General features: G+C 68.4%; 56 protein-coding genes (2 of these 56 only partly in view). 20 read left to right on the forward strand and 36 right to left on the reverse strand.

Features of this window, described 5'->3' with window-relative positions:
- Together ripA and RCP80_RS13470 are read right to left on the reverse strand one after the other, a co-directional pair.
- Nucleotides 1-718, reverse strand: partial view of an NlpC/P60 family peptidoglycan endopeptidase RipA gene (gene ripA, locus RCP80_RS13465; protein WP_308478143.1) — the 5' end (the start) only. The gene continues 731 nt to the left of window position 1, outside the view; only the first 718 of its 1,449 coding nucleotides appear in the window; its start codon is at nt 716-718; the stop codon falls past the left edge of the window.
- 189 nt (nt 719-907) lie between these two features.
- The gene (locus RCP80_RS13470; protein WP_308478144.1) at nt 908-1,477 is read right to left on the reverse strand and encodes an Rv1476 family membrane protein; all 570 of its coding nucleotides are present in this window, start codon (nt 1,475-1,477) and stop codon (nt 908-910) included.
- 196 nt (nt 1,478-1,673) lie between these two features.
- Between RCP80_RS13470 and RCP80_RS13475 the strand changes: the two genes are divergently transcribed.
- Together RCP80_RS13475 and RCP80_RS13480 are read left to right on the forward strand one after the other, a co-directional pair.
- Complete coding sequence (locus tag RCP80_RS13475) at nt 1,674-4,493, forward strand: aconitate hydratase (protein WP_308478145.1); 2,820 nt, start codon at nt 1,674-1,676, stop codon at nt 4,491-4,493.
- Nucleotides 4,494-4,525: 32 nt separating this feature from the next.
- Nucleotides 4,526-5,092, forward strand: coding sequence for a TetR/AcrR family transcriptional regulator (locus RCP80_RS13480; protein WP_308478146.1), 567 nt, complete (start codon nt 4,526-4,528; stop codon nt 5,090-5,092).
- A 12-nt stretch (nt 5,093-5,104) separates the two neighbouring features.
- Here RCP80_RS13480 and RCP80_RS13485 read toward each other — a convergent pair whose 3' ends face one another.
- From RCP80_RS13485 to trxA, 4 genes are all read right to left on the reverse strand, one after another.
- Nucleotides 5,105-5,299, reverse strand: a complete 195-nt coding sequence (locus RCP80_RS13485) for a helix-turn-helix domain-containing protein (protein ID WP_308478148.1) — start codon at nt 5,297-5,299, stop codon at nt 5,105-5,107.
- A gap of 107 nt (nt 5,300-5,406) precedes the next feature.
- Entirely contained in the window at nt 5,407-7,035 is a 1,629-nt protein-coding gene (locus RCP80_RS13490) for an ABC-F family ATP-binding cassette domain-containing protein (RefSeq protein ID WP_308478149.1), read from the reverse strand.
- A gap of 31 nt (nt 7,036-7,066) precedes the next feature.
- Nucleotides 7,067-7,888: an enoyl-CoA hydratase gene (locus RCP80_RS13495; RefSeq protein ID WP_308478150.1), complete on the reverse strand. Its 822-nt coding sequence runs from the start codon at nt 7,886-7,888 to the stop codon at nt 7,067-7,069.
- 41 nt (nt 7,889-7,929) lie between these two features.
- Nucleotides 7,930-8,304 carry a thioredoxin gene (gene trxA, locus RCP80_RS13500; RefSeq protein ID WP_308478151.1) on the reverse strand — a complete coding sequence of 125 codons (375 nt, stop codon included), beginning with the start codon at nt 8,302-8,304 and terminating at the stop codon, nt 7,930-7,932.
- A 182-nt stretch (nt 8,305-8,486) separates the two neighbouring features.
- Between trxA and RCP80_RS13505 the strand changes: the two genes are divergently transcribed.
- Genes RCP80_RS13505 through RCP80_RS13515 form a run of 3 tightly spaced genes read left to right on the forward strand, consistent with a single transcriptional unit; the run spans nt 8,487 to nt 10,539 of the window.
- Entirely contained in the window at nt 8,487-9,737 is a 1,251-nt protein-coding gene (locus RCP80_RS13505) for a cytochrome P450 (protein WP_308478152.1), read from the forward strand.
- A gap of 5 nt (nt 9,738-9,742) precedes the next feature.
- Complete coding sequence (locus RCP80_RS13510) at nt 9,743-9,937, forward strand: ferredoxin (protein WP_308478153.1); 195 nt, start codon at nt 9,743-9,745, stop codon at nt 9,935-9,937.
- 59 nt (nt 9,938-9,996) lie between these two features.
- Nucleotides 9,997-10,539, forward strand: coding sequence for a TetR/AcrR family transcriptional regulator (locus RCP80_RS13515; protein WP_308478154.1), 543 nt, complete (start codon nt 9,997-9,999; stop codon nt 10,537-10,539).
- Nucleotides 10,540-10,573: 34 nt separating this feature from the next.
- On the opposite strand, the gene RCP80_RS13520 is transcribed toward RCP80_RS13515, so the two are convergent.
- The 8 genes from RCP80_RS13520 to RCP80_RS13555 form a co-directional block, all read right to left on the reverse strand.
- Entirely contained in the window at nt 10,574-11,554 is a 981-nt protein-coding gene (locus RCP80_RS13520) for a cytochrome P450 (protein WP_308478155.1), read from the reverse strand.
- 50 nt (nt 11,555-11,604) lie between these two features.
- On the reverse strand, nt 11,605-11,946 hold the full coding sequence (locus RCP80_RS13525; RefSeq protein WP_308478156.1) for a metal-sulfur cluster assembly factor: 342 nt from the start codon (nt 11,944-11,946) through the stop codon (nt 11,605-11,607).
- A complete protein-coding gene (gene sufU, locus RCP80_RS13530; RefSeq protein WP_308478157.1) occupies nt 11,943-12,392 on the reverse strand; it encodes a Fe-S cluster assembly sulfur transfer protein SufU in 450 nt (149 codons plus the stop codon). Before sufU ends, RCP80_RS13525 begins: the two co-directional genes overlap by 4 nt.
- Entirely contained in the window at nt 12,392-13,663 is a 1,272-nt protein-coding gene (locus RCP80_RS13535; RefSeq protein ID WP_308478158.1) for a SufS family cysteine desulfurase, read from the reverse strand. The genes sufU and RCP80_RS13535 overlap by 1 nt, the downstream gene beginning before the upstream one ends.
- 9 nt (nt 13,664-13,672) lie before the next feature.
- Nucleotides 13,673-14,443 (reverse strand): Fe-S cluster assembly ATPase SufC, encoded by a 771-nt coding sequence (gene sufC / locus RCP80_RS13540; RefSeq protein WP_308478159.1) that lies wholly within the window; start codon nt 14,441-14,443, stop codon nt 13,673-13,675.
- Nucleotides 14,440-15,627, reverse strand: a complete 1,188-nt coding sequence (gene sufD, locus RCP80_RS13545) for a Fe-S cluster assembly protein SufD (protein WP_308478160.1) — start codon at nt 15,625-15,627, stop codon at nt 14,440-14,442. The genes sufC and sufD overlap by 4 nt, the downstream gene beginning before the upstream one ends.
- On the reverse strand, nt 15,627-17,072 hold the full coding sequence (sufB, locus tag RCP80_RS13550; protein ID WP_308478161.1) for a Fe-S cluster assembly protein SufB: 1,446 nt from the start codon (nt 17,070-17,072) through the stop codon (nt 15,627-15,629). Before sufB ends, sufD begins: the two co-directional genes overlap by 1 nt.
- 95 nt (nt 17,073-17,167) lie before the next feature.
- Nucleotides 17,168-17,872 carry a helix-turn-helix transcriptional regulator gene (locus tag RCP80_RS13555; protein WP_308478162.1) on the reverse strand — a complete coding sequence of 235 codons (705 nt, stop codon included), beginning with the start codon at nt 17,870-17,872 and terminating at the stop codon, nt 17,168-17,170.
- 148 nt (nt 17,873-18,020) lie between these two features.
- On the opposite strand from RCP80_RS13555, the gene mptB reads away from it, so the two are divergent.
- From mptB to RCP80_RS13575, 4 genes are all read left to right on the forward strand, one after another.
- Nucleotides 18,021-19,691, forward strand: a complete 1,671-nt coding sequence (gene mptB, locus RCP80_RS13560) for a polyprenol phosphomannose-dependent alpha 1,6 mannosyltransferase MptB (protein WP_308478163.1) — start codon at nt 18,021-18,023, stop codon at nt 19,689-19,691.
- A 29-nt stretch (nt 19,692-19,720) separates the two neighbouring features.
- Entirely contained in the window at nt 19,721-20,629 is a 909-nt protein-coding gene (locus RCP80_RS13565; protein ID WP_308482837.1) for an ABC transporter ATP-binding protein, read from the forward strand.
- A complete protein-coding gene (locus tag RCP80_RS13570) occupies nt 20,626-21,402 on the forward strand; it encodes an ABC transporter permease (protein ID WP_308478164.1) in 777 nt (258 codons plus the stop codon). Before RCP80_RS13565 ends, RCP80_RS13570 begins: the two co-directional genes overlap by 4 nt.
- A gap of 67 nt (nt 21,403-21,469) precedes the next feature.
- The gene (locus RCP80_RS13575; RefSeq protein WP_308478165.1) at nt 21,470-22,414 is read left to right on the forward strand and encodes a COX15/CtaA family protein; all 945 of its coding nucleotides are present in this window, start codon (nt 21,470-21,472) and stop codon (nt 22,412-22,414) included.
- On the opposite strand, the gene RCP80_RS13580 is transcribed toward RCP80_RS13575, so the two are convergent.
- Complete coding sequence (locus RCP80_RS13580; protein ID WP_308478166.1) at nt 22,364-23,299, reverse strand: ATP-grasp domain-containing protein; 936 nt, start codon at nt 23,297-23,299, stop codon at nt 22,364-22,366. The two genes, RCP80_RS13575 and RCP80_RS13580, sit on opposite strands and share 51 nt — an antisense overlap.
- 30 nt (nt 23,300-23,329) lie before the next feature.
- Between RCP80_RS13580 and RCP80_RS13585 the strand changes: the two genes are divergently transcribed.
- A complete protein-coding gene (locus RCP80_RS13585; protein ID WP_308478167.1) occupies nt 23,330-24,304 on the forward strand; it encodes a quinone oxidoreductase family protein in 975 nt (324 codons plus the stop codon).
- 12 nt (nt 24,305-24,316) lie between these two features.
- On the opposite strand, the gene RCP80_RS13590 is transcribed toward RCP80_RS13585, so the two are convergent.
- The gene (locus tag RCP80_RS13590; RefSeq protein ID WP_308478168.1) at nt 24,317-25,240 is read right to left on the reverse strand and encodes a heme o synthase; all 924 of its coding nucleotides are present in this window, start codon (nt 25,238-25,240) and stop codon (nt 24,317-24,319) included.
- A gap of 202 nt (nt 25,241-25,442) precedes the next feature.
- Here RCP80_RS13590 and tkt point away from each other — a divergent pair, with 202 nt between their 5' ends.
- From tkt to pgl, 5 genes are read left to right on the forward strand one after another with little or no spacing between them, the layout of a single operon-like run.
- Nucleotides 25,443-27,542: a transketolase gene (gene tkt / locus RCP80_RS13595; protein ID WP_308478169.1), complete on the forward strand. Its 2,100-nt coding sequence runs from the start codon at nt 25,443-25,445 to the stop codon at nt 27,540-27,542.
- 10 nt (nt 27,543-27,552) lie between these two features.
- Nucleotides 27,553-28,692, forward strand: coding sequence for a transaldolase (gene tal / locus RCP80_RS13600; protein WP_308478170.1), 1,140 nt, complete (start codon nt 27,553-27,555; stop codon nt 28,690-28,692).
- Nucleotides 28,689-30,242 carry a glucose-6-phosphate dehydrogenase gene (gene zwf / locus RCP80_RS13605; protein ID WP_308478171.1) on the forward strand — a complete coding sequence of 518 codons (1,554 nt, stop codon included), beginning with the start codon at nt 28,689-28,691 and terminating at the stop codon, nt 30,240-30,242. Before tal ends, zwf begins: the two co-directional genes overlap by 4 nt.
- Nucleotides 30,239-31,150, forward strand: coding sequence for a glucose-6-phosphate dehydrogenase assembly protein OpcA (opcA, locus tag RCP80_RS13610; RefSeq protein WP_308478172.1), 912 nt, complete (start codon nt 30,239-30,241; stop codon nt 31,148-31,150). Before zwf ends, opcA begins: the two co-directional genes overlap by 4 nt.
- Nucleotides 31,147-31,905, forward strand: coding sequence for a 6-phosphogluconolactonase (gene pgl, locus RCP80_RS13615; protein ID WP_308478173.1), 759 nt, complete (start codon nt 31,147-31,149; stop codon nt 31,903-31,905). The genes opcA and pgl overlap by 4 nt, the downstream gene beginning before the upstream one ends.
- Before the next feature lie 3 nt (nt 31,906-31,908).
- Here pgl and RCP80_RS13620 read toward each other — a convergent pair whose 3' ends face one another.
- Genes RCP80_RS13620 through RCP80_RS13630 form a run of 3 tightly spaced genes read right to left on the reverse strand, consistent with a single transcriptional unit; the run spans nt 31,909 to nt 34,861 of the window.
- Entirely contained in the window at nt 31,909-32,568 is a 660-nt protein-coding gene (locus tag RCP80_RS13620; RefSeq protein WP_308478174.1) for a LutC/YkgG family protein, read from the reverse strand.
- Nucleotides 32,565-34,097: a lactate utilization protein B gene (locus RCP80_RS13625; RefSeq protein WP_308478175.1), complete on the reverse strand. Its 1,533-nt coding sequence runs from the start codon at nt 34,095-34,097 to the stop codon at nt 32,565-32,567. The genes RCP80_RS13620 and RCP80_RS13625 overlap by 4 nt, the downstream gene beginning before the upstream one ends.
- The gene (locus tag RCP80_RS13630; RefSeq protein ID WP_308478176.1) at nt 34,094-34,861 is read right to left on the reverse strand and encodes a (Fe-S)-binding protein; all 768 of its coding nucleotides are present in this window, start codon (nt 34,859-34,861) and stop codon (nt 34,094-34,096) included. Before RCP80_RS13630 ends, RCP80_RS13625 begins: the two co-directional genes overlap by 4 nt.
- Nucleotides 34,862-34,910: 49 nt before the next feature.
- Between RCP80_RS13630 and RCP80_RS13635 the strand changes: the two genes are divergently transcribed.
- Nucleotides 34,911-35,300, forward strand: coding sequence for an ATPase (locus tag RCP80_RS13635; RefSeq protein WP_308478177.1), 390 nt, complete (start codon nt 34,911-34,913; stop codon nt 35,298-35,300).
- Between the two features lie 3 nt (nt 35,301-35,303).
- Here RCP80_RS13635 and RCP80_RS13640 read toward each other — a convergent pair whose 3' ends face one another.
- A complete protein-coding gene (locus tag RCP80_RS13640) occupies nt 35,304-36,548 on the reverse strand; it encodes a sulfotransferase family protein (protein ID WP_308478178.1) in 1,245 nt (414 codons plus the stop codon).
- 74 nt (nt 36,549-36,622) lie between these two features.
- Between RCP80_RS13640 and RCP80_RS13645 the strand changes: the two genes are divergently transcribed.
- On the forward strand, nt 36,623-37,771 hold the full coding sequence (locus RCP80_RS13645) for a DUF1214 domain-containing protein (protein WP_308478179.1): 1,149 nt from the start codon (nt 36,623-36,625) through the stop codon (nt 37,769-37,771).
- On the opposite strand, the gene RCP80_RS13650 is transcribed toward RCP80_RS13645, so the two are convergent.
- The 14 genes from RCP80_RS13650 to RCP80_RS13715 form a co-directional block, all read right to left on the reverse strand.
- A complete protein-coding gene (locus RCP80_RS13650; protein WP_308478180.1) occupies nt 37,764-38,357 on the reverse strand; it encodes a TetR/AcrR family transcriptional regulator in 594 nt (197 codons plus the stop codon). The two genes, RCP80_RS13645 and RCP80_RS13650, sit on opposite strands and share 8 nt — an antisense overlap.
- A gap of 31 nt (nt 38,358-38,388) precedes the next feature.
- Nucleotides 38,389-41,190, reverse strand: a complete 2,802-nt coding sequence (gene ppc / locus RCP80_RS13655; RefSeq protein WP_308478181.1) for a phosphoenolpyruvate carboxylase — start codon at nt 41,188-41,190, stop codon at nt 38,389-38,391.
- A gap of 54 nt (nt 41,191-41,244) precedes the next feature.
- Nucleotides 41,245-41,481, reverse strand: a complete 237-nt coding sequence (gene secG / locus RCP80_RS13660; RefSeq protein ID WP_308478182.1) for a preprotein translocase subunit SecG — start codon at nt 41,479-41,481, stop codon at nt 41,245-41,247.
- Nucleotides 41,482-41,505: 24 nt separating this feature from the next.
- On the reverse strand, nt 41,506-42,291 hold the full coding sequence (tpiA, locus tag RCP80_RS13665) for a triose-phosphate isomerase (protein ID WP_308478183.1): 786 nt from the start codon (nt 42,289-42,291) through the stop codon (nt 41,506-41,508).
- Nucleotides 42,292-42,312: 21 nt separating this feature from the next.
- Entirely contained in the window at nt 42,313-43,551 is a 1,239-nt protein-coding gene (locus RCP80_RS13670) for a phosphoglycerate kinase (RefSeq protein ID WP_308478184.1), read from the reverse strand.
- A gap of 14 nt (nt 43,552-43,565) precedes the next feature.
- Complete coding sequence (gene gap, locus RCP80_RS13675) at nt 43,566-44,588, reverse strand: type I glyceraldehyde-3-phosphate dehydrogenase (protein ID WP_308478185.1); 1,023 nt, start codon at nt 44,586-44,588, stop codon at nt 43,566-43,568.
- A gap of 104 nt (nt 44,589-44,692) precedes the next feature.
- Nucleotides 44,693-45,670, reverse strand: coding sequence for a DNA-binding protein WhiA (gene whiA / locus RCP80_RS13680; RefSeq protein WP_308478186.1), 978 nt, complete (start codon nt 45,668-45,670; stop codon nt 44,693-44,695).
- Nucleotides 45,667-46,716: a uridine diphosphate-N-acetylglucosamine-binding protein YvcK gene (gene yvcK / locus RCP80_RS13685; protein WP_308478187.1), complete on the reverse strand. Its 1,050-nt coding sequence runs from the start codon at nt 46,714-46,716 to the stop codon at nt 45,667-45,669. Before yvcK ends, whiA begins: the two co-directional genes overlap by 4 nt.
- Nucleotides 46,713-47,642, reverse strand: a complete 930-nt coding sequence (gene rapZ / locus RCP80_RS13690) for an RNase adapter RapZ (RefSeq protein ID WP_308478188.1) — start codon at nt 47,640-47,642, stop codon at nt 46,713-46,715. Before rapZ ends, yvcK begins: the two co-directional genes overlap by 4 nt.
- Entirely contained in the window at nt 47,639-49,681 is a 2,043-nt protein-coding gene (gene uvrC / locus RCP80_RS13695) for an excinuclease ABC subunit UvrC (RefSeq protein ID WP_308478189.1), read from the reverse strand. The genes rapZ and uvrC overlap by 4 nt, the downstream gene beginning before the upstream one ends.
- Nucleotides 49,682-49,725: 44 nt before the next feature.
- Nucleotides 49,726-50,187, reverse strand: coding sequence for a PH domain-containing protein (locus RCP80_RS13700; protein WP_373693343.1), 462 nt, complete (start codon nt 50,185-50,187; stop codon nt 49,726-49,728).
- Nucleotides 50,184-50,666, reverse strand: coding sequence for a 6,7-dimethyl-8-ribityllumazine synthase (gene ribH / locus RCP80_RS13705; protein WP_308478191.1), 483 nt, complete (start codon nt 50,664-50,666; stop codon nt 50,184-50,186). The genes RCP80_RS13700 and ribH overlap by 4 nt, the downstream gene beginning before the upstream one ends.
- A complete protein-coding gene (locus tag RCP80_RS13710; RefSeq protein WP_308478192.1) occupies nt 50,663-51,994 on the reverse strand; it encodes a bifunctional 3,4-dihydroxy-2-butanone-4-phosphate synthase/GTP cyclohydrolase II in 1,332 nt (443 codons plus the stop codon). Before RCP80_RS13710 ends, ribH begins: the two co-directional genes overlap by 4 nt.
- A gap of 87 nt (nt 51,995-52,081) precedes the next feature.
- On the reverse strand, nt 52,082-52,702 hold the full coding sequence (locus RCP80_RS13715) for a riboflavin synthase (protein WP_308478193.1): 621 nt from the start codon (nt 52,700-52,702) through the stop codon (nt 52,082-52,084).
- Nucleotides 52,703-52,770: 68 nt separating this feature from the next.
- On the opposite strand from RCP80_RS13715, the gene RCP80_RS13720 reads away from it, so the two are divergent.
- Genes RCP80_RS13720 through RCP80_RS13730 form a run of 3 tightly spaced genes read left to right on the forward strand, consistent with a single transcriptional unit; the run spans nt 52,771 to nt 55,725 of the window.
- Nucleotides 52,771-53,481: an LppX_LprAFG lipoprotein gene (locus tag RCP80_RS13720; protein ID WP_308478194.1), complete on the forward strand. Its 711-nt coding sequence runs from the start codon at nt 52,771-52,773 to the stop codon at nt 53,479-53,481.
- A complete protein-coding gene (locus RCP80_RS13725) occupies nt 53,481-55,124 on the forward strand; it encodes an MFS transporter (protein WP_308478195.1) in 1,644 nt (547 codons plus the stop codon). Before RCP80_RS13720 ends, RCP80_RS13725 begins: the two co-directional genes overlap by 1 nt.
- Before the next feature lie 40 nt (nt 55,125-55,164).
- Nucleotides 55,165-55,725 carry a type 1 glutamine amidotransferase domain-containing protein gene (locus tag RCP80_RS13730; protein ID WP_308478196.1) on the forward strand — a complete coding sequence of 187 codons (561 nt, stop codon included), beginning with the start codon at nt 55,165-55,167 and terminating at the stop codon, nt 55,723-55,725.
- On the opposite strand, the gene ribD is transcribed toward RCP80_RS13730, so the two are convergent.
- Together ribD and rpe are read right to left on the reverse strand one after the other, a co-directional pair.
- Nucleotides 55,722-56,723, reverse strand: coding sequence for a bifunctional diaminohydroxyphosphoribosylaminopyrimidine deaminase/5-amino-6-(5-phosphoribosylamino)uracil reductase RibD (gene ribD / locus RCP80_RS13735; RefSeq protein WP_308478197.1), 1,002 nt, complete (start codon nt 56,721-56,723; stop codon nt 55,722-55,724). The genes RCP80_RS13730 and ribD overlap by 4 nt on opposite strands.
- Nucleotides 56,720-56,820: the final stretch of a ribulose-phosphate 3-epimerase gene (gene rpe / locus RCP80_RS13740; RefSeq protein ID WP_308478198.1), read on the reverse strand. Its footprint extends 589 nt past the window's final position; the window shows 101 of its 690 coding nt (coding positions 590-690); the start codon falls outside the window, past its right edge — the gene reads right to left on this strand; the stop codon is at nt 56,720-56,722. The genes ribD and rpe overlap by 4 nt, the downstream gene beginning before the upstream one ends.

Consider the following 56,820-nt stretch of genomic DNA (forward strand, 5'->3'; position numbering starts at 1 on the left):
GAGCTGGAGCGGGCCGGGCCGCGGCGAGCCGGGCCTTGGCCGCCTCCCGCTCGGCCGCCAGCGTCGTGACCTGGGACTGCTGCTCACCGAAATTGCGCTGGGCGGACTCGAGGGCCGCAACCGCGGCGTCCTGACTGCTTTGGGCCGCCGATGCGGCCTCGTCGGCCTTCTGCTTGGCCAGCCGCGCCGACGATTCCTTGTTCACCTGCTCGGTGCGGGCGCGCTCCAGGTTGGCCATCACCCGCTCGGAGCTGACCTCGAGCGTCTTGCTGGCGGTCGCGGTGGCGACGATTGCCTCCGGCGTCCCGGCCGACAGGTACGACCCGGACGGTCCCGCGACGTAGGTGGCGGCCGCGAACTTGTCGAAACGCTGCTGCGCCTGCTCGATCGCGGCGTTGGCGGCCTTGACCGCCTCGGCGCTGCGTTCGACCTCCTGTTGGGCCAGCGCGGCGTTGTCGCGTGCCGTCTGCACCTCGACGAGGGCCTTGTTGACGCTCTCCTGCTGGATCTGGATCTGGGCGCCGATCTCGTCGAGTCGCTGATTGGCCTCGGCCACGTCGGCGATCAGGGCGGCCACGCTGGTGGGGCTCGAATCCGGCTCGGCGGCCGCGGTGCCGGGCAGCACGAGACCGGCCGTGGCGAGTAGCAGCGCCACCGTGACTACCGGAGAAACGGCCCGTACGGGCACCATGCGTCTCATTCGACTCGGTCTCCTCATGGCTCAGCTCTAACCGATGGCCCCCGCCCACTGCAGTCACAGGAGGCTCACCTACCTCAATAGGCTTACTTCGCACCGTACGTCACAGCTGTCGCTAATGAAACTTTAGTCACAAATTACAAGAACGTAATTAAATGAATGTGACCGAATGGTGACCTTGCGGCATTTGCCGAATAACGCGCTATGCGGTCATTCAGAGGCCGCAGAAGCGGTGTCTGCCTGCGGTTTTGGCTCTTCAATGGCCTTTGCGCGGACTTGCAGGAAACGCGTCACAACCGCGGCCAGTAATACGCCGACGGTAAGCACGATCGTGAGCCCGGTCCATGGGAAATCGGGGGTGTTCAACTGGTCCACGAAATTCTGCGCGGATTGCACCGGATTGCCCGTCTTGGCGAGGTCTTCGCCGGCCTCGAGCGTGACCCGGTCGAAGACCTGACTGTGGGTGCCCGCGAACGACGGACTCAGCACCAGCACCGTCGCGTCGGGGTGGGACTGGGCGACCACGGTGGCGATATCGCGCAGGGGGGTGTCGATCGGCGGATTGGTGTCGATCACCACGACCTTGAGATCGATGCCCTGCCCCTGGGCCTGCGCCACCACCTGCTGCAGGCCGGCCTCGTCGGCCGGGTCGGCGCTGACACCGTCGGCGGCCACCTCGGCCAGCACCACGTCCATGTCGACATCGGGTGGGATATAGGCCGGCAAGACCGGAAGGACCGGTGCGTACGGAAGCAAGGGCAGCGTCTCCGGACCGAGCATGGAAAGCACGGTACGCGATGGGTGCGGCACCGGTTTGGCAGCGCGCCCCGCCAGGGTGAAGACTTGCTGTCAGGGCCGTGAAATTCTGCACAATGCGCCCGCCCCATTGCAGTACAAGCGTACTGTTAAAGTAGTACGATTCGCCGACACAGCCCGTCGGCGAGACAACTAAACGCCGGGAGTTGATGTGACCAGCATGAATTCGTTTGGAGCGCGCGCCACGCTCAACGTCGGAGACAACAGCTACGAGATCTACCGCCTTGCCGCGGTCCCGGGCACCGAAAAGCTCCCCTACAGCCTCAAAGTGCTCGCCGAGAACCTGCTGCGCACCGAGGACGGCGCCAACATCACCAAGGAGCACGTCGAGGCGTTGGCGAACTGGGACCCCAGCGCCGAACCGAGTGTGGAGATTCAGTTCACCCCGGCGCGCGTGGTGATGCAGGACTTCACCGGGGTGCCGTGCATCGTCGACCTGGCCACCATGCGGGAGGCGATCGCCGACCTCGGCGGCGATCCCGAAAAGGTCAACCCGCTGGCACCGGCCGACCTGGTGATCGACCACTCGGTGATCGCCGACCTGTTCGGCCGCGCCGATGCGTTCGAGCGCAACGTGGAGATCGAATACGAGCGCAACGGTGAGCGCTACCAGTTCCTGCGCTGGGGTCAGGGCGCCTTCGACGACTTCAAGGTGGTGCCGCCGGGCACGGGGATCGTGCACCAGGTCAACATCGAGTACCTGGCCCCGGTCGTCATGCAGCGCGACGGGGTCGCCTACCCGGACACCTGCGTGGGCACCGACAGCCACACCACCATGGTCAACGGCCTGGGCGTGCTGGGCTGGGGTGTCGGCGGCATCGAGGCCGAGGCCGCGATGCTCGGCCAGCCGGTGTCGATGCTCATTCCGCGCGTCGTCGGGTTCAAGCTCACCGGCGAGCGGCAGACCGGTGTGACCGCCACCGACATCGTGCTCACCGCCACCGAGATGCTGCGCGAGCACGGCGTGGTGGGCAAGTTCGTCGAGTTCTACGGCGACGGCGTGGCGGAGGTGCCGCTGGCCAACCGCGCCACCCTGGGCAACATGAGCCCCGAATTCGGCTCCACCGCAGCCATTTTCCCGATCGACGCGGAAACGATCAACTACCTGCGGTTCACCGGGCGCAGCGACGAACAGCTGGCGCTGGTCGAGGCCTACGCCAAGGAACAGGGCCTGTGGCACGACCCCTCGCGGGAGCCCAAGTACTCCGAATACATCGAGCTCGACCTGTCCAGCGTGGTGCCGTCGATCGCCGGACCGAAGCGTCCCCAGGACCGCATCGCACTCAGCGACGCGAAGAACGCCTGGCGCCGGGATATCCATAACTACGTCGAAGAGAACAACCCCACGCAGTTCACCAGGCTCGACGACGCGGTCGACGACACCTTCCCGGCCAGCGACCCGGTACGCAACATCGAATTCATCGCCAACGGCAAGACCCACGACCACACGCCGCCGCCATCGGCCGCGACGCACGTCGAGGGCCGTCCCAGCAATCCCGTCACCGTGAAGTCGAGCGAGCAGGGCGAATTCGAACTCGACCACGGCGCCGTCGTGATCGCCGCCATCACCTCGTGCACCAACACCTCCAACCCGGAGGTGATGCTCGGTGCGGCACTGCTGGCGCGCAACGCCGTCGAAAAGGGGCTGGCCACCAAGCCGTGGGTGAAGACCACCATGGCGCCGGGCTCGCAGGTCGTCAGCGACTACTACGACAAGGCCGGGCTGTGGCCGTACCTGGAGAAGCTGGGCTTCTTCCTGGTGGGCTACGGCTGCACCACCTGCATCGGCAACAGCGGCCCGTTGCCGGATGAGATCTCGAAGGCCATCAACGACAACGACCTCGCGGTGGCCGCGGTGCTGTCGGGTAACCGCAACTTCGAGGGCCGGATCAACCCGGACACCAAGATGAACTACCTGGCGTCGCCCCCGCTGGTGATCGCCTACGCGCTGGCCGGCTGGATGGACTTCGATTTCGAGAGTGATCCGCTGGGCCAGGACAAGGACGGCAACGATGTCTTCCTCAAGGACATCTGGCCGTCGCAGCAGGACATCACCGACACCATCGCCTCGTCGATCAACCGCGAGATGTTCGTGCAGAACTACGCCGATGTCTTCAAGGGTGACGACCGGTGGCGGAACCTGCCGACCCCGGACGGCAAGACCTTCGAGTGGGATCCGCAGTCCACCTATGTGCGCAAGCCCCCGTACTTCGACGGCATGCAGGCCGAGCCCACTCCGGTGTCCGACATCCACGGGGCCAAGGTCCTTGCGCTACTGGGTGATTCGGTCACCACCGACCACATCAGCCCGGCCGGCAACATCAAGGAGGGCACTCCCGCGGCCCAGTACCTGGAGGCCAACGGCGTCGAGCGCAAGAACTACAACTCGTTCGGATCGCGGCGTGGCAACCACGAGGTGATGATCCGCGGCACCTTCGCCAACATCCGGCTGCGCAACCAGCTGCTCGATGACGTCGCCGGTGGGTACACCCGCGACTTCACCCAGGAGGGCGCCCCGCAGGCGTTCATCTACGACGCGGCGCAGAATTACCAGGCTGCCGGCATCCCGCTGGTGGTCCTCGGCGGCAAGGAGTACGGCTCCGGTTCCTCACGGGACTGGGCGGCCAAGGGCACCAGCCTGCTCGGCGTGCGCGCGGTCATCACCGAGTCCTTCGAGCGCATCCACCGGTCGAATCTCATTGGCATGGGCGTCATCCCGCTGCAGTTCCCGGCGGGTGAAACCGCCGCCTCACTGCAGCTCGACGGCACCGAGACCTACAACATCACCGGTATCGAGGAGCTCAACAACGGCCGGACGCCGGAGACCGTGCACGTCACGGCCACCAAACAGGCCGACGGCGCTGAAACCAGCCGAGTGGAGTTCGACGCGGTGGTCCGCATCGACACCCCGGGCGAGGCCGACTACTTCCGCAACGGCGGCATCCTGCAGTACGTGCTTCGCAACATGTTGAAGGCCTGAGCGGGGGCGTCAGGGAGTCGGGGGCATAGTCCATGCCCAGAGTGAGTGCGGACCATCTGGTGGCCCGCCGCCGCCAGATCCTCGACGGCGCCCGTCGCTGCTTTGCCGAACACGGCTATGACAGAGCGACGGTGCGCCGCCTCGAGCAGACCATCGGGTTGTCGCGGGGTGCGATCTTCCATCACTTCCGCGACAAGGACTCGCTGTTTTTCGAGCTGGCACGCGAGGACGCCGAGCGGATGGCCGACGTCGCGTCCCGCGAGGGGCTGATCCAGGTGATGCGCGACATGCTGGCCGCCCCGGAGCAGTTCGACTGGTTGGCCACCCGGCTGGAGATCGCCCGAAAGCTGCGCAACGACCCGGTGTTTCACCGGGGTTGGGCGGAACGTTCGGCCGAATTGTCGGCGGCCACCAGCGAACGGCTGCGACGCCAGAAGCAGGCCGGCAAGCTGCGCGACGACGTGCCCGGCGACGTGCTGCAGACGTACCTGGACCTGGTGCTCGACGGACTGGTCGCGCGGTTGGCTTCCGGAGATGATCCGACGAAGCTGAGCGCGGTGCTGGATCTGGTCGAGGATTCGGTGCGCCAACCGCAGTAGCGGGGGTCCCGTTCAGCTGGCCCGGCGGGTCCGGTGGTTGGGTCCGCCGCGGCTGCGCATGGTGGTGCCCGATTCGCGCAGCATCGCGTGGATCGACCCGTAGGACCGACCCGTGTTCGCGACCAGCGTCCGGATGCTGGCGCCGGCCTCGTAGGCGCTGCGCAGATCGCCGAGCAACTGATCGCGCGCCTTGTTCGGCTTCGTCATTGAGGCCCTCCCCCCTGTGACAGGTCCCCGACCTCATCCAGGGTAGAACCGCGCCGCGCAGATACCACCCGAATCGGCGAAACCCGCTGCGCCGAACGCGGTCGGCGTCAAGCGAGTTCGATCAAGTCCCGGTAGTCGTTGGACCAGAAATCCTCGGTCCCGTCCGGAAGCAGCACCACCCGCTGCGGGTCCAACGCCTCGGCGGCACCCGGGTCGTGCGTCACCAGCACCACCGCGCCGAGATAGCTGCGCAGCGCATCGAGGACCTGCTCGCGGGACGCGGGATCGAGGTTGTTCGTCGGCTCGTCGAGCAACAGCACGTTGGCCGTCGAGGCCACCAGACCCGCCAGCGCCAGCCGGGTCTTCTCGCCACCGGACAGCGTGCCCGCCGGCTGGTCGAGTTGCGCACCGGTGAACATGAAGGCGCCGAGTATCCCGCGCAAATCCTGCTCGCCGGTGTCGGGGGCCGCGTGCCGGATGTTCTCCCAGACCGTCGCGTGGTCGTCGAGGGTGTCATGCTCCTGGGCGAAGTAGCCGATCTTGCAACCGTGTCCGGGTTCCAGCGCGCCGGCGTCCGGGATCTCGGTGCCGGCCAGCAGCCGCAGCAGGGTGGTCTTGCCGGCGCCGTTGAGACCCAGGATCACCACGCGGGATCCGCGGTCGATCGCCAGGTCGACGCCGGTGAACACCTCGAGTGAGCCGTAGTTCTTGGTGAGGCCCTTGGCCACCAACGGGGTACGGCCGCACGGCGCCGGGGTCGGGAACTTGATCCGGGCCACCTTGTCGGCCACCCGCTCGTCGTCCAGGGCCGCCATCATTCGCTCGGCGCGACGCAACATGTTCTGCGCCGCAACGGCTTTGGTGGCCTTGGCGCCCATCTTGGCGGCTTGGGTGCGCAATGCCGAGGCCTTGCGTTCGGCGTTGGCGCGTTCCCGGCGCCGGCGCTGCTCATCGGTGGCCCGCGCATCGAGGTACTTATGCCAGCCCATGTTGTAGACGTCGGCCTCGCCGCGCACCGCGTCGAGGAACCACACCCGGTTGACGACGTCGGCCAGCAGGTCGACGTTGTGGCTGATCATCACCAGCCCCCCGGCGTGGTTCTTCAAGAAGTCGCGCAGCCAGCCGACCGAGTCGGCATCGAGGTGGTTGGTGGGCTCATCGAGCAGCAGCGTGGTGGCCGAGCCGGATCCGGTGTCCGATGCGGCGAACAGGATCCGGGACAGCTCGATGCGGCGACGCTGACCGCCCGAGAGCGTGCGCAGCGGCTGGGTCAGCACCCGCTCCGGCAGCCCCAGACTCGCGCAGATCCGGCCGGCCTCGCTCTCGGCGGCATAGCCACCGAGGGCGGCAAAGCGCTCCTCGAGCTGACCGTAGCGCCGGACGGCCTTGTCGCGCGCCTGATCGTCGGCCACCTCGGCCATCAGCACCTGCTGCTTCTCCAGATCGGTGAGCAGAGTGTCGAGACCGCGCGCCGACAGCACCCGGTCGCGGGCCAGGATGTCGAGGTCACCTTCCTTGGGGTCCTGCGGCAGATAGCCGACCTCGCCGATGCGCGACACGGTGCCGGCGTACGGTTCGCCCTCACCGGCCAGGATGCGCATGGTGGTGGTCTTACCCGCGCCGTTGCGCCCGACCAGACCGATGCGGTCGCCGGGCTGAACCCGTAGCGCCGGACCGTCGGCAAGGAGCAGCGTGCGCGCGCCGGCGCGGACCTCCAGGTCCGTTGCGGTGATCACGAACTGTGCTCCTGCTCAATCGGTCGAAAAGTTACTTGTCGTCGGTGAAGATCGGTGCTCGCTGCTCCGCGCGCGCGGCCACCGCTTCTTCGAAGTTCCCGGTGAGCAGGCGCAGATAAAGCTGCCCCAGGCCTTCCGCCTGCATATGCCCTTCCAGGGTAGCGGCGTCCAGTCCACTCCATAGCGTGCGCTTCGTCAACTCGATTCCCGGCCGGGAGAACGCCGCGATGCGCTGCGCCATGTCCAGGCAGGTCGGCAGCAGGTCGGCGTCGGCGACCTGCTGAGACACCAGACCGATGCGTTCGGCCTCGGCGGCGTCGACGTCGCGGCCCGTGAGCATGATCTCGAACGCACGCGAGGTGCCGATCGCGCGCGGTAGCAGGAAGCTGAGCCCCAACTCGCTGGCGGTGAGACCGTTGTTGATCCCGGCGGCCCGGAAGTAGGCACCGGCACCGGCCACCCGGATGTCGCAGGCCAGCGCCAGACACAGCCCGCCCCCGATCGCGGCCCCGTTGACCGCGGCGATCACCGGCTGATGCAGCCGCCGCAGGCCCAGGATCACCTCGTCGAGCACCTGCATCGAACGAAGGCCGAAGGTGGGCCGGGTCAGGCCCTCGACATGCGGGACACTGCCGGCCGACTTGTGGTCGGCGCCCGAGGAGAATCCGGCGCCGGCCCCGGTGAGGATCACGGCGCGGACCGCGTTGTCGTGCTTGACCTCGTCGAGCACGCGGCGCAACGGGACCATCACGTCGAAGGCCATCGAGTTCATCCGCTCGGGCCGGTTCAGGGTGATCTGCGCGACACCGGCGCGCGGGTGGTCGACTTTGACGAACTCCGAATCAGCGCTCACCAGAGCACGCTATCGCGTGCGCCGGGCACAGCAGCGTGCGCTCAGAGATCCTTGGCGTCGCCGTCGGCCGGCTGCTCCTGCATGGCGGCGTCGATGTCGAAGCTCTTGACCTGCTGGATCAGCTCTTCCAGGGCCTGCGGCGGCAGCGCGCCGGCCTGGTTGAAGACCAGCTTGCCCTTCTTGAAGGCCATCAGCGTCGGGATCGAGCGGATTTCCGCGGCCGCGGCGAGTTCCTGCTCGGCCTCGGTGTCGACCTTGGCGAAGACCACGTCGGGATGCTGCTCCGCGGACTTCGCGAACGTCGGGGCGAAGGCGCGACAAGGTCCGCACCACGACGCCCAGAAGTCCACCAGCACGATGTCGTTGCCGGTGATGACCTCGTTGAATTTATCGGCGGTGATGTCTTGTGTGCTCACGCCAGTCCTAACGTTGTGGCTACGCGGCCTGTTCCCGGTCCGAGCAGTTCGCGCTGTTCGGCGCTGTCGGACCCATGGTAGCTGGCGCGCGTTATGACCGTTCCGGCTCGCACCGTTGCTTGTGACCCAGCCAACTGTAACATAATCTATGTTTCGTTAGGCGGACGAACGGGAGAAGGATCATGGCGACGAAGCTGCAGGCGACCGACCCCAATTCGGCGGTGGCGGAGGTCAACGTTTTCGATCCGCACTGGTGGGCTGCCGGCCCGCCGCACGAGCTGTTCAAGCGGATGCGACGCGAAGCGCCGGTGCACTGGAACCCCCTGGGAGACGGCACCGGCTGCTGGTCGTTGTTCGGCCACGCCGAGATCAGTGCGGTCAGCCACGACACCGACACGTTCTCCAGTCGCAAGGGCGGGCTGTTCATCCATCCCGACCAGCTGCTGCAGTTGGATGTGATCGGCAACATGTTGAACGTCATGGATCCGCCCACGCACACGCGCTACCGCAAGATCCTGGCGAGGGTGTTCACCCCTGCGTCGGTGGCGAAAATGGAGGACGGCATTCGCGCCCGGGTCCACCGAACCATCGACAAGGTCATCGAGGCGGGCCACTGCGACTACGTCGAGGACATCGCCGTCCCCATCCCGCTGCTGATCCTCATGGAGCTGATGGACGCACCAGAGGAGGACATGCGGCTGTTCTACGACTGGACGGACAAAATCGAGCAGGGCATCCGATCGCCGGAGCCCAACGCGGGCGTGGAGGTCTTCGCCGACATGGGCGCCTATCTGGCCCAACAGGTCGAGCGCCAGTCGAAGGACGCCGTCGCGGATTCATTGGTGATGCGCCTGCGCAATGCCGAGATAGACGGCCAGGAACTGACCGACGTGGAGATCGTCATGTTCTTCGGCCTGCTGACCTTCGCCGGCAATGACACCACCCGCAACACCGCGGCCATCGGGTTGCAGACCCTGCTCGAGCATCCCGATGCTTTGCGCGAGCTTTACGCTGATCCGACGCTGATTCCGGGCGCCATCGAGGAGATCCTGCGCTGGACTTCGGTGGTGCAGTGGTTCGCCCGCACGGCCACCCGAGACGTCGAACTGGGCGGCCAGCAGATCTCCGAGGGAGACAAGCTCGTCATGTGGTACGCCAGCGGATCACGTGACGAGGCCGTGTTCGACAACGCCGGCACCTTCGACATCCACCGCCCCAAGCCCGATCATCAGGCGTTCGGCGGCGGCGGACGACACTTCTGCCTCGGCGCGAGCCTCGCGCGCCTACAACTGCGCCTCATCTTCGAAGCGGTGCTGAGCCGAATGAAGGACCTGAAACTCGCCGGCACTCCCGAGTTGCTGCCGTCGAACTGGGCGTACAGCCTGACGACGCTGCCGGTGACGTTCACTCCGGGACCGCGGACAGAGGCCTGAGCGCCATGGCGGACGTCGCAGTCGATCTGGACAAATGCATCGGCACCGGGATGTGTGAGGCCAGCGCACCCAACGTATTCCAAGTCGGGGACGACGGGCAGGCCCAGGTTCGCACGGCGAAGGTGGCCCCCGAAGACCTCGACGCGGCGAAGGAAGCCGTCGCCAACTGTCCGACAGGTGCGTTGACGCTTCACGACTGATCCGCCTCGCACATGCTTATCCTGAGCGTCGCGCCGGGTCGAAACGGATGGGTAGGGGCATGCACAAGATCGTGGACCGCACGGATTATTTCTCGGCGGCCATCGACGTGCTGGCCGAAGCCGATCACGGCGGCCTCAAGTTGACGCCGCTGTGCCGTCGGCTACAGGTTACGACCGGTTCGTTTTATCACTACTTCGGCAGCTGGGCCCGCTTCAAGACCGAACTGCTCGAATCCTGGCTCAACGACCGCACGTTGAACCTGGCCAACACCGCCCGTCGGCTCGATGATCCACAGCTGTCGCTGAACACCCTTGTGGAGATGGCCTGCGACCTCCCCCACCGCGCTGAAGCAGCCATCCGCGCCTGGTCCCACAGTGACGCGGAGGTCCGTCAGATTCAATCCACCGTCGACGAACAGCGCTACCAGGTCACCTATGACACCGTGCTGCGCCTGCACGGCAACCCGGACGAGGCCGAGACCATCGCGCGGCTCACCACCTTCATCCTGACCGGGTACCAGCAGACCCAGCCGTTACCGGATGTCGAGCACCTGCGCCGGTCGTTGGGAACCGTCCTGACGCAGGTGCTCGTCCCGGATTGAGATCGTACCGAAAGCTAGTGCGCGACAGTCAATCTCATTCGTCCGCGGCCAGCCGCGGGCCCGGGGTGAAGCTGATCGGCAGCTTGGTCAGCCCGTGCGCCCAGTGCGACGGCACGAGTTCCGGGGTGCCGGCCAGTTCGATGTTCTTCATCCGGCGCAGCACCTCCTCGAACGTGACCCGCAGTTCCAGGCGGGCCAGGCTGGCGCCGAGGCAGAAGTGTCGTCCGCCGCCGCCGAATGCCTGATGATCGGGCTTGGGGCGGTGGATGTCGAAGGCGCCGGCGTTGTCGAACACGGCCTCGTCGCGCGATCCACTGCCGTACCACAGGACGACCTTGTCGCCTTCGGCGATGGTCTTACCGCCGACCTCGACATCGCGGGTGGCCGTGCGGGCGAACCACTGCACCACCGTGGTCCAGCGCAGGATCTCCTCGATGGCGTTGGGCAGCAGGCTCTGATCGTCGTAGAGCTGCTGCAGGGCGTCCGGATGTTTCAGCAGGGTGAGCAACCCGGTGGCGCTGGTGTTGCGGGTGGTGTCGTTACCCGCGAACGCCAACAGTCCGAACACGGCGACGATTTCCAGTTCGTTGAGCTGCTCGCCGTCGACCTCGGCGTTTCGTAGCCGCATCACCAGCGAGTCCTCGACGGCTTCCTCGGTCTGCCGCTCGATCTGCTGGGCCAGATACGCACCCATCTCACCGAACACATCGAGGGCGGCCGAGGATTCCGGCACCCGGACCGCCTTCTCGATCCGCTCGGTCCAGTCGAACCAGGTCTGCATGTCGTCTTCGGGCACGCCCATCAGCTCCATGAGCACGCCCAGCGGGATCGGGACGGCGACGTCCTCGACGAAGTCGCATGACCCGTTCTCGATGAATTTGTCGATGGTGCGGGTCACCCGGGCGCGAATCTCGTCCTCCAGCTTCGCCACCGAGGCCGGGGTGAACACCTTCGCAACGATCTTGCGGTAGCGGGTGTGCTGGGGCGGATCCATGACCAGCATCATGGTGCGCATGACATCCAGCCGCGCCTCGCGCGGCTGAGCGACGGATCAGAGCTTCCCGGTCAAACGGTGAAGCCGAGGGCGCGCAACTGCTCGCGGCCGTCGTCGGTGATCTTGTCCGGTCCCCACGGCGGGTTCCAGACCCAGTTGATCTTGATCTCGTTGACCAGCCCGGAGCCCACCAACGCCTGCCGCGACTGATCCTCGATGACGTCGGTCAGCGGGCACGCCGGCGAGGTCAGCGTCATGTCGATCAGTGCGACCGGCCCGGTTTCGCCCTCCTCCACGTTGAGCCCGTAGACCAGGCCGAGGTCGACGACGTTGATGCCCAGTTCGGGGTCCACCACGTCGTGCATGGCCTCATGCAGGTCGGCAACCACATCGTCACTGGTGGTTTCACTCATGATCTCTCCTCGCTCGCTTGTGTCACAGCATCCTTGAAGGCCATCCAGCCCAGCAGCGCGCACTTCACGCGCGCCGGGTACTTGGCCACACCCGCGAACGCGATGCCATCACCTATTACATCCTCGTCGCCTACAACGTTGCCCCGCGAGGAAATCATCTCCGTGAACGAGGCCACCGTCTTCAAGGCGTCCCCCACAGTCTGCCCGATCACCTGATCGGTCAGCACCGAAGTCGCGGCCTGGCTGATCGAACACCCCTGGCCGTCGTAGGACACGTCGGTCACGGTCTCCCCGTCCTCGGACAGCGCGACGCGCAAGCGCACCTCGTCACCGCAGGTCGGGTTCACGTGGTAGACCTCGGCCGCGAACGGTTCGCGTAGGCCGCGGTGGTGCGGGTGTTTGTAGTGGTCCAGGATGACTTCCTGGTACATCTGTTCCATTCGCATCAGCGGCCGCCGAAGAACTCCACGGCCCGACGCACCCCGGCGATCAGGCGGTCGACCTCGTCGAGTGTGTTGTACACCGCGAACGAGGCCCGCGCGGTGGCCGCGATCCCGAACTTGCGGTGCAACGGCCATGCGCAATGATGTCCGACCCGCACGGCCACGCCCTCGTCGTCGAGCACCTGGCCGACGTCGTGGGCGTGCACCGAATCCACCACGAAACTCACCGGTGAGCTGCGGTCGACCAGCGTGGTGGGTCCGATGATGCGCACCCCCGGCACCCCGGCCAAGCCATCCAGCGCGGCCGCCACGAGCTCACGCTCGTGCGCCTCCACGGTGTCCATGCCCAACGCCCGCAGATACCGCGCCGCGGCCGCCAAGCCCACCACCTGCGAAGTCATCGGCGTGCCGGCTTCGAAGCGCTGCGGCGCCGCCGCGTAGGTGGTGTGCTCCATGGTGACGGTTTCGATCATCGAGCCGCCGGTCAGAAACGGTGGCAGCGCGTTCAGCAACTCGCCGCGGCCATACAGCACACCGATGCCGGTCGGACCCAGCATCTTGTGCCCCGAGAACGCCGCGAAGTCGACCTCGAGGGCCTGGAAGTCGACCGGCTGCTGCGGCACCGACTGGCACGCGTCGAGCACCGTCAGCGCGCCGACGGCCCGGGCCCGGCGCACCAGTTCGGCCACCGGGCTGATCGCGCCGGTGACATTCGAGTGGTGCGTGAACGCCACGACCTTCACCCGCTCGTCGAGTTGCAGCGAGTCCAGGTCGAGCCGACCCGCGTCGGGCCCGTCGGGAACCACCGAATACCAGGCCAACTCGGCACCCGTGCGACGCGCCAACTCCTGCCATGGGATCAGGTTCGCGTGGTGTTCGGCCTCGGTGATCACGATGACGTCGCCGGGACCCAGCGCCCGGTCGAACCGGCTGTCGCCCACCGCGTACGACACCAGGTTGAGCGCCTCGGTGGCGTTCTTGGTGAACACCAACTCGTTCGCGTCGGCACCCACGAACGCCGCGATGTCGTCGCGGCCCTGCTCGTAGGCGTCGGTGGATTCCTCCATCAACTGGTGCGCGCCGCGGTGCACCGCGCCGTTGGAGGTGAGCAGGAACTCACGTTCGGCGTCGAGCACTTGCAGCGGCTTCTGCGAGGTGGCGCCGGAATCCAGATACGCCAACTGATTACCGCTGCGCATCACCCGGCTCAGGATCGGGAAGTCGGCCCTGATTCCGGCCAGCGTCGCCGCGTCGAGCCCCACGGAGGCGGTCATGACGCCTCCCTAAGCCCCGGCTGCGGCGGCCTGCGTGAAGCGCTCGTAGCCATTCTCTTCGAGTTCGTTGGCCAGCTCGGGCCCGCCGGATTCGACGATGCGTCCGTCGACGAACACGTGCACGAACTGCGGCTGGATGTAGCGCAGGATCCGGGTGTAGTGGGTGATCAGCAGGACGCCGGCGTTGGTCTCCTTGGCGTAGCTGTTGACCCCGTCGCTGACCACCCGCAGCGCGTCGACGTCCAGACCGGAGTCGGTCTCGTCGAGGATGGCGATCTTGGGCTTGAGCAGCCCCAGTTGCAGGATCTCGAAGCGCTTCTTCTCACCGCCGGAGAAACCCTCGTTGACGCTGCGCTCGTTGAACGCCGCGTCGATGTCGAGGGCCTGCATGGCCTGCTTGACCTCTTTGATCCAGTTCCGCAGCTTCGGCGCCTCGCCGCGGACCGCGGTGACGGCGGTGCGCAGGAAGTTCGACATCGACACGCCGGGCACCTCGATCGGGTACTGCATGGCGAGAAAGAGGCCCGCACGGGCTCTTTCGTCGATGCTCATCTCCAGCACGTCCTGGCCGTCGAAGGTGATCGAACCCGAGGTGACGGTGTACTTGGGGTGGCCGGCGACCGCGTAGGACAGGGTCGACTTCCCGGAGCCGTTGGGGCCCATCACCGCATGGGTCTCGCCCGAGCGCACGGTCAGGTCGACCCCCTTGAGGATCGGGATGTCACCCTGGTCGGGCGCGGTGACGGAGACGTGCAGGTCCTTGATTTCCAATGTGGTCATGGCTGGGGGGTTCTCGATTCCGTGATCTCTAGTTCTTTTTCAATGGCTTCGGTCAGTCGCTCACGCACCTCGGGTACGGCGATCTTGGCGATGATCTCGGCGAAGAAGCCGCGGACGACCAGACGACGGGCTTGATCCTCGGGAATACCGCGGGCCCGCAGGTAGAACAGCTGCTCATCGTCGAAACGTCCGGTGGCGCTGGCGTGTCCGGCGCCGACGATCTCGCCGGTCTCGATCTCCAGGTTGGGCACCGAGTCGGCGCGGGCGCCGTCGGTCAGCAGCAGGTTGCGGTTGATCTCGAAGGTGTTGGTGCCGGTGGCCTCGGCACGGATCAGCACGTCGCCGATCCACACCGCGTGCGCATCGGGCTTCTTCGAGTCCGGATCGCCCTGCACCGCGCCCTTGTAGAGCACATCCGATTTGCAGTTGGGCTGGGAATGGTCGACCAGCAACCGAGATTCGAAGTGCTGCCCGTCGTCGGCGAAGTAGGTGCCCAGCAGTTTCGCATCGCCACCGGGCCCGGTGTAGCGCACCGTTGCCGAGGTCCGCACCACGTCCCCACCGAGGGTGACGTTGACGTGCCCGAGCACCGCGTCCTTGCCGAGCGTCGCGTGGTGGGCGCTGACGTGCACCGTGTCATCGGCCCAGTCGGCGATCCAGATCACTCCGAGACCGGCCGAGTCGCCGACGATGATCTCGACGTTGTCGGCGTAGACGCCGCTGCCGCGCAGGTCGACCACCACGGTCGCCCGGGACAACTCCGCCACCCGGATCTGCAGATGGCCGTAGGCCACCTTGTCGACGCCGGGTCCGCTGATGTCGATCTCGATCGGCTCGGCGACTTCGGTATCGCGCGCGACCGACACGATCGTGGCCGATTCGAACGACGAGAACGCCTGGGCGGCAACACGATCGCCGGGTACGCCGCCGTCACCCAACCGGTCGTCGCCGCGCTGCACGGTTTCCACCGTGACGCCGGGCTGCTCCGCGACGGTGATGGCGGCGGTGCCGGTGGGCACCGCCGAACCGTCGTGCAATCCGCGCAGTCGTTTCAGGGGGGTGAAGCGCCACAGTTCGTCGCGGCCACCGGGCACCTCAAAGGCATCGACGTCGAACGAGGCGAACTGCTCCCCCTTGTTCTTGACGATCCCTTCGGCAGCCTCGGTCAGATTGATTCCAGTCACTAGCCGACCGCGCCTTCCATCTGCAGCTCGATCAGCCTGTTGAGCTCCAGCGCATATTCCATCGGGAGCTCCTTGGCGATCGGTTCCACGAAGCCGCGGACCACCATCGCCATGGCCTCGTCCTCGGTCAGGCCGCGACTCATCAGGTAGAACAACTGATCCTCGCTGACCTTCGACACCGTGGCCTCATGGCCCATCGTGACGTCGTCCTCGCGGATGTCGACATACGGATAGGTGTCCGACCGGCTGATGTTGTCGACCAGCAGCGCATCGCATTTCACGCTGGAGCGCGAGCCGTAGGCACCCTTGTTGATCTGCACCAGCCCGCGGTAGGACGCTCGGCCACCGCCGCGCGCCACCGACTTCGACACGATGTTCGACGACGTGTTCGGCGCCAGGTGCAGCATCTTGGCACCGGTGTCCTGATGCTGGCCCTCGCCGGCGAACGCCACCGAGAGCACCTCACCCTTGGCGTGCTCGCCGGTCATCCAGACCGCCGGATACTTCATGGTGACCTTGGAGCCGATGTTGCCGTCGACCCACTCCATGGTGGCGCCGGCCTCCGCGCGGGCGCGCTTGGTGACCAGGTTGTAGACGTTGTTCGACCAGTTCTGGATGGTCGTGTAGCGGCACCGGCCACCGGGCTTGACGATGATCTCCACGACGGCGCTGTGCAGCGAGTCGCTCTTGTAGATCGGTGCGGTGCAGCCCTCGACGTAATGCACGTAGGCACCCTCGTCGACGATGATCAGCGTGCGTTCGAACTGACCCATGTTCTCGGTGTTGATCCGGAAGTAGGCCTGCAGCGGGATGTCGACGTGCACACCCGGCGGCACGTAGATGAAGGAACCGCCGGACCACACCGCGGTGTTGAGCGCGGAGAACTTGTTGTCACCGGCCGGAATCACGGTCCCGAAGTACTTCTTGAAGATCTCCGGCTGCTCGCGCAGGGCGGTGTCGGTGTCCAGGAAGAGGACGCCCTGGGCCTCGAGATCCTCGCGGATCGAGTGGTAGACGACCTCGGACTCGTACTGCGCGGCGACACCGGAGACCAACCGCTGCTTCTCGGCCTCGGGGATGCCGAGCCGGTCATAGGTGTTCTTGATGTCCTCGGGCAGGTCGTCCCACGTGGCGGCCTGCTTCTCGCTCGAGCGCACGAAGTACTTGATGTTGTCGAAGTGGATGCCGTCGAGCTCGGACCCCCACTTGGGCATCGGCTTCTTCTCGAAGGTGCGCAGCGCCTTCAGCCTGATGTCGAGCATCCACTCGGGCTCGTTCTTCTTCGCCGAGATGTCACGCACCACTGCCTCGGAAAGTCCGCGCTGGGCGGCGGCACCCGCGGCGTCGGAGTCGGCCCAGCCGTAGTCGTAGTTACCCAGCGAGGCGATCGTTTCCTCTTGGGTCAAGGCCTCGGGGGCGTGCCCGACGTCCGGTGTGAGTGTCATTTACGACACACTCCTTCTGCTCTCTCGGTTCTCTCGTTTACTCCGGCCACTGGGCTGCGGGCCGGAGGTCGTGCTCATGTGCTGCAGTGGCCGCCCTAAGCCCGTACCGGACTCAGCGGCACATGGGTGGTACACGCAACATCCCCGTTGACGATCGTCGACAGACGCTGCACGTGGGTGCCGAGCAGGTCGGCCATCGCGGCCTTTTCGGCGTCACACAGTTCAGGGAACTCCGCGGCGACGTGGGACACCGGGCAGTGATGCTGGCAGATCTGCACACCCTCGATGGGTCCCTGCACCCGCGAGGTGGTGGTGGCGTATCCGGCCTGACTCAGCGCTTCGGCAACCCGCTCGGCGCCTGCCTCGACGTCTTCGTCACGGTCGCTCGTCACCGGGTCCACCCCTGCCAGGATGGTGTCGATCCGGCTCCGCGCGAACTGACGAATGGCCTGCTCACCACCGATTTCTCGGAGCTGACGCATGGCCGCCGACGCCAGGTCGTCGTAGGTGTGCTCGAGCTTGGCGCGCCCGGCCGCGGTGAGTTGATAACGCTTGGCCGGGCGACCCCGGCCCGCCTGCTGCCAGGCCGCCGCGGCGTTCGCTTGGGCGTCGCCGGCCTCGATCAATGCGTCGAGGTGACGACGGACGCCCGCCGCGGACAATCCAAGCTGCGCGCTGACCTGGCTGGCGGTGACGGGTCCGGACTCCAGCAGTAGCCGGACGATGGCGCTGCGGGTGTCACCGTCCTGGGCATGCAGCGGCGCATCGAGTGCGCGCTGAACCGTCGGACGTATTTTCACAACACCAGTGTGACGCAATTCGGCAGGCGGGTCCAGCAAGGGCACCCTTACCCGAGGGTCGCGATACTCACAGCGCCGCCAGGGAATGTTAAGCGACGTCCGGTCGCCCACGCCCGGGTGCCCGCCCGGTGGCGACTAAGCTGCCCCCGTGGCAGCCCGCCTTCGTTCGCTCAGCACGTCGATTGCCGGTTGGCACGGCGACGAGCGCACCGTCGGCACACCGCTCGGCGACGCCGAACTCGTGGCGCTGCGCCGGACCCGACTGTTCGGGGCCACCGGCACCATCCTGATGGCCATCGGCGCGCTCGGCGCCGGCGCCCGCCCGGTGATGCAGGACCCCACCTTCGGGGTGCGGTTGCTGAACCTGCCCTCCCGAATCCAGACGGTCTCCCTCACCATGACCACCACCGGGGCCGTGATGATGGCCCTGGCCTGGCTGATGCTGGGCCGGTTCGCGCTGGGCAAGCGCCGCATGACGCGCGGTCAGCTCGACCGCACGCTGCTGCTGTGGATCGCGCCGCTGCTGATGGCACCCCCGATGTACAGCAAGGACGTCTACTCGTACCTGGCGCAGAGCCAGATCGCGCACAACGGTCAGGACCCCTACCGGGTGGGTCCCGCCCCCGGCCTGGGCCTCGACCACGTGTTCACGCTGTCGGTGCCCAGCCTGTGGCGCGAAACCCCCGCGCCGTACGGTCCGTTGTTCCTCTGGATCGGCTCGGGCATCTCGGAGCTGACCGGCGAGAACATCGTCGCCGCGGTGCTCTGCCATCGACTGCTGGTGTTGCTGGGCGTCGCGCTCATCGTATGGGCCACCCCGCGGCTGGCCCGCCGTTGCGGGGTCGCCGAGGTCAGCGCGCTGTGGCTCGGCGCGGCCAACCCGCTGCTGGTCATGCACCTGGTGGCCGGGATCCACAACGAGGCCCTGATGCTCGGCCTGATGCTGGCCGGCGCGGAGTTCGCGCTGCGCGGCATCGATTCGGCTCGCCGGCTGGTCCCCCGACCACTGTTACCGCTGACCACGCAGCGGTGGGCACCGGCGGCCATGCTCATCCTGGGCGCCGTACTCATCACGCTGTCCTCGCAGGTGAAGCTGCCGTCGCTGCTGGCACTGGGCTTCGTGGCGATGGCGCTGGGACGCCGTTGGGGTAGCACGATCCGGGCGTTCTTCCTGGCCAGCGGCCTGCTTGGGGTGCTGTCGTTGGCGGTGATGGCGCTCATCGGCTGGGCCAGCGGTCTGGGCTTCGGGTGGTTGTCGACCCTGGGCACCGCCAATGTGGTGCGCAGTTGGATGTCGCCACCGACCCTGCTGGCGTTGGGCACCGGCCAGGTGGGCATCCTGCTGGGGCTCGGCGACCACACCACCGCGATCCTGTCGCTGACCCGCAGCATCGGCGTCGGCATCATCATGGTGGTCGTCACCTGGCTGCTGCTGGCGGTGTTCCGCGGCCGGTTGCATCCGGTCGGCGGCCTCGGCGTCGCGCTCGGCGCCACGGTGCTGCTCTTTCCCGTCGTCCAGCCCTGGTACCTGCTGTGGGCGATCATCCCGCTGGCGGCCTGGGCCACCCGGCCGGGATTCCGAATAGCGGCGATCGGCGGGACCCTGATCGTCGGCATCTTCGGCCCCACCGCGAACGGGGACCGCTTCGCGCTGTTCCAAATCATCGACGCCACGCTGGCCAGCACCGTGATCGTGGCGCTGATGATCGCCCTCACCTACCACCGGCTGCCCTGGCGTGCCCTGACCGAGCGCGACGCCGACCCAGCGCCGGTGAATTCACGCAACGGTCCCCCCGACGCCTACGCTGAGTCTCCGTGAGTTCGACTGGCACCACCGCCCCGCTTCCGCTGCGGCTGCGCGGGGTCACCAAAAGCTACGGAGCCACCGCGGCCGTGTCGGGGTTCGACCTCGACGTGCAACGCGCCGAAGTGCTCGCGCTGCTCGGACCCAACGGCGCCGGCAAGACCACCACCGTCGAGATGTGCGAGGGCTTCATCCGTCCCGACGCCGGGACCATCGAGGTGCTCGGACTCGACCCGTTCACCGACAACGCGCAGCTGCGAGCCCGGATCGGGGTGATGTTGCAGGGTGGCGGCGGCTACCCCGCGGCGCGGGCCGGCGAGATGCTCAACCTGGTCGCCGCGTATGCCGCCGACCCGCTGGATCCGGCCTGGCTGCTCCACACGCTCGGTCTCGCCGACTCGGCGCGCACCACCTACCGCCGACTCTCCGGCGGTCAGCAGCAGCGGCTGGCCCTGGCGTGCGCCCTGGTGGGCCGCCCCGAATTGGTCTTCCTCGACGAGCCGACCGCCGGGTTGGACGCCCACGCCCGGCTGGTGGTGTGGGAGTTGATCAACGCCCTGCGGCGGGACGGCGTGACGATCGTGCTGACGACGCATCACCTGCAGGAGGCCGAGGAACTCGCGGATCGGATCGTGATCATCGACCGCGGCCGGCAGGTGGCCGCGGGCACCCCCGCCGAGTTGACCCGTGCCGGGGCCGAGGGGCAGCTGCGGTTCCGGGCACCCCACAAGTTGGACCTGGCGCTGCTGATCTCGGCGCTGCCGGAGAACTATCGGGCGGCCGAGGTGGCCGCCGGTGAGTATTTGGTCGAGGGCCCCATCGAACCGCAGGTGCTGGCAACGGTCACCGCGTGGTGCGCGCGGCTGAACGTGCTGGCCACCGATATGCGGGTCGAGCAGCGCAGCCTGGAGGACGTCTTCCTCGACCTCACCGGACGGGAGTTGCGGCAATGAGCGAAACGCTGTTCCCAGCAGGAACATTCACCCCGGATCCGCGACCGAACACGGTCGCCAGGATGCTGTTTGCGCAATTCGGCCTCGAACTCAAGCTGTTGTTGCGCAACGGCGAGCAGCTGCTGTTGACCATGTTCATCCCGATCACCCTGCTGGTGGGCCTGGTCCTGCTGCCACTGGGATCCTTCGGCGACGACCGCCCGGCGGTGTTCGTGCCGGCCATCATGGCGCTGGCGCTGATCTCGACCGCCTTCACCGGGCAGGCCATCGCGGTGGCCTTCGACCGGCGCTACGGCGCCCTCAAACGCCTGGGCGCGACCGCGCTGCCGGTGTGGGGCATCATCGCCGGCAAGTCGATGGCCGTGGTCGCGGTGGTGTTCCTGCAGGCGGTGCTGCTGGGCGGCATCGGATTGGCGCTGGGCTGGCGGCCGGACCCGATGGGGTTGCTGTTGGGTGCGGTCATCATCGCGCTCGGCACCGTCTGCTTCGCCGCGCTCGGCCTGCTGTTGGGCGGGACCCTGCGCGCCGAGATCGTGCTGGCCGCCGCCAACCTGTTGTGGTTCGTGTTCGCGGGCTTCGGCGCGCTGACGCTGGAGACCGAGGCCGTTCCCACCGCGTTGCAGTGGATCGCCCGCCTCACCCCGGCCGGCGCGCTCACCGAGTCGCTGACCCAGGCCATGACGGTGTCGGTGGACTGGTTCGGGGTCGCGGTGCTCACGGTGTGGGGCGTGCTGGCCGCGGTGTGCGCGGTGCGCTGGTTCCGCTTCACCTGATCGCCGGGAACCGCCGGCGTCCCAGCCCTTACTACGAGCTGTAGTTGGCGTCCTCTAGTCTTGGGCGGTGTTCTTCCGTCGGCTGGTCGACCTGCTGCCCTATCCCAGCCTGCGCGTGCAGCGCATCGTCGCGGCCCTGGTCATCCTGACCCAGGGCGGCATCGCGGTCACCGGCGCCGTCGTGCGGGTCACCGCCTCCGGGCTCGGCTGCCCCACCTGGCCGCAGTGCTTCCCGGGCAGCTTCACCCCCGTCCCGCACCCCGAAGTGGCCCGCATCCATCAGATGGTCGAGTTCGGCAACCGGCTCATCACGTTCGCGGTGGTACTCACCGCCATCGCCGCGGTGCTGGTGGTGCTGCGGGCCCGCCGCCGGCGCGAGGTACTGGTCTACGCCTGGCTGATGCCCGCCTCGACCGTGGTCCAGGCCGTGATCGGCGGCATCACCGTCCTCACCGGCCTGCTCTGGTGGACCGTCGCGATCCATCTGCTGGCCTCGATGGCCATGGTCTGGCTGGCCGTGCTGCTCTACGTCAAGATCGGCGAACCCGATGCCGGCGTGGTCCGGCACGTCGTGCCGAAACCGTTGCGGCAGTTGACCGTCCTGAGCGGGATCGCGCTGGCCGCGGTATTGGTGACCGGCACCCTGGTCACCGCCGCCGGTCCGCATGCCGGCGACAAGAGCATCGATCGCCCGGTGGCGCGGCTGCAGATCGAGATCGTCGCGCTGGTGCACGCGCACTCGTCGCTGCTGGTCGCCTACCTGGCACTGCTGGTCGGGCTCGGCTTCGGACTGCTGGCCGTGCGGGCGTCCCGGGCGGTGCTGACCCGACTGACCGTCCTGCTGGTGCTGGTGTTCGCCCAGGCCGCGCTGGGCGCCGTCCAATTCTTCGCAGGCGTGCCGGCCGCGCTGGTCGCGCTGCACGTGGCCGGTGCCGCGGTCTGCACGGCGGCCACCGCCGCGCTATGGGCGTCGATGCGAGAGCGGACCGAGCCCGAGCCGGTCCAGGGCTGAGCCCACCGCGAGCGCAAACCGGCGCTGCTGACGCGCGCGGGTCACGGCATCGAGCTGTTGCCAGCCCAGTCCCGGCTCGACGAGCTCGAGCTCCAGCAGCACCGGGTCGCTGCGGCCGATGAGGTCGACCCGGGCGTAGAGGAAGTCCGAGCTCGGCACGCCCAGCCGGGCGGCGGCCGCCGCCAACGCGGTCTGCGCGACGTCCCAGAGCTCGAAGTCGGGATCGGCCGGCGCCAGCACCTCCGCCGCGTAGCTGCCCGATGCGTCGAGCGCGGGCCGCCGACCCGGCGCCGGCAGCATCGGCGCCTTGGTGAAGGCGTGGGACGGCTCACCGGCGAGAAACACCAGCGCGGTCTCCCCGTCCTCGATCCGCGGGTCGTAGGTCTGCACCAGCACCGTGGCCCCCGCCTCCTGCAGCGTCGCCGCGTGGTCACGGGCCGCGTTGTGATCGGTGAACCGTTGCGCGCCAACGGATCCGGCCCCAACCGCGGGCTTGACCACGACCTCACCGGCCGGCAGGTGTAGCAACTGCCCCGGCGCGAAGAACTCGCTCTCGCACACCGGCACACCGGCGACGGCGAGGTCGTGCAGATAGATCTTGTCGGTGTTCCAGGCCACCACCTCGGGTGCGTTGAGCAGGTTGGGCACCCGGTGCGTCCAGGCCAGGAACTCCTCAAGGCGCTCGGTGTAGTCCCACGTCGCCCGCAGGATGACCAGATCGGCAGTCAGCGTCGCCGGATCGTCCCAGGCCCGCCAGCGCGCGGACAGCCCCTGGGCGCGCAGCGCGGCGACCAGACCGTCGTCGTCGCCATCCCCCTCGACCAGCTTCGAACATCCGGCCAGCACGATCTTCGGGTGGAAGAGATCCGGACGGGCCAGTTTCATGCGGTCATCACGTCAAGGATGATAGTCAGCATGGATGCGATCGAAGTTGCCGAAACCGGCGGGCCCGAAGTACTGACACTCGTCGACAAGCCGCAGCCGGCGCCGGCACCCGGTGAGGTTCTGATCAAGGCCGACGCGATCGGCGTCAACTTTATCGACACCTATTTCCGGTCCGGGCTGTACCCGCGTCCGGTGCCGTTCGTGGTCGGCACCGAGGTGTGTGGCACGGTCGCGGCCGTGGGCGCCGATGTGGCCGCGCTCTCGGTCGGCGATCGGGTCGTGACGGCCAATGCCGACGGCGCCTACGCCGAATATTGCACCGCGCCCGCGGATTTCGTGGCCTATGTGCCCGACTCGGTACCCTCCGACGCGGTCGCCTCGGCGCTGCTCAAGGGGATGACCGCGCACTATCTGATCAAGTCGGTCTATCCGGTGCAACCCTCGGACACCGTGCTGGTGCACGCCGGCGCCGGCGGGGTGGGCCTGATCCTGACCCAGTGGGCCACCAGCATCGGCACCAAGGTCATCAGCACGGCATCCACCCCGGAAAAGGCCGCCCTGGCGCGGCAGGCCGGCGCGATCGAGGTGCTCGAATATCCGGAGGATCCCGCGAAGTTCGCCGCCCAGGTCCGCGACCTCACCGGCGGCCGGGGCGTGCAGGCGGTCTACGACGGCGTCGGCCAGACCACCTTCGACGCCAGCCTGGCCAGCCTGGCGGTGCGCGGCACGCTGGCGCTGTTCGGGGCGGCCAGCGGACCGGTCCCGCCGGTGGACCCGCAGCGCCTCAACGCGGCGGGCTCGGTGTTCCTGACCCGCCCGAAGCTGGGCGACTTCACCCGCAGCTCCGACGAGTTCGCCTGGCGTGCCGGCGAGTTGATGGAGGCGATCGCGGCCGGGTCCATCACGGTGACCGTCAGCGCCCGGTATCCGCTGGCCGAGGCCGAACAGGCCCACCGCGACCTGCAGGGGCGCAAGACCGTCGGCTCCATTGTGCTGGTGCCCTGAGCCGGCGACGGGTCAGAACAGCTCGAGCAGGGTGGGCAACGCCAACGCGGAGTCGACCGCCAGCGCGCAGAACACCGCGGCCAGATAGTTGTTCGACTGCAGGAACAGCTTCAGCGGCTTGACCGGCCGCCCGCGCCGCACCCCGGCATAGAGTTGGTGGGCCATCACCAGGAACCACGCCCCGGCCAGACCCGCCACCGCGGCGTACAGCCAACCGGCCGCGGGGGCCAACGCCAGCGTGGCGAGCACGGTCAACCAGGTGTAGATCAGGATCTGCAGGGTCACCTGCTTCTCGGTGGCCACGGCCGGCAGCATCGGCACGCCGGCCGCCTTGTAGTCGTCCTTGTAGCGCATCGCCAGCGCCCAGGTGTGCGGCGGCGTCCAGAAGAAGATGATCAGGAACATCACCAGCGCGGGCCACTGGATGGTCCCGGTAACGGCGGACCAGCCGATCATCACCGGCATGCACCCTGCCGCGCCGCCCCAGACCACGTTCTGGGCCGTGCGCCGCTTGAGCAGCAGCGTGTAGATGAAGACGTAGAACGCGATGGTGACGACGGCGAGGACGCCCGAGAGCAGGTTGGTGGTCCACCACAACCAGAAGAACGAGCCGACCGAGAGCAACAGGCCGAAGATCAGCGCGTGGCGGGTGGGCACCGTCGCGCGGACCAGCGGCCGCAGCGCAGTGCGCTTCATGACCTTGTCGATGTCGGCGTCGGCCACGCAGTTGAGCGTGTTGGCGCCGGCGGCGGCCATCATGCCGCCGATCAACGTGTTCAGGATCAGCAGCGGGTTCACGGTGCCGCGGTCGGCCAACAGCATCGCCGGAATGGCCGTGACCAGCAGCAGCTCGATGACCCGCGGCTTGGTAAGCGCAATATACGCGAGCACCTTGGTGCGGATCTGGCTCGGCGCGACGCGCTCGCGGATGCTCACGCAGTTAACTCCTAATCACAGGCGATGGTCGCGGCAGCCTCGCAACTTCTACTACCGACGATGGTAGACCGTTGCGCCGAGTCGGCGGCATCGTGGGTCGTTTCGCCAAGCCGCCCTGCCGCCACCCGCGGTCTCGCACTAGGGTTGGGTAGGCTGCCCGCCCGCCGCAACACGCCCTGTCCTGCACCGCAAGGAGCTAGTTTTGACCACAGCCGAAGAGATCGCCAGCCTCACCGAACCGAACCACCCGGACGACTGGACCGAAGTGGATTCCCGGGCGGTCGACACCGTGCGGGTGCTGGCCGCCGACGCGGTCCAGAAGGTGGGCAACGGCCACCCCGGCACTGCCATGAGCCTGGCCCCGTTGGCGTACACGCTGTTCCAGCGGCAGCTGCGGCACGACCCCTCCGACCCGCACTGGCTGGGCCGGGACCGCTTCATCCTGTCCTGCGGCCACTCCAGCCTCACCCTGTACCTGCAGCTCTACCTGGGCGGCTTCGGGCTCGAGCTCTCCGACATCGAGGCGCTGCGGACCTGGGGTTCCAAGACACCGGGTCACCCCGAGTTCCGCCACACCAAGGCCGTCGAGATCACCACCGGACCGCTGGGTCAGGGCCTCGCGTCGGCCGTCGGCATGGCGATGGCCGCCCGCTATGAGCGGGGCCTGTTCGATCCCGACACCGCAGCCGGGGCGAGCCCGTTCGATCACTTCATCTACGTGATCGCCTCGGACGGCGACATCGAAGAGGGCGTCACCAGCGAGGCCTCGTCGCTGGCCGGCACGCAGCAGCTCGGCAACCTCATCGTGTTCTACGACAAGAACCACATCTCGATCGAGCACGACACCAACATCGCGCTCACCGAGGACGTCAGCGCCCGGTACCGGGCCTACGGCTGGCATGTGCAGGACGTGGTGGGCGGCGAGAACGTGGTCGGGATCGAGGAGGCCATCGCGGCGGCCAAGCAGGTCACCGACAAGCCGTCGTTGATCGCGCTGCGGACCGTCATCGGCTACCCGGCGCCGACCAAGATGAACACCGGCGGGATCCACGGCTCGGCGCTGGGCGCCGACGAGGTGGCCGCGGTCAAGAAGATCCTGGGCTTCGACCCCGAGCAGAACTTCGAGGTCAGCGAAGACGTCATCACCCACACCCGCGGCCTGGTGGCCCGCGGCAAGGAGGTCCGCGAGGCCTGGCAGCAGGACTTCGACGCCTGGGCGCAGCGCGAACCCGAGCGCAAGCAGCTGCTCGACCGGCTGCTGGCCAATGAGCTGCCCGAGGGCTGGGACGCCGACCTCACGCACTGGGAGCCCGGTTCCAAGGCGGTGGCGACCCGCGCGGCGTTCGGTCAGGTGCTCAACGACACCGCGCCCAAGCTGCCGGAGCTCTGGGGCGGGTCCGCCGACTTGGCGGGCAGCAACAACACCACCATCAAGGACGCGAAGTCCTTTGGGCCGCCCTCGATCTCGACGGCCGACTTCACCGCCGAGCCCTACGGCCGGGTGCTGCACTTCGGCGTCCGCGAACACGCGATGGGTTCGGTGCTGTCCGGGATCGTGCTGCACGGCCCCACCCGGGCCTTCGGCGGCACGTTCCTGCAGTTCTCCGACTACATGCGGCCCGCGGTGCGCCTGGCGGCCTTGATGGACATCGACACCATCTACATCTGGACCCACGATTCCATCGGTCTCGGTGAGGACGGCCCCACCCACCAGCCCATCGAACACCTGGCCGCGCTGCGCGCCATCCCGCAGCTCGCGGTCGTGCGGCCCGCCGATCCCAATGAGACCGCCTACGCCTGGCGCAGCATCATCGCGCGCGGCAACGGCAGCGGTCCGGTCGGATTCATCCTGACCCGTCAGGGCGTGCCGGTGCTCGACGGCACCGACAACGACGGCGTGGCCCGCGGCGCCTACGTGCTCGGTAACCCGCCGGCCGACGAGGTCCGCGACGCCGACGTCCTGATCATCGCCACGGGCTCGGAGGTGCAGATCGCCGTCGAGGCCCAGCAGCAGCTCGCGGCCGAGGACATCGTGGCCTGCGTGGTGTCGATGCCATGCGTCGAGTGGTTCGAGAAGCAGCCGGTGGAGTACCGCAATTCGGTACTGCCGCCGGAGGTCTCGGCGCGGGTGGCCGTCGAGGCGGGCATCGCGATGCCCTGGCACAAATGGGTCGGCGACACCGGCGAGATCGTCTCGATCGAGCACTACGGCGAATCCGCCGACGACAAGACCCTGTTCCGCGAGTTCGGCTTCACCCCGGAGAACGTCGTCGCCGCCGCGAAACGCGCACTGGACAACTAGGAGCAACATCATGACCCAGAACCCGAACCTCGCGGCGCTGAGTGCCGCCGGAGTTTCCGTATGGCTCGACGACCTGTCCCGCGAGCTGCTGCAGACCGGCAAACTGCAGGAACTCGTCGACACCCGCAGCGTCGTGGGCATCACCACCAACCCGTCGATCTTCCAGGCCGCGCTGTCGGCCGGCACGGCCTACGACGCGCAGGTCGCCGAGTTGGCCGAGCGTGGCGCCGACGTGGACGCCACCATCCGCACCGTCACCACCGATGACGTCCGCAACGCCTGCGATCTGCTGGCCAAGGTCCATGAGCGCTCCGACGGAATCGACGGGCGGGTGTCGATCGAGGTGGATCCCCGCCTCGCACACGACACCGACAAGACCGTCCTGCAGGCCATCGAGCTGTGGAAGATCGTCGACCGGCCCAACCTGCTGATCAAGATCCCGGCCACGCTGGCGGGTCTGCCCGCGATCACCGCCGTGATCGCCGAAGGCATCTCGGTCAACGTCACGCTGATCTTCTCGGTGGAGCGCCACCGCGCGGTCATGGACGCCTACCTGGCGGGCCTGGAGAAGGCCAAGGAGGCCGGGCACGACCTGTCCAAGATCCACTCGGTGGCCTCGTTCTTCGTCTCCCGGGTGGACACCGAGATCGACAAGCGGCTGGAGCAGCTGGCCGCCGAGACCAAGCGTCCGGGCACCCTGGATGCGGCCGGTAAGGCCGGGGTCGCCAACGCCCGGCTCGCCTACGCGGCCTATCAGGAGGTCTTCGAGCAGGGCAGCCGCTTTGCCGCACTGCAGGCCGAGGGCGCGCGGGTGCAGCGGCCGCTGTGGGCGTCGACGGGCGTGAAGAACCCCGACTACCCCGACACCCTCTATGTGACTCAGCTGGTCGCCCCCAACACCGTCAACACCATGCCGGAGAAGACCATGGAAGCGGTCGCCGACCACGGCGAGATCACCGGCGACACCGTCACCGGGACGGCCGAGACCGCCAAGATCGTGTTCGACAAGCTGGCGGCGATCGGCATCGACCTCCCCGACGTCTTCAAGCAGCTCGAGGACGAGGGCGTCCAGAAATTCGAGCAGTCCTGGCAGGAACTGATCGAGGCCACCCAGGCTCAACTGGACGAGAAAAGCCCCAAGCAGCAATGAGCGAGGCCGCCGGGACGGCGTGGGTCAATCCGCTGCGCGACAAGCGCGACAAGCGGATGCCCCGGATTGCGGGGCCCTGCGCGGTGGTGATCTTCGGGGTCACCGGCGATCTTGCCCGCAAGAAGCTGATGCCGGCGATCTACGATCTGGCCAACCGCGGACTGTTGCCGCCGCAATTCGCGCTGGTCGGATTCGCCCGGCGGGAATGGGCCGACGAGGACTTCGGCAAAGAGGTCTACGACGCGGTCAAGCAGCACGCCCGAACCCCTTTCCACCAGGAGGTCTGGGACCGGCTGTCGGAGGGGATCCGGTTCGTGCAGGGCGATTTCAGCGACGACACCGCCTTCGAGCGGCTCGCCGAAACCCTGCACAAGCTCGACAAGGAGCGCGGCACCGGCGGCAATCACGCGTTCTACCTGTCGATCCCGCCCGGGGCGTTCCCGGTGGTCTGCGAGAAGTTGTCGGCGTTCGGGCTGGCCCGCGAAACCGACGGCTGCTGGAACCGGGTGGTCATCGAGAAGCCGTTCGGACACGACCTGGCCAGCGCCGAATCGCTCAACACGGTGGTCAACGGGGTGTTTCCGGAGTCGTCGGTGTTCCGCATCGACCACTACTTGGGCAAGGAGACCGTGCAGAACCTGTTGGCGCTGCGGTTCGCCAACACCATGTTCGAACCGATCTGGAACGCCCACTACGTCGACCATGTCCAGATCACCATGGCCGAGGACATCGGATTGGGCGGTCGCGCAGGCTATTACGACGGTATCGGCGCGGCGCGCGATGTCATCCAGAACCACCTGCTGCAACTGCTCGCGCTGACCGCGATGGAAGAACCGGTGAACTTCTCCCCCGCGGAGTTGCAGGCCGAGAAGATCAAGGTGCTCTCGGCGACCCGACTGGCCGAACCCCTGGACCAGACCACTTCCCGCGGGCAGTACACCGCCGGCTGGCAGGGCAGCGAGCAGGTGGTGGGCCTGCTCGATGAAGACGGATTCTCCCAGACCTCCACCACCGAGACGTTCGCCGCGATCACCCTCGACGTCGACACCCGCCGCTGGGCCGGGGTGCCGTTCTATCTGCGAACCGGGAAACGCTTGGGCCGCAGGGTCACCGAGATCGCCCTGATATTCAAGCGTGCCCCGCATCTGCCCTTCGACGCGACGATGACCGAGGAACTGGGCCAGAACGCGCTCGTCATCCGGGTGCAACCGGACGAGGGCATCACGCTGCGGTTCGGTTCCAAGGTGCCCGGCAATCGGATGGAGGTCCGCGACGTCAACATGGACTTCTCCTACGGTTCGGCGTTCGCCGAGGAGTCCCCCGAGGCCTACGAACGGCTCATCCTCGACGTGCTGCTGGGTGAGCCCTCGCTGTTCCCCGTCAACGAGGAGGTCGAATTGGCCTGGAAGATCCTCGATCCGGTGCTGGCGAACTGGGCTCGGATCGATGCGGCAGGGGCCGCCCCCGAGCCCTACCCGTCGGGCAGCTGGGGACCGGAGTCCGCCTTCGACATGCTGCATCGCGCCGGCCGGGAATGGCGGCGGCCGTGATACTCGATCTGCCGAACACCACCACCAACGATGTCAACAAGAAGATCGTCGAACTCCGCGAGGAGGGCGGCGCGGTCACCATGGGGCGCGTCCTGACCCTGGTGATCGCCCCAGATACCGAGGCAGCGCTGGAAGAGTCGATCGAGGCCGCCAACTACGCCAGTCGCGAGCACCCGTGCCGGGTCATCGTGGTCGGCCCGGCGGATCCGGATGCCGCCGAGCCCCGGCTCGATGCGCAGATCCGGGTCGGCGCCGACGCCGGCGCCGGCGAGGTAGTGGTGCTGCGGCTGTCCGGACCGCTGGCCGAACACGCCAGCAACGTGGTGATCCCGTTCCTGTTGCCCGATACCCCGGTGGTGGCCTGGTGGCCCGACGAGGCGCCGGCGGTCCCCGCCGAAGATCCGTTGGGCAAGTTGGCCATTCGCCGCATCACCGACGCGTCCAACTGTGTCGACTCGCTCGCGGCGATCAAGAGCCGACTGGCCGGATACACCGCCGGCGACACCGACCTGTCGTGGAGCCGGATCACCTACTGGCGCGCCCTGCTGGCCGCGGCCATCGACCTGGCACCGCACGAGCCGATCCGCTCGGCGGTGGTGTCCGGGCGGGCCGCCGAACCCGCGCTCGACATCCTCGCGGGCTGGCTGGCCACCCGGATCGAGGGATCGGTGACCCGCGCGACCGGTGCGCTGTTCGTGGAGTTGGTGCGGGACTCGGAGACCATCAACCTCAGCCGTCCGCAGGACGGCACCACCGCGACACTGCAGCGCACCGCTCGTCCCGACGCGCTGTTACCGTTGGCGCGGCGTGCGACACGCGACTGCCTGGCCGAGGACATGCGCCGACTCGACCCGGACGAGATCTTTCACGGCGCCCTACAGGGCCTGGCCCAGGTGGACTATCCATGAGTACTAGCGCTTCCGGGACCGTCATCGAGACCTACGTAGATCCCGACCAATTGGCCAGTGCCGCCGGTGCCCGCCTGGTCGGTGCGATCACGTCGGCGATCGCCGCTCGGGGCCGGGCCCACATCGTGCTCACCGGCGGTGGCACCGGCACCGCGCTGCTGCGCCATGTCGCCGAGCACGGGCTGGAGATCGATTGGTCTGTCGTGCACCTGTTCTGGGGTGACGAGCGCTACCTGCCCGAGAACGACGACGAGCGCAACGCCAAGCAGGCGCGCGAGGCGCTGCTGGAGCGCATCGACATCCCGGCCCGCAACGTGCACCAGATGCCGGCCGCCGACGGCGAATTCGGGGCCGACATCGCCGCCGCCGCGCTGGCCTACGAGCAGGTGCTGGCGGCCAACGCCCCCGACGGGGCAGCCACCCCCGAGTTCGACGTGCACCTGCTGGGCATGGGCGGCGAGGGCCACATCAACTCGCTGTTCCCCGACACCGCCGCCGTCCGCGAGGACTCCCGGATGGTGGTCGCGGTGACCGACTCCCCCAAACCGCCGCCCCAACGAATCACGCTGACGCTGCCCGCGATTCAGCGCTCACGGGAGGTGTGGTTGGTGGTCTCCGGCGCGGGTAAGGCCGACGCCGTGGCGGCCGCGGTCGGCGGTGCCGACCCGGTCGACATTCCGGCGGCGGGCGCCCGCGGCCGCGGGCAAACGGTCTGGCTGCTCGACGAGGCCGCGGCGGCCAAGCTCCCGCGCTAGCCCTCAGCCCGCGACGATCACGTGCAGGGTGCGTGGCCCGTGCACCCCCTCGACCCGGTCGAGTTCGATGTCGCTGGTGGCGCTGGGACCGCTGATCCAGGTCAACGGCCTGGTGTGGCGGCCGGAATCCACCAGTCGTGCAACGGCTTCGGGTACATCGCTGACAATCTGATCACTGTGCACCACACAGATGTGGACATCCGGGACCAGGCTGATCGCGCGGCGGCCCTGACCCGGCCCGTGGTCGAGCACCAGGGTGCCGGTGTTGGCGATGCCGACCGTCGCGGTGGTGACCACGGCGTCGATGCGGTCGAGTTCGGCGGCCGAGCACCGGTCGTCGAGGAGCCAGTCGGCGCCGCCCCCGCCGGCCCACCGGTCGCGGAGCGCGGCGTCGGCGATCACCGCTCCGGCGCCCGCGGTCCGCAGTGCCTCGGCGATCGCACCGGGCACCTTCTCGGGACCGACCCGCACCACCGCGGCCCGGTAGTCCGCGACCCGTTCGACGAAGCGCTGCACCACGTCCTTGTCACCGGTGGACACCGGTTGGCCGTAGTCCCACCGCACCTCGACGTCGGCGCGCGCACCGCGATCGGCCAGCGCGGCGCGGATGCGGCCCAGGATCTCGGTGCGGGCGTCCCCGGCGGCCGCCGACGCGGCGGTCATGGCTCGTCCCGTCCGCCGTCGGTGCGTTCCCACCAGGACCGAAACGATTCGGCGGGCGGCACCGGGGCGTCGCGCGCGGCCGACCAGATGCTGGCCGGCCAGGGCAACCGGCGCAGCCGTTGCTTGGCGCCGAACAGTCTGCTGCGCAACATTTTCCCGGCGAACCCGGCGAGCGTGCCGGCGGCTCCGAAGCGCCGATGGTCGGCGAAGAGCCAACTGGCGGCCCGCATCGCCAGGCCCTCTGCGTCGGGCACCCGCCCGCGCCGCTCGTCGACCACGCGGGTGCGCAGATGCACCAGCAGCGTGGGGATGTCGATCCGCACCGGGCAGACGTCGAAGCAGGCCCCGCACAGGCTCGAGGCGTACGGCAGCGATTTGTCGACCGCGCTGGCGGTGCCGCGCAGTTGCGGAGTGAGCACCGCGCCGATCGGTCCCGGATAGATCGAGCCGTACGAGTGTCCCCCGGCGCGCTCGTAGACCGGACACACGTTCAGGCACGCCGAGCAGCGGATGCAGCGCAGCGCCTGCCGCCCGACCGGGTCGGCCAGGGCGTGGGTGCGACCGTTGTCGACCAGCACGATGTGCATCTGCCGCGGGCCGTCGGCGGCGGCCGGGCCGGTCCAGATCGAGGTGTAGGGATTCTCCCGTTCCCCGGTGCTGCTGCGCGGCAACACCTGCAGGAACACCTCGAGGTCGCGCCACGACGGCAGGATCTTCTCGATGCCGACCACCGAGATCAACGTCTGCGGCAGGGTCAGACACATCCGGCCGTTGCCCTCCGATTCCACGACCACGAGGCTGCCGGTATCGGCGATCGCGAAATTGGCACCCGAAATCGCGACCTCGGCGCGCAGGAACTTCTCCCGCAGATGCAGCCGGGCGGCCTCGGCCAGCCGGCGCGGATCGTCGGTGAGGTCGTCGGGAGCCGGGCGGCCCACCGCCGCCATCTCCCGCGCGAAGATCTCGCGCACCTCGGACCGGTTGCGGTGGATCGCGGGCACCAGGATGTGGCTGGGCCAGTCGTGGCCGAGTTGCACGATGAGTTCGGCCAGGTCGGTCTCCCAGGCGTCGATGCCGGCCGCGGCCAGCGCGTCGTTGAGTTCGATCTCCTGGGTCAGCATCGACTTGACCTTGACGACCTCGCGCGGGCCCGCGGGGCTCAGCGCGGCGTCGGCCAACGCCACCACGATCCGGTTGGCCTCCTCGGCGTCGCGCGCCCAGTGCACCGTCGCCCCGGCCGCGGTGGCGTTGGCCTCGAAGGCGATCAGGTACTCGTCGAGTCGCAGCAGCGCGCGGTCCTTGACGGCCTCGGCGGCCAGCCGCAGCTCCTCCCAGTTGTCGAGTTCAGCGACCGCCGCGGCCCGCTTGGTGCGGATGGTGGCGGTGGCGTGCGCCAGGTTTCGGCGCAACACCGGGTCGTCCAGCGCGAGCTTGGCCGCAGCCTGGAAGGTCGGCAGGGGCACGGGCATCCCGAGGAACGCCGGGGTGACGCCCACATGCGGATGTCCCGGTCGCGGCGCCGCGCTCATCGGCCGTCTTCCGCGGTGGCGGCGAGCACCTGCGCCAGGTGGATGGTCCGGGGCCCGTCGCCGTGCCGGGACAATATGCCGCCGATCTGCGCCAGACACGAGTTGTCACCGGCCACAAGGAATTCCGCGGCCGTGGCACGCGCATTGCGGGCCTTGTCGACGCCCATGGCGACCGAGGTGTCGGCGTTCTTCACGGCGAAGGTGCCGCCGAAGCCGCAACACTGATCGGCCGCGGGCAGCTCGACGAGCTCGATGCCGCCGACGGCGCGCAGCAGGCGTAGCGGGCGGTCGCCGACCCGCAGCAGCCGCAGCGAGTGACAGGTCGGGTGATAGGTGACCCGGTGCGGGAAGTGGGCGCCCACCTCGGTGACGCCCAGGACGTCGACGAGGAATTCGGACAGCTCGTAGACCCGCGGCGCGACCTCGTCGACCGCGGCGCGCAGTACCGGGTCCCCGGCCCGCGCCGCGATATCGCGGTGTTGCTGCCGCACCGAGGCCACGCACGACCCCGACGGCGCGACGACGGCGTCGTACCCGGCAAAGGCGTCGACGAACCCGCGCACCGCCGGGATCGCCTCCGCTGCGTAGCCGGTGTTGGTGAACATCTGGCCGCAGCAGCTCTGCCCGGTCGGGAAGTCGACCTCGCAGCCCAGCCGGCGCAGCAGCCGCACCGTGGCCTTGAGGGTTTCGGGCCACATCACGTCGTTGAAGCAGGTGGCGAACAATGCCACCGCGGGGGTGCTCGGAGCACTGCCGGGATGCATAGGGCAATACTGCCCGACTCCGCCGACGTGGGCCGTCATACTTGGCGGCATGGCAGACAAAGACGTCAGCGCCGAGGGCTCAGCCCACCGCGCCCGCCCGGCTCAGCAGCGGCTCCGGACCCTGGCCCAGGCGGCGTTGAACGCCGACGTCACCGTGGGTCAGGTGGACACGGTGTTGCAGGGCCTCTCGGAGACGCTGGAGGACCTCAACCACTCGACCGACAACCTCGACGCCACCATGGAGCGGTTCAACGCGACCATCAGCCGCATCGACGAGTTGGCGCCGCGGCTGGTGGCGGTGGTGGAGCGGCTCGAGGGCATTGTCGATCGCGTCGAGCGGCTGGTCGGGGTCGGGGAGGCGGTGGTGTCCCCGATCGCCGCCACCGAGAACGCGGTGCGCGGGGCGATCACCGCGGTGCGTAATCGCGCCGGACTGTAGGCGTCACCGCACGAACCGTTCGACGTACGGCGCGAACCGCCGCCGCAGATCCGCGCGGTCCAGTCCCAGGTCCTCGGCGCGGTAGTCGATGCGTCCGAGCCGGCCCCGCCGGTGTCCCCGCAGGTAATCCGCGACCGCGGCGCGCGACTGCGCGCTGGGCTGGTATCCGGCGACGTCCCAGATCCGTTGCACCATTGCCAGATCGTCGGCCATGAACTCATCGAAGCGCACGTCGATGGTGCGCTCGGCCGGCAGCTTCGGGTGGTCGCGCAGGCACGCGCCCAGCATCTCCTCGATGCGGCCGATCCAATAGCCGGCGACCGTGGCGACGTCGACCCGGTCCACGCTCATCCGCATCGTGTAGGTCATCATCGTCGCCATCGACACCGACACGTCCACCGGATCACGGTGGGTGACAATGAATGTCGCGTCGGGAAAGACGTTCATGATCGGTACGAACTGCTCGAGGTGCTGCGGGCTCTTGAGCACCCAGCGGCGGTGGTGGCCGTCCTGATGGGTGAGCACCTGCAACATCATCCGCAGGAACTGGTAGCCGGGGCTCTGGTCGTGGTCGCGCAGGTAGTCCGACCACCGCGGCAGGTGAGTCAGCGTCGTGAAGAAGCCGCTGGCGAAGTCCTGGACCATCAACCCGATGTCCTCGTGGATGTGGTCGACGGTCATCTCGTGCATCAGCTGGAAGTACGGCATCAAGGTGTTGGAGATGTTCAGCGCGTCGCCGGTGCGTTGGCGGCGCGGCGCAGTGCTGCCCTCCTCCCCCGGCGCCGGCAGCGGTTCCTGCGCCTCCCAGTACGGCAGCGAGCGCAGCGCCGGATCGGCCGCGAGCAGACTGTGCAGATGCGTGGTGCCGGTACGGGGCAACCCGGCGATGATCAGCGGTGCCTCGACCTCGATGTCGAAGATCTCCGGATGCCGCTTGAGGTGGTCGATGACCCGCAACCGGCCCTTGAGAAAGGTCAGCATCAGCGCGAACGCGTAGGTGCGGCCGAACGCCGTGAAGTTGGGCAACTCGCCGAATGCCTGCAGCAGGACCGCCATCCGCTCGCGGTAGTCCTGGGAGCCGAAGTCGGTCAGCCCGGTCTGGGCGGTGGCCTGCTCGTGCAGTGCCGCGGCGGTCAGCGGGCAGTAGTCGGCCATCGCGGACATCCCGTCGATGATGGCCTGGGCCTCGGGACTGAAGGTGGGACGGGCCAGATCGGTGATGCGGATGGCCGCCGAGGGTGCATTCACAAGTCCGCACCCTAACGCAACGCCGTTACAGATTTTACACAATTCGTTGCATCGTATGTTGTTAGCATGTCGGGATGACGACCCCGGACAGCGCCACCGCATGGCGCGAGTTGCTCAGCGCGTTCGCCGATTTCGACCGGCACTTCCTGGCAGGGCCCAAGGCCGTCCGGGGTGAGGTCGCGGTGGCCGAGGGCTACCACAACCTGGCCACCATGTTGGCGTTGACGTTGGACATGAGCCTGTTCGCCGACCCCGTCGCGCCCCGGTTAATCGACACGCTGACCCCGTTTCGCCCCGATCGGCGCTGGGGCGGCGACAACACCGACTGCTACTACGGCTACGCGATGGTGGATCCGCGCCGCACCTATCGGGTCAGCGGCCGCCCCAATGACAGCGCCATGTACTCGGTGACGGTCTACAACGAGCCCGAACCGGGCGCGTGGCCCAACCGCACCGTCGGACTGCTCTACGACACCGACATGCCGCTGGGCGCCGACGGCGACTTCGAGTGCGTGCTGGGCCCGGCCCGCCCGGCCGGCTACGACGGCCCGTTCATCGAACTGTCCCCCGACGCACACGGCATCATCACGCGCGACTACCACGAACACCCCGACACCGCTCGCCGCGTTGACTGGCACATCGAGGTGATCGACCATGGGGGCCTGCCGGTCCGGCCGGCGAAAACCGATGCGGCCGTGGCCGCCTCGCTGCGGGCGGCGCTTCGGTTCGCGCAGGACATGTACGCGTTGATTCCGCTGATCCTGATGGAACGCACACCGGCCGAACTCGCCGACAGTCAGTCGCTGACCACCAACACCATTGCCCCGCCATACCGGGCCGGCGGCGCGACCCATGGGTACTCGATGCAGGACGCCTGCTACGGCCTGGGCGGGTTTGCCCTGGAACCCGGTGAGGCGCTGGTGATCACGACTCGGCATCCGAGCTGCCGATACTGGAACTTCACGCTGTGGAATCAGTACATGGCCGCGCTCGATGTCGACTACGGCCGGGCCGGAATCAATTCCGGCACCGCGGTTCCCAACAGCGACGGCACCGTGACCATGGTGATCAGCCGGGAACTGCTCGCGCATCCGAACGCGATCTCGACCAAGGACCACCCCGAAGGCCTGATGTCGTTCCGCTGGTTCCACGCCGATGATCTGCCCGAGCGGCCGACGGCCGCGGTGGTGCCGGTCGCCGAGGCGCCGCGCGACCTCAGCTGAGCACCGGGGCGATCCAGCGGCGCAAGTAGGCGCGTAGGTCGGCGGCCGAGCGCGGCGGGTGCGGCGGCGCGAGCACCATCGACTGGATCATCCGCAGCAGGTACTCGACCAGGTCGTCCATCGCGGCATCGGTGAAACCCAGCTCGGCCCAGTCGATCTGGGCGTGTTCGAGCATGCTGCGCGAGCGGCCGATGGCCTCCGGCAGCACCATGGCCCGGCTGAACGCCCGCGCCCGGTCGGTGTCGAGCAACTGCGCGAGCAGCGGTTCCGACGGCAGCCGTTCGATCAGGTGGGCCACCGCCTCGACGAGCAGTTCGACGGGATCGGCCATGCCGACCGTCAGTTCCGCGATCCGCGCGGTCCACCCGGCCAGCGCCACGTCGGCGGCCGCGGCCAGCAGGTCGTCGACCGTGGCGAATTGCCGGTAGACGGTGGGTCGGGTGATGCCGAGATCGGCGGCCACCAGCGACAGCGTGGTGCGCTGCAAGCCGTGGCGTTCGATCATCCGCAGCGCGGCATCCACCATGCGCTTGCGGGCCTCGGCATCGTCGCCGGGCGGCAGCCCCCGCCAACCCCTGCGTCCCATACCGCGCGAGTCTAACCGGGGCGTGGCGTGCTCAGCCGCTGTTGCGCAGTGCGGAGGCCAGCCCGCTCATGGTCAGCAGAATGCCGCGCTGCACCAGTTCGTCGTCGTCGCCGCTGCGGTACCGGCGCAACAGTTCGACCTGCAGATGGTTCAGTGGTTCCAGGTAGGGAAACCGGTTGAACACCGAGCGCGCCAGCGCCGGGTTGTCGGCCAGCAGGTCATCGTGGCCGGTGATGAGCTTGTGCATGGCGATCGTGCGGGCATGTTCGGCGCGGATCTGGTCGAACACCCGGCGCCGCAGCGCGACATCCTCGACCAGTTCGGCGTAGCGGGCCGCCAGGCCCAGGTCCGACTTCGCCAGCACCTGAGCCATGTTCGACAACACGCTCGCGAAGAACGGCCAGCGTCGGTAGAGCTCCCGCAGCGACTCGAGGCGCTGCCCGCGGCCCGCGTCGTCGCCGAGGAAGCCCTCGATCGCGGTGCCGGTGCCATACCAACCCGGCAGCATCACCCGCGATTGGCTCCAGGCCAGTACCCACGGAATCGCCCGTAGGTCGGCGATCTCGGTGGTGGCCTTTCGCGAGGTCGGCCGGCTGCCGATGTTCAGGTCGCCGATCTCGCTGACCGGGGTGGAGGCGGTGAAATAATCCACGAAACCCGGTGTCTCGTGCACCAATTCGGCATACGCGCGCTGCGCCCGGGCGGCCAGGTCATCGAGGGTCCGGTAGGCGCCTTCCGCGAGGCCCCCGAGCCCTTCGGTGTCGAGCAGCGTGGCCTCCAGCGTCGCGGCCACCAGCGTCTCCAGGTTGCGCCGGGCCATTCGCGGCTCGGCGTACTTGGCGGCGATCACCTCACCCTGCTCGGTGAGCCGCAACGACCCCCGGACCGCGCCCGGCGGTTGCGCCAGGATCGCGTCGTAGCTCGGTCCGCCGCCGCGTCCGACCGTGCCGCCGCGACCGTGGAAGAGCCGCAACCGAATTCCGGTGCGCCGCGCCATCTCGACCAGGTCCAGCTCGGCCCGGTACAGCGCCCAGTTGGCGGCCAGGTAGCCGCCGTCCTTGTTGGAGTCCGAGTAGCCCAGCATCACCTCCTGACTCTCGCCGCGCGCCCGCACCAGCGCGCGGTAGCCCGGCACGGTCAGCACCTCGGTCATGACGGTGGCGCCGCGTTGCAGGTCGTCGATGGTTTCGAACAGCGGCACGATGCCCACCGGGCAGTACGGCCGGTCCGCGGCGGCGTCGAGCAGGCCGGCCTCCTTGAGCAACACCGCGGCCTCGAGCAGATCCGACACCGATCGACACATCGAGATGATGTAGTTGGGGACCGCATCGGCGCCGAAGACCCGCACGGCACGGGCGGCCGCCCCGATGATGTCGAGTTCCTTGCGGGCCAGCTCCGACAGTTCGGCCGTCGGCGTGGTCAGCGGCCGCCGCGTGGCCAACTCTGCGACCAGCAGTTCGACCCGCTCCGGCTCGGGCAACGCGGTGTAGTCCGGGTGCACGCCGGCCCACGCCAGCAGCTCGGCGAGCACCTGTTCGTGCACGTCGGAGTTCTGCCGCAGGTCGAGACCGCTGAGGTGAAAACCGAAGACGCGCACCGCTTCCCGCAGCCGAGCCAGGCGGTCGTCGGCCAGCAGCGTGCTGCCGTGGCCGCGCAGCGAGGTGTCGATCGCGTCGAGGTCGGCCAGCAGCTCGCGCGGGGTGTCATAGCGCGGCAGGCCGAGGTCGAGTTCGTGTTCGGGTTGGCGATCCAGTATCTCGGATGCGGTCGCCGTCAGGCGTCCGTGGACGACGCGCAGCGCCCGCCGGTACGGTTCGTCGGCCCGGGCCGGGTCGTGGCAGTCCTGCGCCAGCGCGGCGACCGCGTCGGTGACCGTGACCAGCCGCGCCGACATCGACAGCTCCTCCTCGAGCGCGGTCAGCTCCGCGAAGTAATGCCGGAACGCGACGTGGGCGGCGTTGCCGGTGGCCAGCCGCACCACCTCGGCGGTGACGTTGGGATTGCCGTCGCGATCGCCGCCGATCCACGATCCGGGCCGCAGGATCGGGCCGGTCAGCAGCTCGGCATCGGGCCACCGGCGCTGCAACGCGGCGCGCACCTCGGCGTTGACCTGCGGGATGACCTCGAGGAACGCGGCCTCGTAGTACCGCAGACCGGTTTCGATCTCGTCGGAGATCTTCAATCGAGACAGCCGGATCAGCGCGGTCTGCCACATCATCAGGATCTGCCGGCGCAGTTCGCGCTCGACATCGGCGTCGCCGGCATCAGCGCCCCCGCGGGCCCGCTGCCGCATCAGCTCGGTGATGCGGTGCTGGGTCTCGAAGACCGTGCGGCGGCGCGTCTCGGTGGGGTGGGCCGTGATGACCGGGGACACCAGCGCCCCGGCCAACGCCTCGGCGACCGCGTCGGCGTCCAGGTCGGCGGCATCCAGCTTGGCGTAGGTCGCCGCCAGGCTGCTGTTCTGCGGCGGCTCCCCGGCGGCGACGTGGATGGCACGGCGCCGTTCCCGGTGAATGTCCTCGGCCACGTTGGCGAGCAGGGCGAAGTGGGTGAAGGCACGGATGACCGGGATGGCCTGGCGGGCCTCGATGCCGGCGAACAGCTGCGCCAGCTCAGTGCGGTCGATCTCGGAGCGCCGCACCCGGAACGACTCGACCCGGGCGCGCTCGACGAGGTCGAAGACGGCCGCACCGTTCTGTTCCCGGACGGTGTCGCCGAGCATCGCCCCCAGCAGCCGGATGTCCTCGCGCATCGGCTCGGTGGCCGCCCGCCCGATCGGGGTGCGACGGACGGCGCCGATCGGCTCCAGTTCGCTGTCTGCGGCTGCGGCCATGGCTGTCAGTATCTACGGGGCGGCCGGCGCGCGCACTGCCGGCGCGGCAGCGGGCTAGGCGCCGTACTTGATCTGCAGCCCGATACCGACGATGGTGACCACCCAGATACCGGTGACGAACAGCGTCAACCGGTCGAGGTTCTTCTCCACCACGGTCGATCCCGACAGGCTCGATTGCACGCCACCGCCGAACAACGTGGACAGCCCGCCGCCCTTGGCGCGGTGCAACAGCACCAACACAATCACCAGCAGGCTGGTGATTATCAAGAGGATTTGCAGGCCGGATTCCATGGCAGACACCTTACACGGGGTAACTCAGGGCAACGGACCGCCGGCGGCGATGGCCGACAGCGTCGCGAACTGCTCGCCGTCCAGCGACGCCCCGCCGACCAGGGCACCGTCGACATCGCGTTGGGCGACGATCTCGCCGACGTTCTTGGCGTTGACCGAGCCGCCGTAGAGCACCCGCACGCCCTCGGCGACCTCCGGGCCGGCCAGCTGACCGAGTTCGCCGCGGATGGCCGCGCACACCTCCTGCGCGTCGGCCGCGCTGGCCACCCGCCCGGTGCCGATGGCCCACACGGGCTCGTAGGCGATCACCACGGTGCCGATCTGCTCGGCCGACAGCCCCGCCACCGACGCCTTGAGTTGCGCGACGTTGTAGTCGACGTGCTCGCCGGCCTCCCGGACCTCCAGGCCCTCGCCGATGCAGACGATCGGGGTCAGGCCGTGCCGCAGGGCCGCGGCGGCCTTGGCCGCCACCAGGGCGTTGTCCTCCTGGTGGTAGGTGCGTCGCTCCGAATGCCCCACGACGGCGAAGGTGCAGCCCAGCTTCGCCAGGAAGGCGCCGCTGATCTCGCCGGTGTAGGCCCCGGAATCGTGCTGGGACAGATCCTGGGCGCCGTAGGTGAGCCGCAGCTTGTCGCCGTCGACCAGGGTCTGCACGCTGCGTAGATCGGTGAACGGCGGGATCACCGTGACGTCGACCTTGTCGAAGTACTTGTCCGGCAACGAGAATGCGATCTTCTGCACCAAGGCGATGGCCTCGAAGTGATTGAGGTTCATCTTCCAGTTGCCGGCGATCAAGGGCTTACGGGACACGTGGTTCTCCTAGCAATCTGCTCAGTTCTCCAGGACCGAAATGCCGGGCAGGTCCTTGCCCTCGAGATACTCCAGGGAGGCGCCTCCCCCGGTGGAAATGTGCGAGAAGCCGTCGTCGGGCAGCCCCAACGCCCGCACCGCGGCCGCCGAGTCACCCCCGCCGACCACGCTGAAGGCGCCCTTCTCGGTGGCCGTGATGATGGCCTCGGCCACCCCCTTGGTGCCGGCCGAGAACGCCGGGAACTCGAACACGCCCATGGGGCCGTTCCAGAACACCGTCTTGGCGTTGGACAGCAGCGCGGTGAAGCGCCGCACCGACTCGGGACCGATGTCCAGGCCCATCTTGTCGGCCGGAATGCGGTCCGCGGGCACGGTCTCCGGCGGCGAATCGGCGGCGAACTTCTCGGCCACCACGATGTCCACCGGCAGGTGGATCACGTCGCCGTAGTCCTCGAGCAGTTTGCGGCAGGTGTCGATCATCTCCTCCTGCAGCAGCGAGGAGCCGACCGGAAGTCCTTGGGCGGCAAGGAAGGTGAAGCACATCCCGCCGCCGATGATCAGGCTGTCGGCCTTGGTCGCCAAGCTTTCGATGACCGCCAGCTTGTCCGATACCTTCGACCCGCCCAACACCACGGCGTAGGGCCGCTCGCTGGACTCGGTGAGCTGCGCCAAGACCTTGACCTCGGTCGCCACCAGATTGCCCGCGTAGTGCGGCAGCAAAGTGGCGACGTCATAGACCGAGGCCTGCTTGCGGTGCACCACCCCGAAGCCGTCCGAGACGAAGGCCGGCTCGGGTCCGCCGGGGGTGTCGACCAGCTCCACCAGGGCCTGGGCCAAGGCGCGGCGTTCGGCGTCGTCCTTGCTGGTCTCGCGGGGGTCGAAGCGGATGTTCTCGAGCAGCAGCACGTCCCCGTCGGTGAGTCCTTCGGCGCGGGCCAGTGCGTCGGTGCCCACCACGTCACCGGCCAGCTGGACGTGCCGTCCGAGCCGTTCGCCGAGCTCCCGGGCCACCGGGGCCAGGGAGAACTTCGGATCCGGCGCGCCCTTGGGGCGACCGAGATGGGCGGTCACCACCAGCTTGGCACCCGCGTCGGCGAGGGCCTGCAGCGTCGGCAGCGAGGCGATGATGCGGCCCGGGTCAGAAATTCGGGCGATGTTTCCGTCCTGGTACTCCAGCGGGACGTTCAGGTCGGAGCGAATCAACACGCCCCGCCCCGAAACGCCTTCCGCCAGAAGGTCATCAAGTGTCTTGACGCTCATCGGTGCGGTACCGCTCAGAGCGACTTGCCGACCAGCGCGATGAGATCCACCAGCCGGTTGGAGTAGCCCCACTCGTTGTCGTACCAGGACACCACCTTGGCCTGGTTGTCGATCACCTTGGTCAGGCCCGAGTCGAACAGCGAGCTGTGCGGATCGGTGACGATGTCACTGGACACGATCGGCGCGTCGTAGTACTTCATGATGCCCTTGAGCTTGCCCTCAGCCGCACCCTTCATCGCCGCGTTGATCTCGTCGGCGGTGGCCGACTTGCGCAGTTCGGCGGTCAGGTCGGTGACCGAACCGGTGGGGATCGGCACCCGCAGCGCGTAGCCGTCCAGCTTGCCCTTCAGCTCGGGCAGCACCAGGCCGATGGCCTTGGCCGCACCGGTGGAGGTCGGCACGATGTTGATCGCGGCGGCGCGGGCGCGGCGCAGGTCGCTGTGCGGGCCGTCCTGCAGGTTCTGGTCCTGGGTGTAGGCGTGGATGGTGGTCATCAGGCCCTTGACGATGCCGAACTCGTCGTTGAGGACCTTGGCCAGCGGGCCCAGGCAGTTAGTGGTGCACGAGGCGTTGGAGATGATGTTCTGGCTGCCGTCGTACTTGTCATCGTTGACGCCGAGCACGATGGTGATGTCCTCGTCGCTGGCCGGCGCGGAGATGATGACCTTCTTGGCGCCGGCATCGAGGTGGCCCTGCGCCTTGTCACGCTTGGTGAAGATGCCGGTGGATTCCACGACGACGTCCACGCCGAGGTCGCCCCACGGCAGTGCGGCGGGACCTTCCTTGACCTCCAGGGCCTTGATCTTGTGGTCGCCGATGACGATGGTGTCGTCGCCCTCGAGGCTGACCTCCTCGGGCAACCGGCCCAGGATCGAGTCGAACTTGAGCAGATGCGCCAGGCTCGCGTTGTCGGTGAGGTCGTTGACCGCCACGATTTCGATGTCAGTGTTCTGGCCGAGCGCCTTCTGCGCCGCCAGCGCCCGGTAGAAGTTGCGGCCGATGCGGCCGAAGCCGTTCACGCCAACCCGGATGGTCACTTGTGTCTCCTCTTTGTCCGGCTTCGATGTACTACTGCTGCTCAGCCTAATGGGACGCTCGAACCCCCACGCAGGTTGGTTCCGATTACCCGCGGGCCACCCGATCAGGCGTCTTCGAGCAACTCCGGGGTGACGGCCGACTCGGTGTCGGGGATGCCGTCCTGTTTGGCCTTGCGGTCGGCCATCGACAACAGTCGCCGAATACGGCCGGCTACAGCGTCTTTCGTCATCGGTGGGTCCGCGAGCCGGCCGAGCTCCTCCAGCGAAGCCTGACGATGCTCGACCCGAAGTTTGCCCGCGGCCGCCAGGTGATCCGGCACACCATCGCCGAGAATGGCCAGCGCGCGCTCCACCCGCGCCGCCGCGGCGACCGCGGCGCGCGCCGATCGGCGCAGGTTGGCGTCATCGAAGTTGGCCAGCCGGTTGGCGGTCGCCCGGACCTCGCGGCGCATCCGGCGCTCCTCCCAGGTGAGCCGGGTGTCCTGGGCGCCCATCCGGGTCAGCAGCGCGCCGATCGCCTCACCGTCGCGCACCACCACCCGGTCCGCGCCGCGCACCTCCCGGGCCTTGGCGCTGACCCCGAGCCGGCGAGCCGCGCCGACCAGTGCCAGGGCGGCCTCCGGTCCGGGGCAGCTGACCTCCAGTGCCGAGGAGCGGCCGGGTTCGGTCAACGACCCGTGCGCCAGAAACGCGCCCCGCCAGGCCGCTTCGGCGTCGCCGACGTTGCCGCCGACCACCTGGGCGGGCAGGCCGCGCACCGGGCGGCCCCGCAGATCGAGCAGGCCGGTCTGCCGGGCCAACGCCTCGCCGTCCTTGGCGACCCGCACCACGTAACGGGTGTTCTTGCGAATTCCGCTGGCCGACAACACATGAACGATGGCGTTGTACCCGTACAGGTCGAAGATGTCCTTGCGCAGTCGGCGGGCGATGATGCCCAGGTCGACCTCGGCCTCGACGACCACCCGGCCGGCCACGATGTGCAACCCGCCGGCGAACCGCAACAACGACGCCACCTCGGCGCGCCGCGCACTGACGGAATTCACCACCAGTCGGCTCAGTTCATCCTTAACCTCAGCCGTCATCGCCACGGGTCGTCACCTCTCGGTCCATTCAGACGCGTTCCATCCCGTTCGCCGGGGGCCGTTGTCGGCACGGTAGCCGTCGTGGGCATCGTTGGCATCTCCCCCCGCTGTCCCACCGCCAGCAGGGCCGCGGCCAGCTTTGCCGGGTCATGTAATGGTGTACCAGCTCGGGAGACGTCAGCAAACTGCACCTCGGCGGCGAGCATGCTCGCGGTGCGCCGCAATTGGCCGCGTTCACGCTCGCCGGACACCCGGTCGGCGTCCACGACGATGTCGTGCACGGTGAACTCCGGCGCGTGCTGCGAGAGCACGTGCAGATGCCGCTCGGCCGAGAATCCGGCCGTCTCGCCGGGCTGATCGGCGAGATTGAGCACCAGCGCTCGCCGGGCCGTGGTGGCCCGCAGTGCCGCGGCCAGGCCCGGCACCAGCAGGTGCGGGATGACGCTGGTGAACCAGGAGCCTGGCCCGAGCACCACCAGGTCGGCGTCCATGATCGCGTCGACGGCCTGCCGGGTGGCCGGCGGGTTACCCGGCAGCAGCCGGACCCGACGCACGTTGCCGGGTGTGGTGGCGATGGCCACCTGACCGCGGATCGATCGACTCATCCGCGGATCGGATTCCAGGCCGGCCACATCGGCCTCGATCTGCAGCGCGATCGGGCACATCGGCAGCACCCGGCCCTTGACCCCGAGGATGCGTCCGACCTCGTCGAGGGCGGCCACCGGGTCGGCCAGCACCTCGTTGAGCCCGGCCAGCATGAGATTGCCGATGGGATGGCCTGCCAGGGCGCCGTTGCCGCCGAAGCGGTGCTGGATGATGGTCGCCCACAGCCGGCCGTGCGGGCTGTCGGATGCCAACGCGGCCAACGCCATTCGCAGATCGCCGGGGGGCACGATGTCGAGTTCGCTGCGGAGCCGCCCCGAGGACCCGCCGTCGTCGGCGACCGTCACCACCGCCGTGACATGCGGCGTCAACCGCCGGGCCGCCGACAGGGTCGCGTACAAGCCGTGGCCGCCGCCGAGCGCGACGATTCGCTGCGCCGTCATTCGCGGCCCAAATCCCGGTGCAGCGCCCGCACCGCCAGGCCGTCGCCGCGGCGCAGCCGCTCGGCCAGCGCCTCGGCCATCGCCACGCTGCGATGCTTACCGCCGGTACAACCGATGGCCACCGTCATGTATCGCTTGCCCTCCCGCCGATAGCCGTCGACCACCAGCCCCAGCAGTTCATGGTAGGTGTCGAGAAAGTGTTCGGCGCCCGGTTGGCCGAGTACGTAGTCGCGCACCGCCGGATGCTGACCGGTGTGGTTGCGCAACTCGTCGACCCAGTGCGGATTGGGCAGGAACCGCACATCCATCACCATGTCGGAGTCCATCGGCAGACCGTATTTGAATCCGAACGACTCGACGGTGACGCTGGTGACCGGCACGGTCTCGGGTCCGAACGCCCGCTCGATGCTCTCCCGCAGTTCGCGCACCGACAACCGCGAGGTGTCGATCACCAGGTCCGCCGAGGCCCGCACCGGCGCGAGCATCGCGCGCTCGGCGGCAATCCCCTCGGCCAGCGTCAGCTCGCCCTGCAGGGGGTGGCTGCGCCGATTGTTCTCGTAGCGCCGCACCAACATCTCGTCGGAGGCCTCCAGGAACAACACCCGGGGGGCGATGTCGCGGGTGGCCAGTTCGGTGCGCACCGAGTCGAGGTTGCCGGTGAAGCCCTTGGACCGGGCGTCCATCACCACCGCGAGTTGGGTGATGCGCGAGCCCGCCGCCAGGCCCAGGTCGACCATCCGCGCGATCAGCTCCGGCGGCAGGTTGTCTGCCACATACCAGCCCAGATCCTCGAGCACCTTGGCCGCGGTGCCGCGGCCCGCTCCGGACAGGCCGGTGACCAGCACCACGTCGATACCCGATCCGCCGTCCGCCCCGACCTCCCCCGCGTCGGCGCCACGTACCACTTCGTTTGTACCGTCCGTCATCTCGATGTCCGTTCAGCGCTGCCATCATCGCCCACGGCGGCGTCGGAGGGGGCCGATCCCCCAGAATCCGCGACTTCGGTGCCGGTCTCGGCAGGTCGCACACCGAGCGCGTCGAGCACCGCCGTGGCCGTCGCGAGCCCGATCCCGGGCACCGAGGTGATCTCGGCCACCGAGGCCTGTTTGAGCCGGGCCACCGAACCGAAGTGGGTCACCAGGGCACGGCGCCGATGCTCGCCCAGGCCCGGGATGGCATCCAGCGCCGAGGCCGTCATGCGCTTCGACCGCTTACTGCGGTGGAAGGTGATGGCAAAGCGATGCGCCTCGTCCCGCACCCGCTGCAGCAGATAGAGCCCCTCGCTGGTGCGCGGCATGATCACCGGATCGGGTTCCCCGGGCACCCAGATCTCCTCGAGCCGCTTGGCCAGCCCGACCACCGCGACATCGGTGATGCCCAACTCCGCCAGCACCGCGGCGGCGGCGTTGACCTGGGGAGCGCCGCCGTCGACCACATAGAGATTGGGTGGATAAGCAAACCGTCTCGATTTCCCTTCGGGAGCAAGCTCTTCGGTGTTCTGACTGTCTTGCAGGTGCCGCCAGAACCGGCGCCGGGTCACCTCGGCGATGGACGCGACGTCGTCGGAGCGGCCGTCGCCGGCCGCCTCCTTGATCGTGTAGTGCCGATAGTCGGACTTGCGGGGCAGCCCATCCTCGAATACCACCAGCGAGGCCACCACATCGGTGCCCTGCACGTGGCTGATGTCCACACACTCGATCCGCAGCGGCGCATCGGCCAACCCGAGCGCCTCCTGAATTCCCTGCAGGGCAGCAGATCTGGCATTGAAATCGCCGGCCCGCCTGAGCTTGTGCTGCTGCAGCGCCTCGACCGCATTGCGGCGCACGGTCTCGGCCAGGTCCTTCTTGTCGCCCCGTCGGGGCACCCGCAACGCGACCCGGGACCCGCGCAGCCCCGACAGCCAGGCGGCCACCTGCTCGGCGTCGCCGGGCAGGCACGGCACCAGGACCTCCCGCGGCACCGGATTGGCCGTCTCGTCGCCGCCGAGGTCGCTGGCGCTACCGAGCTCGGCCTGTTCACCGTAGAACTGGGTGAGGAACTGCTCGACGAGCTGCTCCTGGACGGTCTCCACCAGATCTCCCGGCTCGCTGGATTTTTCGACAATCCAGCCGCGTTGGCCGCGCACCCGGCCGCCACGGACGTGGAACACCTGCACCGCGGCCTCGAGGTCGTCGTCGGCGAACGCGACGACGTCGGCGTCGGTGCCGTCACCGAGTACCACGGCCTGCTTCTCCAGCGCCCGCCGCAGCGCCGACAGGTCATCGCGCAGCCGGGCGGCCCGCTCGAAATCCAGCACCTCGGCGGCCGCGGTCATCCGGTGCTCGAGTTCGCGCGCGAAGCGGTCGGTCTTACCGGAGAGGAAATCACAGAAATCCTCGACGATCTTGCGGTGTTCGTCGGCGCTGACCCGGCCCACGCAGGGCGCCGAGCACTTGTCGATGTAGCCGAGCAGGCAGGGGCGGCCGATCTGACTGTGCCGCTTGAACACTCCGGTCGAGCAGGTGCGGGCGGGGAACACCCGGGTGAGCAGGTCCAGGGTCTCCCGGATCGCCCAGGCGTGCGAGTACGGACCGAAGTAGCGCACCCCCTTGCGGCGCGGGCCGCGGTAGACGAACAGCCGGGGGTACTCCTCGTTGAGCGTGACGGCCAGCACCGGATACGACTTGTCGTCGCGGTAGCGGACGTTGAAACGCGGATCGAATTCCTTGATCCAGTTGTATTCGAGTTGCAGCGCCTCGACCTCGGTGGCGACGACGGTCCATTCGACCTTGGCGGCCGTGGTGACCATCTGCCGGGTCCGCGGGTGCAGGCCGGAGATGTCGGCGAAGTAGGAGGTGAGTCGGCTGCGTAGGCTCTTGGCCTTGCCGACGTAGATCACCCGGCCGTGCTGATCGGAGAACCGGTAGACGCCCGGCTCGACCGGGATGGATCCCGGGGCGGGGCGGTACGTCGCTGGATCAGGCACTGTTCCAGCCTAGTACCGCGGCGCGACGGGCCCCGGCAGGTGAACTAACCCCCGGCCCCGTACTTGACCATCAGCGTGCGCACGGTCTCCATCGACTCCACCGCCCGCACCTTGTCCACCTGCTGGATTGCCATCACCGGGACGTACTCGTCGTCGGGCAGATCGAGCCTGGCCCAGCGCGCACCCTCGTGAAATGAGACGTCCTTGACGTCGGGCCAGCTAACCAGCTTGTCGCCCAGTAGATTCCGCACCGAGATACCTTGCGGGCCGATCCGCAACCGCGGCCGGGTGAACAGCAGCACCGCGCCCCCGATCACCACACCGAGCGCGCCGATGGCCACCTGATCGGCGGTTTGGAAGATCACCCCGCTGGACCTGACGGTCAGCAGGAAACCGACCACGATGTGCGCCAGCGCGATCACGATGGCCGCGACCACGGCGAAGATGGGCGTCAGCCGCGGCCGCAACACCGCATCCCAGACGGGCTCCTCGGCCACCGGCGTCACCTGGCCGTGCGCAGGTCCCGCAGCGTCAATGCGGTGCTCAGGGCGGCCGCCGCCGCCTGCTCGCCCTTGTCCTCGGCCGATCCGGGCAGTCCGGCGCGGTCCAGTGCCTGCTCCTCGGTGTCGGTGGTGAGCACACCGTTGGCGACGGGAGTGGCCTCGTCCAAGGACACCCGCGTCAGCCCCTGCGTCACCGCATCGCAGACGTAGTCGAAATGCGGTGTCTGGCCCCGGATCACGACACCGAGGGCCACCACCGCATCGTGGCGGCGGGCCAACTCCTGGGCCACCACCGGAATCTCGATCGCGCCGAGCACCCGCACCACGGTCGGTTCGGTCACCCCGGCGGCCTTGGCCACCCGCAGCGCCCCGTCGAGCAGCGCGTCACAGATCGCGGTGTGCCAGGTGCTCGCCACGATGGCCAGCGAGACCTGTGCGGCGTCGAGTTCCGGCATCGTCGGAACGCCGGCGCCGCCGCTCACGGAGCGTTTCCGGTCAGGTCGGTCGGGGCCGGTGTGTGCCGGTCCCCCAGCAGATAGACGGCCTCGTCGTAGCCGTCCATCGTGGTCGACTCGTGGTAGTCATCCAGCCCGGTCAGGTCGTGGCCCATCCGGTCCCGCTTGGTCAGCAGGTAGCGGATGTTCTCGGCGTTGGCGCGCACCGGCAGCGGCACCCGCTCGGTGATGTGCAGGCCGTAACCGTCGAGACCGACCCGCTTGGCCGGGTTGTTGGTCAGCAACCGCATGGACCGGATCCCCAGATCCACCAGGATCTGCGCGCCGATGCCGTAGTCGCGGGCGTCCGCGGGCAGGCCGAGCTTGAGATTCGCGTCCACGGTGTCGTCGCCCGCGTCCTGCAACTGATAGGCCTGCAGCTTGTGCATCAGGCCGATGCCGCGGCCCTCGTGGCCCCGCATGTACAGCACGACGCCGCGGCCCTCGCGTGCGATCATCGCCATCGCGGCGTCCAGTTGCGGGCCGCAGTCGCAGCGTCGCGACCCGAACACATCGCCGGTCAGGCATTCGGAGTGCACCCGCACCAGCACGTCCTCGCCGTCGCTGTGCGGCCCGGCGATCTCGCCACGCACCAGCGCGACGTGTTCGACTTCCTCGTAGACGCTCTTGTAGCCGACCGCCCGGAATTCGCCGTGCCGGGTCGGGATGCGGGCCTCGGCGATGCGGTCGACATGCTTCTCGTGCTTGCGGCGCCACTCGATCAGGTCGGCGATGGAGATCATTGCCAGTTGGTGTTCGTCGGCGAAGACCCGCAACTCCTCGGTGCGCGCCATGGCACCTTCGTCCTTCTGGCTGACGATCTCGCAGATCGCGCCGGCGGGTTGCAGGCCGGCCAGCCGCGCGAGGTCGACGGCCGCCTCGGTGTGACCGGGGCGCCGCAGCACCCCGCCGTCCTTGGCGCGCAGCGGCACGACGTGGCCCGGTTTGGTGAAATCGTCTGCGACGCTGTCCGGGTCGGCCAGCAAGCGCATGGTGGTGGCCCGATCGGATGCCGAAATGCCAGTTCCCACACCGAGTTTCGCGTCCACCGTGACGGTGTAGGCGGTGCCGTGCTTGTCCTGGTTGACCGCATACATGGGCAGCAGGCCCAGCTTGTCGCAGATGTCGCCGTCCAGCGGCACGCACAGGTACCCGGAGGTGTAGCGCACCATGAAGGCAACGAGTTCCGGGGTGGCCATCTCGGCGGCGAAGATCAGATCGCCTTCGTTCTCCCGGTCTTCATCGTCGATGACGACCACGGCCTTGCCCGCCGCAATATCGGCGACCGCCCTTTCGACGGTTTCGAGCCTCGTCATCTCTGCCACCCTGCCGCTTTTCACTGGGAGTTCATCACGAACTCATGCACATTGGTCCCAACAGTATGAACCACACCGGCGCGTGGATTACTTCCCCTTGGCGCTGAGCAGTCGCTCGACGTATTTGGCGATGACATCGACCTCGAGGTTCACCGGGGTGCCCACCGCCGCGGTGCCCAATGTGGTCATCGCCAGCGTGGTCGGGATCAGGGAGACCTCGAACCAGTCCGAATCGGTGTCGACGTCGCGTTCACCGAGGCCGGACACCGTCAGCGAGATGCCGTCGACGGTGATCGAGCCCTTCTCCACGACGTACCGCGACAGCGCGTCGGGCAGTGTGATCCGCACCACTTCCCAATGCTGCGATGGCGTTCGTGACACCACCTGTCCGGTGCCGTCGACGTGCCCCTGCACGATGTGACCGCCCAGCCGGCTGTTGACGGCCGCGGCGCGCTCCAGATTGACCCGCGATCCCGGGCTCAGGGCCTGCAGGCTGGACCGGTCGAGGGTCTCGGCCATCACGTCGGCACTGAACCTGCCGTCCGGGAGCACCTCGACGACGGTCAGACACACGCCGTTGACCGCGATCGAGTCACCGTGGCCGGCGTCCGCGGTGACGATGGGCCCGCGGATGACGAACCGCGCGGCGTCGGACAGGTCTTCCTTGCCGACGACCTCGCCCAGTTCTTCAACGATTCCGGTGAACACGGGCGCTAAGGCTACCCATCTGCCCTGAGGAAACGCAGCGGCGGTCCGGCACCCTCTACGATGCAGTCATGCAACCGCGCCGACTCATGTCCCGGATTGTCCTGTCCCTCGCCGCCGCCGGCGCTGCCACCGCTTTGGTGGTGGGGTGCTCGTCGGCCGCGGAGACCTCCTCCGAGTCCCTGCCCGACGCACCGGGCCTGCTGCAACAGTCCAGCCAGACCACCAAGGGGCTGCAGAGCGCACACCTCGACATCGTCGTCGACGGCACCATCAAAGGCCTTCCGGTCAAGACGCTCACCGGCGACCTCACCAACGTGCCGGCCACCGCGGTTCAGGGCAGCGCCAAGATCTCCATGGCCGGCTCCGACGTCGACGTCGACCTGGTGGTCATCGACAACATCCTGTTCGCGGCCCTGACCCCGGACAGCTGGCTGGACATGGGTCCGGCCGCCGACATCTACGATCCGTCGACGATCCTCAACCCCGACACCGGGGTCGCCAACCTGCTGGCCAACTTCTCCGACGCCAAGTCCGAGAGCACCGAGAAGATCGACGGCGTCGACACGGTCAAGGTCACCGGTCAGATCAGCGCCGACGCGGTCAATCAGCTGATCCCGTCGGTGCAGGCCACGGCTCCGGTGCCCGGGACCGCATGGATCGAGAACGGCGGTGAGCACAACCTGGTCCGCGCCGAGATCGAACCGAGCGACGACAGCTCGATTCAGCTGACGCTGTCGAAGTGGAACGAGCCGGTCACCGTGACCAAGCCGCAGGTGTAATGCGTCCGGAAACGCGGCGCTGGACCGCCATCAGCGCGGGCGGCCTTGCCGTCCTGCTCGGGGCCATCGACACCTACGTCGTGGTCACGATCATGACCGACATCATGCGAGACGTCGGCATCCCGATCAACAAGATCCAGCAGGTCGCGCCCATCATCACCGGGTACCTGCTCGGCTACATCGCGGCGATGCCGCTGCTGGGCCGAACCTCGGACCGGGTCGGCCGCAAGCTGGTGCTGCAGGTCGGCCTGGCCGGCTTTGCGATCGGCTCGGCGGTCACCGCGATGGCCGACGACCTGACCACGTTGGTGATCGGGCGCGTCATCCTCGGCGTCGCGGCCGGCGCGCTGCTGCCGGTGACGCTCGCCCTGGCGGCCGACCTGTGGGCCGCGCGCAACCGCGCCGCGGTCCTCGGCGGTATCGGTGCCGCCCAGGAACTCGGCTGTGTGCTGGGTCCACTGTGGGGCATCGCGGTGGTCTCGATGCTCAATTCCTGGCGCGATGTGTTCTGGATCAACATCCCGCTGGCCGCGCTGGCCATGGTGATGATCCATTTCAGCGTCCCCGCCCACAACCGCGGCGCCGGTCCGCGCGAGCGGGTGGATGTCATCGGCGGGCTGCTGCTCGCCATCGCGCTGGGCCTGCTGGTCGTCGGGTTGTACAACCCCGAACCCGACGGCAAGCAGGTGTTGCCGTCGGGCGGCCTGCTGCTGGTGGGAGTCGCGGTCCTGGTGACTGCGGCGTTCTTCATCTGGGAACGGATCTCGCGCACCAAGCTGATCGATCCGGTCGGGGTGAAGTTCGTGCCGTTCCTGGCGTCGCTGGGCACCTCGTTGTGCGCGGGTGCGGCGCTGATGGTCACGCTGGTCAACGTCGAACTGTTCGGTCAGGGCGTGCTGGGCCTCAACCAGGTCGAGGCCGCGCTCAAACTCAGCTGGTTCTTGGCCGCCCTGCCCGTCGGCGCGGTGGTCGGTGGTGCGATCGCGACCCGCGTCGGCGACCGCGTCGTGGTGTTCGCCGGCATGCTGATCGCCGGCTTCGCCTACTGGCTGGTGTCGCACTGGCGCGTCGACGTGCTGTCGGTGAGCCACGATCTGGGACTGTTCACGCTCCCGGCGTTCGCCACCGATCTCGTGATCGCGGGTCTGGGCCTCGGTTTGGTGATCGGACCGTTGACCTCTGCGGCGCTGCGAGTGGTGCCCTCGGCCCAGCACGGCATCGCCTCCTCACTGGTGGTCGTGGCCCGCATGACCGGCATGCTCATCGGTGTCGCGGCGCTGTCCGCGTGGGGGCTGTACCGCTTCAACCAGATCCTCGCGTCGCTGCCCCGCGCCGAGGGTGACAACCTGGCGGCCAGGCTCGCCGCCGAGGGCGCCCGGTACCAACTCGCGTTCGCCATGCAGTACGGCGACATGTTCGGCATCACCGCGATCGTCTGCGTGGTGGGCGCGTTGATCGGGCTGTTGATCGCCGGTCGGCACACCTACGCCGACGAGGACTCCCCCGTGCTCGGGACTTCCGCCGATCCCGAACCCGCCACCCAGGTGCTGGGCGCGGCGGTGGCCGGTGAAGCGGCGACCACGCGGCTGCCCAGTGCCGGCGGGGCGCACCGCCGACCAGACCCGCCCTCACCACCCCGCTGAGGAGTGTGAATTCGTCATACCGATCGGGTATCCGGCCGGTATGACGAATGAACTCACAGGCATGAAAGTGGCCTTCCTGGTTGCCCCGGAAGGCGTGGAACAGGTCGAGCTCACCCAGCCCTGGGAGGCCGTGCAGAACGCCGGCGGCAGCCCGGTGCTGGTGTCGACGGAGGTCGGCAAGGTGCAGGCGTACCACCACCTCACCGCGGCCGACGTCTTTCAGGCCGACGTGGCCGCCGCCGACGCCGAGGTCGCCGACTACGCGGGCCTGGTGTTGCCCGGTGGCGTGGCCAATCCCGACAACCTGCGCACCGACGCCGCGGCCGTGGCGTTCGCCAAGGCGTTCTTCGCTGCGGGCAAGCCGGTGACGGTCATCTGCCACGGGCCCTGGACGCTGGTCGAGGCCGATGTGGTGCGGGGCCGCACGCTCACCTCGTGGCCCAGCGTGCGCACCGACATCATCAACGCCGGCGGCAACTGGGTCGACGAGGAGGTTGCGGTGTGCACCGGCGGACCGAACACCCTGGTGTCCAGCCGCAAACCCGACGACCTTCCGGCGTTCTGCGCCAAAACCGTTGAAGTGCTGGCGAATTCGAGCTAGTTCGGGATCAGGCTGAGCCGCAGGTCCGGTCCGATTCGGTCGACTCCGTCGAATCGCCACCGCAGGGCCCCGGTGATGTCCGGGACGCCGACGTCGGAGACGGCCGCGCCGGGCCCGCCCAACAGCAGCGGTGCCACGTAGGCCAAGATGCGGTCGACGACGCCGGCCCGCAGGAACGCCGAGGCCAACGTGGGTCCACCCTCGAGGAACACGTCGGTGCGGTCGGCAAGGGCCCGCAACACCTCGACCGGGTCGTGCGAGCGGATCAGCACGGTAGCGGCATCGTTGTTGAGAACCCTGGCGGCCGAGGGGATTTCGCGTTCACCGACCACCACTCGCAGGGGCTGGCTGTCGTACCGCGTGCCGTCGGGGCGCCGCGCGGTCAAGGTCGGGTCGTCGGCGAAAACCGTCCCGGTGCCGACGACGATCGCGTCGGCGGCCGCGCGGCGCAGATGCACATCGGCGCGCGCCTCGACGCTGGTGATCCATTGGCTCGACCCGTCCGCGGCGGCACTGCGCCCGTCGAGGCTCGCGGCGTACTTCCAGGTGACGTGCGGGCGGGCGGTGCGGACCTTGTGCAGCCACTCCCGCAGCGACGATCCGGCCACCTCGCCGGCCAACACCCCGGGCACCGTCGTGACGCCGGCCCGCTGCAGCGCTTGGGCGCCCTCGGCGGCCACCGGGTTGGGATCGGGGACCGCGAAGACGACGGTCGAAACGCCCGCTGCCACCAGCGCATCCACACACGGCGGGGTGCGGCCATGATGGTTGCACGGTTCCAGGGTCACCACCGCGGCGCCGCCGCGGGCCCGTTCGCCGGCCCGGCGCAGCGCGACGACCTCGGCATGCGCACCACCGGCCGGTTCGGTGCCGCCGACCGCCACCACATCGCCGCCGGCATCGAGAATCACCGCGCCCACCGGCGGGTTCGGATAGGTGCTGCCCTTGACCTGCTCGGCCTGCGCCATCGCCAACCGCATGGCGGCGTCGAACGTCATAACCGCAGATGCGGCGACGCCTCGGCGGCCTGGGCGCGCAACGACCGCACCGCCGCGGCGGGGTCCTCGGCGCCGTAGACCGCCGATCCCGCGACGA

It is taken from the genome of Mycolicibacterium sp. MU0053 (assembly GCF_963378095.1).
GTDB lineage: Bacteria > Actinomycetota > Actinomycetes > Mycobacteriales > Mycobacteriaceae > Mycobacterium > Mycobacterium burgundiense.

Coding starts and splice junctions, on each gene's coding strand:
- RCP80_RS13645 (WP_308478179.1), top strand. CDS start 36,623: ATGACGACCCCGGACAGCGCCACCGCATGGCGCGAGTTGCTCAGCGCG.
- secG (WP_308478182.1), bottom strand. CDS start 41,481: ATGGAATCCGGCCTGCAAATCCTCTTGATAATCACCAGCCTGCTGGTG.
- RCP80_RS13585 (WP_308478167.1), top strand. CDS start 23,330: ATGGATGCGATCGAAGTTGCCGAAACCGGCGGGCCCGAAGTACTGACA.
- tal (WP_308478170.1), top strand. CDS start 27,553: ATGACCCAGAACCCGAACCTCGCGGCGCTGAGTGCCGCCGGAGTTTCC.
- RCP80_RS13620 (WP_308478174.1), bottom strand. CDS start 32,568: ATGACCGCCGCGTCGGCGGCCGCCGGGGACGCCCGCACCGAGATCCTG.
- ppc (WP_308478181.1), bottom strand. CDS start 41,190: ATGGCCGCAGCCGCAGACAGCGAACTGGAGCCGATCGGCGCCGTCCGT.
- RCP80_RS13650 (WP_308478180.1), bottom strand. CDS start 38,357: ATGGGACGCAGGGGTTGGCGGGGGCTGCCGCCCGGCGACGATGCCGAG.
- RCP80_RS13725 (WP_308478195.1), top strand. CDS start 53,481: ATGCGTCCGGAAACGCGGCGCTGGACCGCCATCAGCGCGGGCGGCCTT.
- whiA (WP_308478186.1), bottom strand. CDS start 45,670: ATGACGGCTGAGGTTAAGGATGAACTGAGCCGACTGGTGGTGAATTCC.
- RCP80_RS13710 (WP_308478192.1), bottom strand. CDS start 51,994: ATGACGAGGCTCGAAACCGTCGAAAGGGCGGTCGCCGATATTGCGGCG.
- RCP80_RS13525 (WP_308478156.1), bottom strand. CDS start 11,946: ATGAGTGAAACCACCAGTGACGATGTGGTTGCCGACCTGCATGAGGCC.
- sufU (WP_308478157.1), bottom strand. CDS start 12,392: ATGCGAATGGAACAGATGTACCAGGAAGTCATCCTGGACCACTACAAA.
- RCP80_RS13570 (WP_308478164.1), top strand. CDS start 20,626: ATGAGCGAAACGCTGTTCCCAGCAGGAACATTCACCCCGGATCCGCGA.
- RCP80_RS13730 (WP_308478196.1), top strand. CDS start 55,165: ATGACGAATGAACTCACAGGCATGAAAGTGGCCTTCCTGGTTGCCCCG.
- RCP80_RS13635 (WP_308478177.1), top strand. CDS start 34,911: ATGGCAGACAAAGACGTCAGCGCCGAGGGCTCAGCCCACCGCGCCCGC.
- RCP80_RS13625 (WP_308478175.1), bottom strand. CDS start 34,097: ATGAGCGCGGCGCCGCGACCGGGACATCCGCATGTGGGCGTCACCCCG.
- RCP80_RS13720 (WP_308478194.1), top strand. CDS start 52,771: ATGCAACCGCGCCGACTCATGTCCCGGATTGTCCTGTCCCTCGCCGCC.
- RCP80_RS13580 (WP_308478166.1), bottom strand. CDS start 23,299: ATGAAACTGGCCCGTCCGGATCTCTTCCACCCGAAGATCGTGCTGGCC.
- yvcK (WP_308478187.1), bottom strand. CDS start 46,716: ATGACGGCGCAGCGAATCGTCGCGCTCGGCGGCGGCCACGGCTTGTAC.
- pgl (WP_308478173.1), top strand. CDS start 31,147: ATGAGTACTAGCGCTTCCGGGACCGTCATCGAGACCTACGTAGATCCC.
- sufB (WP_308478161.1), bottom strand. CDS start 17,072: ATGACACTCACACCGGACGTCGGGCACGCCCCCGAGGCCTTGACCCAA.
- RCP80_RS13505 (WP_308478152.1), top strand. CDS start 8,487: ATGGCGACGAAGCTGCAGGCGACCGACCCCAATTCGGCGGTGGCGGAG.
- RCP80_RS13535 (WP_308478158.1), bottom strand. CDS start 13,663: ATGACCGCCTCCGTGGGGCTCGACGCGGCGACGCTGGCCGGAATCAGG.
- zwf (WP_308478171.1), top strand. CDS start 28,689: ATGAGCGAGGCCGCCGGGACGGCGTGGGTCAATCCGCTGCGCGACAAG.
- RCP80_RS13475 (WP_308478145.1), top strand. CDS start 1,674: ATGAATTCGTTTGGAGCGCGCGCCACGCTCAACGTCGGAGACAACAGC.
- ribD (WP_308478197.1), bottom strand. CDS start 56,723: ATGACGTTCGACGCCGCCATGCGGTTGGCGATGGCGCAGGCCGAGCAG.
- RCP80_RS13630 (WP_308478176.1), bottom strand. CDS start 34,861: ATGCATCCCGGCAGTGCTCCGAGCACCCCCGCGGTGGCATTGTTCGCC.
- RCP80_RS13670 (WP_308478184.1), bottom strand. CDS start 43,551: ATGAGCGTCAAGACACTTGATGACCTTCTGGCGGAAGGCGTTTCGGGG.
- RCP80_RS13515 (WP_308478154.1), top strand. CDS start 9,997: ATGCACAAGATCGTGGACCGCACGGATTATTTCTCGGCGGCCATCGAC.
- sufC (WP_308478159.1), bottom strand. CDS start 14,443: ATGACCACATTGGAAATCAAGGACCTGCACGTCTCCGTCACCGCGCCC.
- rapZ (WP_308478188.1), bottom strand. CDS start 47,642: ATGACGGACGGTACAAACGAAGTGGTACGTGGCGCCGACGCGGGGGAG.
- RCP80_RS13480 (WP_308478146.1), top strand. CDS start 4,526: ATGCCCAGAGTGAGTGCGGACCATCTGGTGGCCCGCCGCCGCCAGATC.
- RCP80_RS13520 (WP_308478155.1), bottom strand. CDS start 11,554: ATGCGCACCATGATGCTGGTCATGGATCCGCCCCAGCACACCCGCTAC.
- RCP80_RS13510 (WP_308478153.1), top strand. CDS start 9,743: ATGGCGGACGTCGCAGTCGATCTGGACAAATGCATCGGCACCGGGATG.
- RCP80_RS13485 (WP_308478148.1), bottom strand. CDS start 5,299: ATGACGAAGCCGAACAAGGCGCGCGATCAGTTGCTCGGCGATCTGCGC.
- RCP80_RS13470 (WP_308478144.1), bottom strand. CDS start 1,477: ATGCTCGGTCCGGAGACGCTGCCCTTGCTTCCGTACGCACCGGTCCTT.